Here is a 56,901-nt window from a genome sequence, read left to right on the forward strand (position 1 = left end):
AGGTGTAGAACGGCGCGTTGCGCTCGTCGAGCACCTTCGTGAACGGCTTGTGCCACGTGAGGCCTTCGCGCGCGAGACGCGCCCAGAAGCCTTCGTAATCCTGCTCGGCCTCGGCGACGAGCGCGCGGTAGGCCGGCATGCCGGAAATGGCCGCCGTCTTCTCGAGCGCCGCGGGCGGCGCGAACTGACGGGTTTCGTGAAGAACCGATTCGATCTTGGACAAGCGTGTCTCCATGCATTCATGTGATTCCTGACGGCGCTCGGGAAAACGCAACATGCGTGCCAGTCGCGTGACGGATGGGTGCATGTGGCGCAAGCCGCGACGGTCCGGCGTGTCGCGCCCGCTCCCGGCTAAGCGGCGGCATCGCGGACGGTAGCGCGATGCGGCGCGGCGTTCAGAAATGCAGCAGGTCGTGTTGCAGTCCTGAGCAGTTGAGGCGAGCCGGCAGGTGGTCGTCCGGCACCGCCGCGTCAGGCGAGCAACGAGCGAAGTGCCGGTGCGTGCCTGAATTGCCGGATACGTTCGAGCGCCGATACCTCGAGCTGACGAACGCGTTCGGCCGACAGGTTCAGTTGCCGGCCGATCTCGCGCAGCGAATACTCGTTGTCGACGTCGATGCCGTACCGCAGGCGCAGAATCCACGCTTCGCGTACCGGCAGGCTGTCGATCAGCTCGGCAACCGCCGCGCGCAACTGACCGGCGCTCGCGGCTTCTTCCGGCGTCGGCGCGTCGGCGTCGATCGTGACGTCGCACAACGTGAGGTCGTGATCGGGCGAAACCGGCAGGTCGGCGGAGATCGGCTCGCGCACGATGCTCATCAGCTCGCGCACCTTGTCGACCGGCAGCCGCATCTGCGGGGAGAGCGCTCGTGCGTCGGCGACGTCGCCGGTCCGTTGCCGATGGATGCGCGCGAGCCGTGACAGCTTGTTGAGCGAATCGACCGTATGTGCGGGCACGCGGATCGTGCGCCCCAGATCGGCGAGCGCATGCGTGATCGCCTGCCGGATCCACCACGTCGCATACGTCGAGAATTTGAAGCCGCGCCGGTGATCGTAGCGATCGACGGCCTTCATCAGGCCGATATTGCCTTCCTGAATCAGATCGGCGAACGGCAGGCCGCGGTCGGCATAGCGTTTGGCGACCGAGACGACGAGCCGCAGATTGCTCTGGAACAGCTTCGTTCTCGCGGGCTGCATCGCACGGTCGATCCGCGAGAGCCGCGCGTCGAGCGCGATCGCGATGTCGAGCGGCAACGGAGACTGCGCCGCGAGGCGAGCGAGCGCGCCGCGCGCGTCGATCAGCGCCGGCGCGTGGCGGGCTAGGGTGGCGGCGCAGTCGGGATGCGCGGCGCTGCATGTGTGCAGCCATGCGCGTACGTCGTCGCACGGCGCGAAGAGTTCGTGGCGCGCGGCATCGAGCGGGATGCCCGTGGCGACCAGCGTGTCGACGAGCCGTTTTTCGAGCGTGCGCGCCTGAGTCGCGCGCTCGCCGTTCGCTTGCCTGATACGCTCGATCGCGCGCGAGGTGAAGCGGATGCGGCCGCTCGACGCGGCCGCCTCGCGCAGCAGCGCCCGGTAAGCGGTGGACGCGAAGCCGTCCGCGTGCAATGCGTGCTGCATCGCCGATGCCGGTGCACCGGCGCGTTCGAGTGCTTCGACGACCGTATCGCGCCATGCGGGGCTGTCGAGGGCAAGGCCTGCGTCGTCGTCGGGCGCGGGTGAGGCCATGCGTGGATCGTCGGGTAACGTCGTCGGCGCACTTGCGGCCGATTCGGCATCGCCGGCAAACCCCGTCACGTAAACCGACGCCGCCACCTTGCCGGCGCGGATGTCGTCCGCGATCGCCGCGACGGCGGCGAGTGCCGCCGGATCGCGGCTCAACGCGTCGATGCATGCCGCGCGGCCGCTTTCCAGACGAAGCGCGAGCGCGATCTCTTCGTCGCGTTCGAGCAGCGGCGTCGCGCTCATTTCCCGCAGATAGAGCCGGATCGGGTCGTTGGTCCGGCCCGCGAGCAGATCGTCGGCCGCGAGCGGCGTCGATGCGTCGGCGAGCGGCGACGCGACTTCCGTCACTTGCGCGAAATGACGGTCGAGCGTCCATGCGGTGTGCGCGCCGGCATGCTCGCGTACGTCGATGCCGAGCTCACGCAGCATCGACGCGGCGGCGTCCACATCCGCGCCGTCGGCCGCGTCGTCGGGCAACGCATCGGCGATTTCGCCGTGCGTCACGTAGCCGCGATCGATGCCCAGCGCGATCAGCGCATGCAGATGCGCGGCGCGGTCGGCGTGGGCGCCGCGACACGGCGACGGCGCGCCGTCGCGTTCGCGAGCGGGCCCGGCGTCAAGCGAGCTTGGCATAGACGTTGCACCAGCCTTCCGCGGCAACCGTCTTGCCCGCGAACATCGGGCACGTCCCCGAGGATTCGCCCGCGGCGGCCTTGTAGAAGCGGCAGTTCGCACACGTCTGGCCGGCCTGGTACTTCGGGAACTTGCCGGCGTCGACGGTCGTCGCCTTGGCGCGGTAGCCGAGCGTCTTCGCCGTCGCGTCGTTTTCGTCGACGGACGGAGCGGCGGCGAATGCGCGCGTGCCGGCCGCGAGCGCGGCGCACAGGCCGGCGGCCTGCACGAAGAAGGTTCTGCGATGACGGGAGATCATGATGCGGTCCTGAATGAAATGAACGGAAAAAGCCCGGCCCGCGCGCCGGGCATGTTGCCCGGCGCGGCGGTCGATCGAAACGAAAGCGGGTGGAGCGGTTACTTGCGCGGCCCGGCGATCAGCGGCGCCTTCGACGCGTTGGCGATCTCGGCGGTCAGCTTGCTCTTCGACGCGTCGTAGCCGTTCGAATAAAGCAGGAACGCCATCAGATCCTCGTATTCCTGTGCGGTCATCTTGCCGGGGCGATCGGCCGGCATGTTGCTCGACATGTACAGGAAGATGCCGCCGACCGTGATGTGCGACTTGCCTTCGGGCGCGAACGATTCCCCGCTCAGCGCGGGTGCGGTATTGCCCTCGAGCTGGTCGCCGTGGCATTTCGCGCACGCATCGCCGTAGAGCTTCTTGCCGTGCTGCACCTGAGCCTGGTCGAACGACGGGACGCCGCTGCCTTCGCTCGTCGACACCTTGATGAAGCCGGGCCGCTGCGCGGACGCGATCGCGCCGTCGAGAAACCGGCCGGGCACGCGCGAGGCGGCGGCTTGCGCGATGCCGTCGGGCAGCGTCCAGCCGCGCGTGAGCGACGCGAGGCGGCCGTTGCCGCTCAGTTGCGACAGCGTGGCGTCGATGCGCTTTTGCAGCGCGTCCTTGCCCGGCCCGAACGCGAACGACAGTTGCCAGTCGGAGTACGGCGACGACGTCGCCGCCACCTGGAACCGTTGTTTCGGATGCGCACGCTCGTACGCGACGACGCTCGGATACCAGACGATCGCGCGTTGCGCGCGGCCCGCGGCGAGCGCGCCGATCGTTTTCTCGCTCGTGTTCTCGAGATCGAAGCGGGCATTCGTCTGCTGCGCGGCGATCAGCTGCGACGGGCTGCCGTAGGTGGCCGCGATCGTTTCCTTCGCGCCGGACGGCGCGGGCGCATCGCGCAGCGACACGCTGACGTAGCCGGAGCGCAGATAGCCCTGCGAGAACGTCATCTTCGATCCCGACGCATCGGCGATGGCCGAACGCGGGAAGCCGGCGATCACGTCGCAGTCGCGTTCGAGCGATTTCGTCAGTTCGCTGGCGGAGATGCCGTCGTCGTCGCCGTTGTCGTCGACGCCACGTGTGTTGAAGGTCGCGGCGATGCCCGCGGTGCGGAACACTTCGCGCGCGACGGCGCGATCGAGCGTGGTGGTCGGGCTGCCAGGCAGCGTGCAGATGCGCACGCCGGCCGATGCGGTTGCCGGTGTCAGCGCCACGCCCACGGCGAGCAGACTGGCGACGGCAACGGAAGTGAGACGAGTATTCATGGTCGTGTTTCCGGTTGAAGCGGGTGGGGCGTCGCGCCCGCATCGGGCGCATGCGGGCGCGACTCGGGCGTGGCGCCGGGTCAGTTCAGCGCGAACACGTAGAGCGTGCCGCCGCGCGGAACGTCCTTCGCGATGTCGGCCATCGGGCCGCCCCAGATCGGGTTCGCGCCGCCGTAGCCGGCGAGCACCGCGACATACTCCTTGCCGTCGACCTCGTACACCGACGGCTGCGAAATGATGCCGCTCGCCAGTTGCGGGCTTTCCCACAGCACCTTGCCGGTCGCCGTGTCGAACGCGTACAGGTGGCCGTCGAGCGAGCCGCTGAACGCGAGACCGCTCGCGGTGGTCGCGACGCCGCCGTTCCACGGTTTCTTCGACCAGTGGCTCCACAGCTTCTTGCCGGTGTTCACGTCGATGGCCGTCAGCTCGCCGTAGCCTTCGCTGCCCGGTTCGGGCTTGATCTCGAAGCCTTCGCCGAGGTACGGCAGGCCTTCCATGTAGCTGACCGACTTGCCGGTCAGGCTCATGCACGCATGCAGCGCCGGCACGACCGCGATGTTGCGTTCCTGGTCGTACGAGATCGACCACCAGTTCTTGCCGCCGAGGAAGCTCGGGCACGTCTCGATCGTCGTGCCGGCCTTCGGGAACTTCGACGCGTCCTGGATCGGCTTGCCGTCTTCCGTGTAGCCGGTGACCGACAATGCCTTCACGAACGGCGTCGCGTAGATCAGCTTGCCGGTCGTGCGGTCGATCGCGTGGAAGAAGCCGTTGCGGTCGGCGTGGATGATCGCGTCGTAGTCCTTGCCCTTGTACTTGATGTCCGCGAGGACGGCCGCGTTCACGCCGTCGTAGTCCCACGTGTCGTTGTTCGTGTACTGGTAGTGCCACTTCAGGTTGCCGCTCTTCGCATCGAGCGCGAGCAGCGAGTCGGAATACAGGTTGTCGCCCGGGCGCAGCGCCGCGAGCCACGGGCCGGGGTTGCCGACCCCCCAGTACAGCGTGCGCGACGCGGCGTCGTAGGTGCCGGTGAGCCATGCGGCGCCGCCGCCATGGCTCTGCATGCCGTCGGGCCAGGTTTCCGCGCCCTTTTCGCCGGCGGCGGGGATCGTGTAGCGTTTCCAGACCTGCGAGCCGTCCTCCGGATTCAGCGCGGCGATGTAGCCGCGAATCCCGTATTCGCCGCCGGACGTGCCGACGACGATCGCGCCGTCGATCGCGAGCGGCGCGAGCGAGAACGCGTAGCCGAGGCCCGGCTCGAACATCTGCTTCTTCCACACGAGATTGCCGGTCTGCGCGTCGAGTGCCGCGACTTCGCCGTTCAGCATCGCGATGTAGACGTTCTTGCCGTACAGCGCGACGCCGCGGTTGACGACGTCGCAGCACGCGGTCTTGAACGAGGCCGCGCCGAGCTTCGGCTCGTATTTCCACAACTGCTTGCCGGTCTTCGCATCGAATGCGTAGACGTTGTCCTTCGGCGTCGTCACGAACAGATAGTTGCCGTTGACGATCGGCGTGGCCTCGAAGCCCTGCTTCAGGTCGGCCGGGAACTTGTACGCCCACACCTGCTTGAGATCCTTCGCGTTCGACGCGTCGATCTGCTTGAGCGGAGAATGCGAGCGGCCGTCGTAGGTGCGGTAGTAGGTCAGCCAGCCCGGGTCGCCGTGTGCATCGGTCAGGCGCTGGTAGGTCACGGCCGGGTAGTCCGCGGCCGCTTCGACGAGGCCGGGGTTCAGCGCGACGGCGGCCGCCACCGCGATTCCGATCGTCGCCAGCCGGCTCGCTGAAGCCGAGAGTTTCTTCATGGTTGTCTCCTGGGTCATTGTGGTCGCACCGCCGCGAACGTTGCGTCGCGCCGGCACGGTTGGGGTTTCCGGGCCGAGTGCCCTGCCCGTTACGCAAGTCGCATGCCATCGCGGCCGGAAGCCGGTACGGTGCGGCACACCGGCGCATCGCAGGCGATGCGTCGAGCGACGGCGTGCGCGGCGACGTCGACGCAGGTGTTGCATTCAGGTACACCGTCGCGCGTGAAGTGTTGCCAAACATGACAGGTGGCGCAGTCGGCCGGACAGCGGCGCGCCGGTCGCGCGCATCGCGTACCCGAGTGATGCGCGGCGCGGCGTGCACCGTTCGTGCTCGCGGTGCTGGCACGGTTCTCGCACGCCGGCTTCGCGACAACCCGTCGCCGTGCGGTGCATCGCACGCGCCGGCGGAATAAAAGTGCGGAGACAACGGAATGATCAGGAGACCAAAGGCCGCCGGGTGGTACGGCGCGATGCGGCATGGCCGGCGTGCGCGATGCGTTGGCGTGACCGTTGGCACGTTGGCGCTGTTCGGTTTGCCGCCCGGCAGCGTGCGCGCGCAGCAGCCGGCGGACGGCGGCACGATTGCGCCGGCCGAGCCGCCGGCCGTCGTGCTGCCCGCGGTGGTCGTCGTCGGCACGACGCCGCTGCCCGGGATCGGCACGCCGCTGTCGAAGGTGCCGGCGAACGTGCAGACGGTGCGCGCGGCGGAACTCGACGCGCAGCACCGCGCGACGCTCGCCGATTTCTTCGCCGCGAACCTGCCGAGCGTGACGATCTCGGACGCACAGGGCAACCCGTATCAGGCGGACGTCAACTATCGCGGCTTCGCCGCGTCGCCGCTGCTCGGCACGCCGCAGGGGTTGTCGGTGTTCGTCGACGGCGTGCGCGTGAACGAGCCGTTCGGCGACGTCGTGAACTGGGACATCCTGCCCATGCAGGCGATCGACCGCGTGCAGCTGATTCCGGGCTCGAACCCGGTGTACGGGCTCAACACGCTCGGCGGTGCGCTCGCGATCACGACGAAGAACGGCAGGTCGAACCCGGGCGGCGAAGCGGAGGTGTCGGGCGGCTCATGGGGCCGCAAGACCGCCAGCGTCGAGCAGGGCGGCACGATCGGCTCGAACCTCGACTACTACGCGACCGCGAACGTCGCGAACGACGGCGGCTGGGCCGACCATAACGCGAGCCGCGTGCGGCAGGCGTTCGGCAAGCTGCGCTACACCGATGCGGACACGACGCTGTCGATTGCCGCGGGCGGCGCGAACAACACGCTGTCCGGCACCCAGACGATCCCGCGCTCGTTCCTCGACAACCGGAAGCAGGCGTATACGTATCCGGACCGTAACCGCAACAGCGCCGGCTACCTGACACTGTCGGGCGAGCGATTTTTCGGCGAGCACGTCGAGCTGAGCGGCAACGCGTACTACCGGCACCTGCGCAACACCAACACGAGCAGCAACAACAATACGGACTACGGATCGGTGGACGAGGACGGCGCGATCGACACGGTGCAGGGCAGCAATGCGCAATCGACGATCGTCACCGACAGCTACGGCGGCAGCGTGCAACTCACGCTGCTCGGCAAGCTCGGCGGGATGGCGAACCGGCTGGTCGCGGGCGTCTCGGCCGATGTCGCGAATTCGAGCTACGTCGCGTCGTCGCAGGACGCATCGTTTACCGATGCGCGCGCGGCGATCGGCATCGGCGATTTCGTTCCGCAGACCAGCGCGAAGACGCGCAATGCGAACGTCGGTGTGTACCTGAGCGATGCGCTGTCGCTGACGCCGCACTGGACGCTGACGCTGTCGGGCCGCTACGACTGGTCGAAAGCGCAGATCGGCGACGAGAGCGGCGTGCAGCCGCTGCTCGACGGCAGCCATGTGTTCTCGCGCTTCAACCCGGCCGTCGGACTCAACTGGAACCCGGTGCCGGGCTTGACCGCCTATGCGACGTACAACGAAGGCATGCGTTCGCCGACCGCGATCGAGCTCGCGTGCGCGGATCCGGCCGCGCCGTGTTCGCTGCCGAACGATTTCATCGCCGACCCGCCGCTCGAGCCGGTGATCTCGAAGACGTTCGAGGCCGGCATGCGCGGCCGCATCGGCGCGGCGACGACCTGGAGCGCCGCGGCCTACCGCACGACGCTGACCGACGATATCCAGTTCATCAGCAGCCCGGCCAGCGCACAGGGCTACTTCCGCAACGTCGGCGATGCGCGGCGGCAGGGTATCGAGCTCGCCGGCCGCACGCGGGTCGGCCCGCTCGGTGTCGGGCTGTCGTACAGCTATGTCGACGCAACCTACCGATCGTCGTGGACCGAACACAGCCCGGCGAATTCGACGGCCGACGCGAACGGCAACGTGACGGTCAAGCCGGGCGACCGCATCCCCGGCATTCCCGCGCATACGGTGAAACTGCGGCTCGACTACGCGGCGACGCCCGCGTGGGACATCGGCGCGAACGTGACCTGGCGCGGCGGCGTGTATGCACGCGGCGACGAGAACAACGGGGACGTGAACGGCCGGCTTGCCGGCTACGTGCTGGTCGATCTCGACATGCGTTACCGGATCACGAAGCGGTTCGAGGTGTTCGCGAGCGTGACGAACCTGCTCGACAAGCGCTACGCGAGCTTCGGCGCACTCGGCCAGAATTTCTTCAACGGGCCGAACCATACATTCGACGGCGCCCGTCCGGTGAACGAACAGTTCGTCGGGCCGGGTGCGCCGCGCGGCGCGTGGGTCGGCGTGCGCTATGCGTGGGATTGAGCGGCGCACGATCGCGTGTGGCGCGCTTGCGTGTGTCGTCGCGTCATGACAGGAACGAGCGCGGGGCCGTCACGTGAGCGGCACCGTCGCGAACATCGCATTGACGGCGCGTGCGACGCTGCGCGCCAATGCCGGGTCGCTTGCCAGATGCCCGGCCTGCACGCGTTCGATTTCCGCTTCGGGTGTGGCCCGCGCGAGACGTTCGACGTTGCCGACCGGGCACACGGGATCGTGCCTCCCGTGCGCGGCGAACAGCGGCACGCCGGCTTGCGCGGCGCGTCGCGCGAGCGCGAGCACGCGGCGCTCGCCCAGCCAGCAGTCATGTTGCAGGTAGTGCGCCTGAACCCGGTATTTGTCGATCAGACGGCCGACGGTCTGGTTCGAACGGATCGTGTGGGCGGGCGAGCGGCGCGTTCGCACTGACGCTAGGATCGTGCTTTCGTATGCGTGCCACGCGAGCGCCACTGCGCGCTGGCGGGCCGCGCTCGCGCCGTGACGCAACCGCTGCGCGCAGCGCGAGAGCAGGCGATCCGGCCGGCCGCCGCCGGCCGCTGCATGCAGGCGCCGCCATTCGCGCGGCGCACGCGTGCGGGACGTCATGAAGAGTTCGCGGACTTCGCGTCGCGACGTCAGGAACAGGCCGCGCAGCACGACGCCCGAGACCCGCGCCGGATGCGTGCCCGCATATGCGAGCGCGAGCGCCGCGCCCCACGAGCCGCCGACGACTCCCCAGCGTGCAATGCCGAGCTGCTCGCGCACCGCCTCCAGATCCGCGATCAGCCGGGCGGTGGTGTTGTGGCGCGTGCCGCCGCGCGGCCCCGACGCACCCGCGCCGCGCTGGTCGACGAGCACGACGCGCAAGCGGCTGAGGTCGAACAGCCGCAGGATGCCGGCCTGGCTGCCGCTGCCGGGGCCGCCGTGCAGCACGACGACCGGGTGGCCTTGTTCAGTGCCGGCGACGGCGAATGCGATCGATTGCGCGTCGCGGTGCAGGTGCCGGCGCGCGGGCGTGGCCGATGACGCTGGGGTATCGGGCAAGGCCCGCGGCGCGGGCGATGGCGTGGATCGAGTCGGGCGACGCGTCATGTCGATAGGGTACGAGAGGGGGGAGTCATCGGCGGCGTGGCGGTGGCCGGGCTTGCCCTGCGACAAAGCGAGAAGCGAGCCAGAAACGCGTCAGCCGCGAAGATCCGGATTCGCACGGGTAGTCACGCGTCGGGAAATCACGGTATCACGAAGGCCTGGCCGTCGCGCGACGCGACACGCTCTGCCCGGACGATTCATTACATCTAGCTTTCAATGTATGCCGCGGCGCCGGTGTGGCCCGATGCTTGCTTGCAACGACGGCAAAGAGTCCGGCAGTTGACCGGAAGGATCCCCCGGAGGAGACAATGCGCGATGACGTAGAGCAGGCGGCCGGATCACGGGCCGCGCATCCCGCTGGCTGGCCCGCGCCGTCGATCCAGAAGGCCCACGAGCGCTCGGAGACGTTCGGCCTGCAGGTATCGGCACGGCCCGACTACGACGTGCTGTCGAACGCGGCACTGGTGCTCAAGCGCGAGCAGAGCCGGGTGCTGTGCGTGCACGCGATGCCGGTGATGGAGACGCTGCATGAGCAGATCGTCAACACGCAGAGCATGATCGTGCTGACCGATGCGGAAGGGCTGATCCTGCATTCGATCGGCGACGACGATTTCCTGCGCCGCGCGGAGAAGGTCGCGCTGCGTCCCGGCGCGAACTGGGCGGAGAGTCGCCAGGGCACCAACGCGATCGGCACGGCGCTGGCCGAGCTGTGTCCGATGGTCGTCCACGGCGACCAGCACTTCCTGGCCGCGAACCGCTTCCTGACCTGTTCGAGCGTGCCGATCCTCGATCCGTACGGCGACGCGATCGGCGTGCTCGACGTGACGGGCGACCACCGCAGCTATCACCAGCACACGATGGCGCTCGCGAAGATGTCGGTGCAGATGATCGAGAATCATCTGTTTACGACGACCTTTCAGGAAACGCTGCAGGTGTCGTTCCATGGCCGCCCGGAGTTCCTCGGCACGCTGATGGAGGGGATCGTCGCGTTCACGGCCGACGGCCGCTTCCTGTCGGCCAATCGCAGCGCGCAGTTCCAGCTCGGCATGCCGCTCGCCGCGCTGCGCGCGCACACGCTGTCGTCGCTGTTCGACGTCACCAGCGCGCAGCTGATCGACCGCATGCGCGCGAGCACCGACCGGCACCTGATGCTGAATCTCGGCAACGGCGCGGTGGTCTGCGCGCGCGTGCACTTTCGCCGCGCGACGCTCGCCGAAGGCAGCCGGCCGACCGACGTGCACGACGCGGCGGCGCCGGCCGCGCGCGCGAACGCGGTGCCCGCGCCGGCGGCGGGCACGTCGGCCGGCCTGTCGCGGCTCAACTATCTCGACACCGGCGATGCGCAGGTCGCGTGCGTGATCGCGAAGGTGCGCAAGGTGATCGGCAAGGACATCCCGATCCTGATCACCGGCGAGACCGGCACCGGCAAGGAGCTGCTCGCGCAGGCGATCCACAACGACTCGCCGCGGCGCGACGCGCCGTTCGTCGCGGTCAACTGCGCATCGATTCCGGAGACGCTGATCGAGTCCGAGCTGTTCGGTTACGAGGAAGGCGCGTTCACCGGCGCGCGCCGCAAGGGCGCGATCGGCAAGCTGCTGCAGGCGAACGGCGGCACGCTGTTCCTCGACGAGATCGGCGACATGCCGTATCCGCTGCAGGTGCGGCTGCTGCGCGTGCTGCAGGAGCGCCTCGTCAACCCGCTCGGGTCGACGAAGACGATCGCCGTGGACATCGCGATCATCTGCGCGACGCACCGCGATTTGCGCGACATGATCGCGCAGAACCGTTTTCGCGAGGATCTCTACTACCGGCTGAACGGCCTCGTGGTGCGCCTGCCGCCGTTGCGCGACCGCACCGATCTCGCGGTCGTCGTGCAGAAGATGCTGCAGCGGGAAGCGTTCGCGGGCCCGGGCCGGCCGCCGCTGTCGGTCGCGCCGGACGTGATGGAGTTGTTCGTGCGCTGCACGTGGCCGGGCAACTTCCGCCAGCTCGGCAACCTGCTGCGCACGGCGGCCGCGATGGTCGACGACGACGGCGAAATCCGCCGCGAGCACCTGCCGGACGATTTCTTCGACGACCTGCGGCGCGGCGATGCGCAGCCCGTGCAGGCGGCGCCCGATTCGCTTGCCGCGGCGAGCGCCGGGCCTGGCGTCGCGGACGCGTTGCCGCTCGCCGACGCGCGCCTGCAGGACGTCGCCGCGTCCGCGATCGCCGCCGCGCTCGCGCGTCATGGCGGCAACGTGTCCGCCGCGGCGCGCGCGCTCGGCGTGTCGCGCAACACGATCTACCGGAAGATGCCGGCCGCCGACGCGGGACGCCATCCGTCGGAAGAGAGCTGACGCGCGGCCGTCGCGCCGTGCGCGACCTGTCACAGCCGGTGTGTCAAGTTGCAACACCGGTGTTCAACGATTCAACACCTGTCACCACTCGCGGACATCGCGTCGCCGGGGTGGCGGACCGCATTCGCGCGAATCGTGTCGGCGATTCGTAAGGTTTCCGCGCCGATGCCCGGACGACGGCCGTCTACCGCCGCGGCGCCGCCGAAATACCGCTTCGGCACGCTCCTTGCTGAAGAGGAACCGACCGCTCGATTGCCGCGGTCGTTCGATTCATCCGGCAACACATCAACTCATCAACTCAACAGGAGACACACCATGCAGTGGACGACACCGTCTTACACCGACCTGCGCTTCGGCTTCGAAATCACGATGTACATCGCCAACCGCTGATCGCCGTGCGTGCCGCCCGTTTCGCCGTGGTCGGCGCGGGCGGCCTCGGGAGCTGACGCCCATGAAGATCAAGATACTCGGCTCGGGAGCCGGCGGCGGGCTGCCGCAATGGAACTGCAATTGCGCGAACTGCCGCCGTGCACGCAGCGGAAGCGGCCACGTGCTGCCGCGCACGCAGTCGTCGATCGCGGTCAGCGACGACGGCATCGACTGGGTCCTCGTCAATGCGTCGCCCGACATTCTTTCCCAGTTGCGCGCGGACCCGGACCTGCAACCGGCGCGCGCGATCCGCGACAGCGGCATCGCCGCCGTCGTGCTGTGCGACGCGCAGATCGATCACGTGACGGGCCTGCTGATGCTGCGCGAGCGCTCGACGCCGCTGCCGCTCTACGCGAGCGCGCCGGTGCTCGACGACCTGTCGACCGGCTTGCCGCTCGTGCCGCTGCTCGGCCATTACTGCGGCGTCGCCGCGCATACGATCGCGCCCGGCGAGCCGTTCGCGGTGCCGGTGGCGAGCGGGATCCGGTTCACCGCGATCGCGGTCGACAGCAAGCCGCCGCCTTATTCGCCGCGGCGTGCGTCGGCCGCACCCGGCGACAACATCGCGCTGTCGATCGAGGACGTCGCGAGCGGGCGGCGCGCGTTCTATGCGCCGGGGCTCGCGTCGGTCACCGACGAGGTACGCGCGGCCATGGACGGCGCCGATCTCGTGCTGGTGGACGGCACGTTCTGGACCGGGACCGAGATGATCGATCTCGGCCTGTCGCACAAGCACGCGGCCGACATGGGACATCTCGCGCAGTGCGCGGAACACGGGCAGCCTGGCATGATCGACTGGCTCGACACGCTGCCTGCGCGAACGCGCAAGGTGCTCACGCACATCAACAACACGAACCCGATTCTCGATCCGCATTCCGTCGAGCACGCGCACCTGCGCGCGCACGGCATCGACGTCGCGCACGACGGCATGCAATTCCAGGTCTGACGATGAACGCACCGATCCCCGCTACGGCGTTGCACGCGACGCCCTGGACCGCGACCGAATTCGAGGCGCGCCTGCGTGCGCTCGAATCGCGCTATCACATCCATCATCCGTTCAACCGGCGGCTCAACAGCGGCGCCTGTTCGCCCGCGCAGATCCGCGGCTGGGTCGCGAACCGCTTCTACTACCAGATCTGCATTCCGCTCAAGGATGCGGCGATCCTGTCGAACTGTCCCGATCGCGACACGCGGCGCCGCTGGATCCAGCGGCTGATCGACCACGACGGGCAGGGCGACAACGCAGGTGGCATCGAGGCGTGGGTGCGGCTCGGCGAAGCGTGCGGCCTGACGCGCGACGAACTGTGGTCGCTCGAACACGTGCTGCCCGGCGTGCGTTTCGCGGTGGACGCGTACGTGAACTTCGCGCGGCGCGCGCCGTGGCAGGAAGCCGTGTGCTCGTCGCTGACCGAGATGTTCGCGCCGCAGATCCATCTCGACCGGCTCGCCGGCTGGCCGTCGCATTACCCGTGGATCGAGCCGGCCGGGCTGCATTACTTCCGCAGCCGCGTGCCGCTCGCGCAGCGCGACGTCGAGCATGGGCTCGCGGTCACGCTCGCGCATTTCACGACACCGGACGCGCAGCAGCGCGCGCTCGGCATTCTGCAATTCAAGCTCGACATCCTGTGGTCGATGCTCGACGCCGTCGAAAAGGCCTACCCGTGATGAACGCGATCGAAGCCGCCAGCGGCGTGCCGCTGCGCCCCTGCCTCAGGGGCATGTACCGCCTGCAATGGGAGGCGGCCCAGGATGCGTACGTGCTGCTCTATCCGGAGGGCATGGTCAAGCTCAACCCGAGCGCGGGCGAGATCCTCGCGCGCTGCGACGGCACGCGCGAACTGGACGACATCATCGGCGAGCTCGAGCGCCTGTTCATGCAGTCGGATCTCGCGACCGACGTCTACCGTTTCCTCGATCATGCGCGACTGCGCGGCTGGCTGGACTGACATGACGCCCGACACCCCCCGTCCGTCCGCGCCGCTGTGGCTGCTCGCGGAACTCACGTACCGCTGCCCGCTGCACTGCGCGTTCTGCTACAACCCGGTCGACTTCGCGACGCACGGCGCGGAACTCGACACCGACGCGTGGCGCACGGTCATCAGCGACGCGCGCGCGCTCGGCGCCGCGCAAATCGGCTTCTCGGGCGGCGAGCCGCTGCAGCGCGGCGACCTCGAGACGCTCGTCGCGCATGCGCGCGGGCTCGGCTTCTATACGAACCTGATTACGTCGGGCATCGGGCTGAACGTCGCGCGCATCGAGCGGCTCAAGGCCGCCGGGCTCGACCACATCCAGTTGTCGCTGCAGGATTCGACGCGCGAGCTGAACGATTTCCTGACCAGCACGCGCACGTTCGAACGCAAGCGCGACGTGGCGCGACTGATCAAGGCGCACGGCTATCCGATGGTGCTCAACTGCGTGCTGCATCGCTACAACCTGCCGCACGTGGGGCAGATCATCGAGATGGCGCTCGATCTCGGCGCCGATTACCTGGAACTCGCGAACACGCAGTACTACGGCTGGGCGATGCTCAATCGCGACCAGTTGATGCCGACCGTCGAGCAGGTGCGCGAGGCCGAGGATACGGTCAACCGCTATCGCAAGCTGATCGGCGAGCGCTGCAAGATCCTGTTCGTCGTGCCCGACTATTTCGAGCGCCGCCCGAAGGCCTGCATGAACGGCTGGGGCTCGGTGTTCCTCGGCGTCGCGCCGGACGGCACCGCGCTGCCGTGCCATGCCGCGCGGTCGCTGCCGGGGCTCGCGTTGCCGAACGTGCGCGACCGCTCGCTGCGGGACATCTGGTACGACAGCGACGCGTTCAACGCGTTTCGCGGCGACGACTGGATGCGCGAGCCGTGTCGGACGTGCGACGAGCGGCATGCGGATCACGGCGGTTGCCGGTGTCAGGCGTACCTGCTGGCCGGCGATCCGAACGAAGCCGATCCGGTGTGCGCGAAATCCGCCCATCACGGCCAGGTCGAACAGGCCGTGCAGTTCGCGCGCCGGCGCGCGCCGCGCGACGAACGGCCGCTGGTTTTTCGCAGCAAGGAGAATTCGCTCGCGCAATGCGGCGTGACGTGCGACGGTTGACGGGGCACGGCCGGGACGACGGCAGGCCGCGTCGTCGCCGCGCGTGTCGCTGCCGCCGGCAGTGGCTATCCGCGCTTCGATGCGGTGCTGCGCGATGCGTGGCTCACGCGCCGCTGCGCCACGCATGTAGAAAACGGCGCGCCGTCGCCGATCCGGGCGCGCGTGCCGATCACGTTCAATCTCGATGAATGACGGGGCCCGTCGCCGCCATTACCCGTCATCCGCCTTCGCCTGCAAATCCTTCAGCCCCTGAATCACGACCAGCAGCGCGCGCCCGTGCTCGTCCGAGCCGTCCCACGCGTCGACGATCGCGTCGCGCAGCAGGTCGTTGTACCGGCGGCGCGACGGCTCCGTGTCGACACCGTAGAAACTGCATAGCTTGTTGAATGGCGCGCTGCGGCGCAGCCGGCGCCCGTTCGACAGCCGAAGGCGCGACACGGTGGGCTGGCTGACCCCGGAAAGTCGCGCGATTTCGCTGGACGAGCGTGTATCTGCCAGCAGGCGGCGCAACAGGTCTTGAACGGGAAAATCTTGGTCCGGGGCTTCCATGCGATGCATTATACCTATACAGTTACGGCTGTTGAATGGGCTTGCTGTCACCAGCGAGGCTGTATCCCGAGAAAGTTGATGACACTGAAACACCTCCCTCCCACGTTCTGCTGGACCAAGATCGGTACCGAGTCCGGCGAGGAACTGCCGACCGTCGTGCTCCGCAAGGAATGGGAGCGCCGGCTCGGGGGCGGGCGTTTTCTGTGGGGCATCAACCAGCCGCTCGGCAGCAGCGCGCAAGTCGCCGCGCATCGCACGGGTTCGCTGCTCGCGCTGTTTTCGCCGGTCGCGTCGCGTCCGCGCGCGGGCGAGCGCAAGGACGCGCTGCTGTGGAATGCTTGGGTCGACGCAAGCGGCCAGGTGCGGCCGTTGCCGCCGCATACGTTCATCGCCAGCCGCTCGACGTTGCCGTCGGGCCGGCGTCGCGAGCAGCACTACGCACTCGTGTGCGCGTCGTCCACCGCGCTGACGGTCGGCACGCAGTTGCGCGTGTTTCCCGACCACCTGCGCAGCGTGAGCACCGGCAAGCCGCTGGGCGCCGCGCAAGGGGCGGCCGTGGTCGACTGCATCGGGCGGGCGAAGGAGCAGACGGGCAAGAGCTATCCGCTCGCGCTGTCGGTCGAGCTCGAAGCACCGTATTTCGTGCGGCTCGCGCAGCCGTGCGTGCTGAAGGCGCGCGATCTCGCGGAAGTGAACAAGGCCACGCGCGCGGGCGATTTCGATCGCTTCGTCGAGCTGGTCGCGCGCTTGCGCGGCCGTTCGCCGACGGAAGCCGTGCGCGGCGTCACGCGCGATCTGTTCGACGTGCCGCCGCTCGAAACGGCGGCCGCGTATGTGCCGCCCACCCACGTCGCGCGCCTGCGCAACCGGCCGGCGGCCGAGCATCCGCGCGATCTCACCGGCGATCTGTTCGACCTGTCGCCGGGCGAGGCGGCCGCGTTCGCGGGGCTGGCGCATCCGCGCGTCGGGCGCGCGTGACGCCACGCGCGGAGCCGTTCGCGCAAGAATTTGTTGCAATCTCGCCGTAGCGGATCGGCGAGCGCGGAGGGACAATCGGCACGAAGCGCGCGGTGCGGCGGCCGATGCGTCGACACGCGACGGGTCGTGGTTCACGCCGCCGACATGCGTACCACGCACACTGAGCGTCGGCGTGCTTCACACTGCAATCCTGAGGGAGGAGTGTCGATGTCGACCCACATCTGTTCGCCGGAAGCACGGGCCGCACAACGCTTCGTCGAAGCGACGCGCAACGTCGATCAGGCGTTTCGCGCGGTGCGCGGCGAAAGCGACGACGACGGCTCGTCGGCCGAATACGCACGCGCGATGTCGCGTCTCGATCGCGCGCTCGACGAGCTGGCGCGTGCACAGGAATTCTTCGATCGCGTCGTCGGCGCGGACACCGCGCACGACAACTGACCGGTTCGCCGCTTTCGTTTGCCGCGCGCGTCGGGCGACGCGCGTTCATCTTCTTGCCGGGCGCGCTGCGCGGCATGCCGGTTCGTCATCCCGTTTCGACTTTCGACGTCAGGCTTTGCCGTCTCGGGCGGTAGCCGCGCCTCGGCCCGCGCGCGTCATGCCCGGCGCGGCGGGCGTGGCACGAACGCGTAGCCGCGATGCTGGAACGACGTCGCGAAGAACCGCATCTGATAGCGGATCGCATTCGCCCAGTAGTCCCACGTATGGCCGCCTGGCCGCTCCGCATAGTCGTGCGGCACGCCGAGCGCGACGAGCCGTTCGTGCAGTGTGCGGTTCGAGCCGACGAAGGCATCGTCGCGGCCGCAATCGATCGTCAGGTCGAGATGCGCGCGCACGAATGACCGCGCGCTTTCGACGATCACGTTGCGGTTCCAGAACGACGGATGGCGGTCGGGATCGCCGAACACGTGGGCGATCCCCGGCTCCTCCGTGCAGCAGCGCGGATCGACCGCGCCGCTGATGCTGCCGACCGCGCCGAAGGTGTCGGGCCGGTCGAGCGCGATGCGCAGCGCGCCGAAGCCGCCCATGCTGAGCCCGGTGATCGCGCGCGCGTGCTGGGTCGCGATCGTGCGGAAATGCAGGTCGACGTAGGACACGACTTCGTCGCCGATGAAGGTCTCGTAGCGGCTGCCCGAATCGAACGGGCTGTCGATGTACCAGCTTTCATGTCCGCCGTCGGGCATCACGAGGATCACGCGGTAGCGGTCGGCCAGCGCGGCGATGTGCGTGTTCGACGTCCAGTCGGTATGGTCGCCGCCCGAGCCGTGCAGCAGATACACGACGGGGTAGCGTTCGCCGTGGTTGTCGCGCGCGTAATCGTCGGGCAGCACGATGGTGGCCTTGAGCGTCTCGCTCATCGCGGCGCTCGGGATCGCGACGACCCGCGCATGGAATGCGAACGCAGGGGGCGTGACGGCGAGCAGCAGAAGCAGCCAGAAGGTACGTGCCAGGCGCATCGATCCTTGCATGTGTCGACCCAGTCCGGCCGGATGCCGGGAAAACCCTGTTGCGACGACTCTAGCAACCGCGCCTTTCAACCATATTTCGGTGAATCCTACGGGTTGTCAGGCGGCCGGCTTGCATACGATGCGCGCGAGGGCGGCGCGCAACGCATCGGGCCGCTCGGCCGCGATCAGGTGGCCGCAGCCGGCGATCGTGTCGAAGCCGGCGCAGCGGGCGAGCGCGTATTCGGGCACGTGCCAGCCCGCGCGCGAGCGTTCGCCGGCGATCAGCCAGACCGGATGACGCTCGAACACTTGCGCGAGCGCCGGCAGGTAACCCGCGTCGCCGGTCGTCTCGACCACCGAGCGGCCCATCGCGCGCAGCGTCGATGCCGGCTGATGCGCGAGCCAGCGGCGTGCGTCGTCGAGCTGACTCGGCGACGGTGCGTCGATCGCGCCGCGCAGCCAGTCGAGCGGCGCCGCGCGCAGGCCGTCGAGCATCGCGTCGGCTTCGTCGGGCGTCATGCGCCCGACCGATGCGGACCAGAACGCATCGTCGAGCGTGAAATTGCCTTCGACGTTGACGATGCGCCGCACGCGTTCGGGGTGCGCATGCGCGAACAGCATCCCGATCGCGCCGCCGACCGAATGGCCGACGACATCGACCGGCTGCATGCCGACGTGCATCTCGACGGTTTGCCGCACGTGCTCGACCTGTGCGGCAAGCGAGATCGCGTCGGGCGGCGTGGCGCGATGCGCGCCGTAGCCGAGCAGGTCGGGGCACAGATGCGGGCCGTGCCATCCGCGCACGTCGAACGTGCCGATGAAGCCGTGAATGAAGACGACGGGCGTGGGCTGGATCATGCGGCGTGTGCGGAAGGAAGCGGCGGCAATTCGAGTTCGGCGAGCAGTTCGTCGAGCTCGAGCAGGTGCGTGCGGTCGTGGTCGAGCAACTCGCGCACGAGTTCGTCGAGCGACATCCGGCGAATGCCGTCGCGCAGCCCGCAGCGTGCGAGTTGCGATGGGTCCAGCGTGGCCGCGGTGGCGCACAGCGCGGCGCGGCCGCTGCGGAACGCCGTGACGGCGAGATCGAGCGGCTGCGCGAGATAGTCGCGTTGCGCGGCGAGCGCGGTGCCGTCGACGGATTCGATCACGGGCAGCTCGGCCGTGCGCACGGCGTCGATGCGTGCGGCGAACACCGCATCGAGATCGCGCAGGTGGCACGCATGTTCGACGAGCGAGAAGCCGGTGCCGGCCGGGCGGCGCGTGGCCAGCGCCGCCGGTACATGCGCGGCACGGGCGGCGAGCCGGGCGGGCATGCGGGCCAGCGCGGCGACGACGTCGGCGAACGGCAGCCGCTGCGGGTGCGCGGCGAACACCGCGCCGTAGCTGAACAGCGCGCCGCCGAGCCGCCCGCGCGCCTGCACGACCTCATGGCCGTGGCGACGCATCACGTCGGCGACCATCGCGCCGCAGAACTGGCGGGCCGTCGTGTCGGCTTCGACTTCGGGGAATTTGCGTACGATCTCGTCCTGGATCGCGCCGATCGCGGCGACGCCGACGCGCGACAGCGCCGCGAACTCGAGATAGCGCTCGGGCTGCTCGATCAGCGCTTCGAGCTGGGCGCCGAGCGCGGTCGAGCGGAAACGGTCGAAACGGGAATGCATGACGAAGCCCTGCCGAGTAACGTGACAAAACGATACGTTACTCGGCAGGGCTTCGTCAACGGGCTCGTCCGGGCGCGTGCGAGATTCGCGTGCGCCGCCCGCTTGCGGTTCAGGACTTCTGCCGGGCGTCGACCTCCGCAAGCATCCGCGCCTCCTGCTCCTGCAACTCCGGCGTGAATGCGTCGCCGAAATCTTCCGCCTCGAACAGCGGGCGGATCTCGATGTCGGAGTCGCCGGGCATCGGGTTCGGGCAGCGCTTCACCCATTCGACCGCTTCTTCCATCGATTTCACTTGCCACAGCCAGTAGCCGGCGACGAGTTCCTTCGTTTCGGCGAACGGGCCGTCGATGACGGCGCGGCTCTTGCCGGAAAAGTGCACGCGTTTGCCGTGGCTGCTCGGGCGCAACCCGTCGGCGGCGAGCAGGATGCCGGCTTTCACGAGTTCTTCATTGAAGCGGCCCATTTCGGCCATGATTTCGGTGTCGGGCATTTGGCCGGATTCCGAATCGGCGGTGGCTTTGACGATGACCATGACGCGCATTGTCGTATCTCCTTGAACGTGAATAGGACGTTTGCCGGCGGTGCGACGGCAAAACGATCGGTTACGACAACACGACGCGCGACGGCGACGCGAATCGACATCGCGGGTAAAAAAATTCAGCGGCGATCGGAATGGCGAGGGGCGCCGTGTCGGCAATGCGTCAGGCCGCGTCGGCCTGCGCATCGAGCACGCTGCGGATCCGCGCGGCGAGTTCGTCGCGCCGGTAAGGTTTGCCAAGCAGCATCACGCCGGGGTCGAGCCGCCCCGCATGGAAGATCTCGTCGCGTGTGTAGCCCGAGGTGAACAGCACCGGCAACGGCGGCTTGCGCAGCGCGGCGCGGCGTCCGAGTTCGCCGCCCTTCACGCGGCCCGGCATGATCACGTCGGTAAACAGCAGATCGATCGGCGTCTCGCTGTCGAGCACGCGCAGCGCGGCTTCGCCGTCGGACGCCGTGATGACCTTGTAGCCGAGCTGCGCGAGCATGTCGACCACCGTCAGCCGGACATCCGCATCGTCCTCGACGACGAGGATCGTTTCGCGGCCGCGCATCGCGTCGTGCTGCGGCGTGCGGGCAGGCTCGTCGGCCGCCTCGTGGCAGCGCGGAAACGTGAGGCGCACGGTGGTGCCCTGGCCGGGCGTGCTGTCGATCGACACGTGGCCGCCGCTCTGCTTGACGAAGCCGAACACCATGCTGAGCCCGAGCCCGGTGCCTTCGCCGTCCGGCTTGGTCGTGAAGAAGGGTTCGAAGACGCGTTCGAGCACGTCGGCCGTCATGCCGACACCCGTGTCGGCGATCTCGAACGTCACGTATTCGCCGGGCGGCATCGGCGCGCGGCGCGTGCCGGCCGCGGGGCCGGGCTGCGTGCTGTTGTATGCGGCGATCGTCAGCGTGCCGCCGCCGCGCATCGCATCGCGCGCGTTGATCGCGAGGTTCAGCAGTGCGTTTTCGAGCTGGTGCCGGTCGGCGAGTACGTTGCCCACGTCGGGCGACAGCGCGGGGACGATTCGCACCGCTTCGCCGAGCGCGTGGTGCAGCATCTCGTGCATGCCGTCGATCAGCCGGCACGGGTTCAGCGTGGTCGGCGCAAGCGGCTGGCGTCGCGCGAACGCGAGCAGGTGCGACGCCAGTTGCGCGCCGCGCCGCACGGCGTTGTTCGCGTTCTCGATCCGTGGCTGCGCGCTCGCATGCGCGCCGAGTTCGACGGAGAGGATCTGCAGGTTGCCGCTGATCACCTGCAGCACGTTGTTGAAGTCGTGCGCGATGCCGCCGGTCAGGCTGCCGATCGCTTCCATCTTCTGCGCGTGACGCAACTGTTCCTCGATCGCCGCGCGCTCGGCGATCGCGTCGGTCACGCGCTGTTCGAGCGTTTCGGTCAGGTTGCGCAGCTCGGCATTGGATGCCTGCAGCGCCGCTTCCGCGCGATCGCGATGGCGCGTGGCGAGCACGCGCTCGGTGGTCTCGACGACGACGGCGAGCACGCCGCCCGGCGCGCCGTCGTCGTCGGGCAGCGGGCTGTAGTGCAGATCCATCCACACGTCTTCGGGTCGGCCGCTGCGCAGCAGCACGAGCGCCTTGTCGCGATAGGACAGCGTGCCGCCGGCGAGACAGGTGTTCATCACGTTGCGGTTGAAATCGGCGACTTCGGGCCAGCCGAGTTCGACCGGCTGGCCGAGCAGATACGGATGGCGGCCGCCGGCGAACCCGGCATACGCGTCGTTGTAGATCATGTAGCCGGGGCGGCCCCACAGCATCACCAGCGGCAGCGGCGAGGCAAGCACGGCGCGGACTGCCGCGACGAGGCTGGCGGACCAGCCGTCGATCGGGCCCAGCCCGGTGGCCGACCAGTCGAATGCGGTAATGCGTCGGGCCATGTCGCCCTGCCAGCCGGGGCAAGCGTGATGCTGCGCGAACAACTCGACATGCATGGAAGCGCTCCGATGAGGACATGCGGCCGCGGGCGGTGCGGCAGGTCGCGTAAGCGTGGTCCATTTTAGAGCAGATCGATCCGCGCGGCCGCTGTCACGGAGCGCCTCGGCAAAACTGGTATGCTGGTCCACACCACGTTTACGCGGAGGGCGCCATGGCTGCTAAGGAAGTCTCGAAGAAGAAGTACCTGAAGATCCTGAACAAACGCCTGCGTGCGGAGCCGGCGGCCCCGGCCGGCGCGTCGTTCGTCTTTTTCCCGCTGGGTGCGAAGGCCAAGCACGCGACGGGCGTCGTGTCCGGCGACGCGCGCAGCAAGCGCGAACTGGCGGTGATGGCCGCAGTTCAGCGCAAGGCGGCCGAAGAGTTCATCGTCGCCGGCGCCTGACCGGCCCCGGCCCCGGCCGTCGCGCCGCCGGAAGACCGCCGCCGCGGCTTACGCGGCGCGGCTTCGCGATGAGCGAGCGCGCCGGCGAGCACGCGCGGGATGTCGTGCGCGATCACCGGGCCGTGCATCGGCAGGGCGATGTCGAGATCGAGCGCGTGGATCCAGCGCGCTCGCCAGGTGCGTGAGCGACGGCAGGTAGGCCGAGCGTGCGATCGAATCGACGATCGCCGGCAGCGGTCGTCCGTTTCCTCGTCGCCGAAACGCATCAGGATGTCCGACGACAGCAGCAGCGTGTACGCGGGCCAGCCCGGTGATCAGGACGCCTTGTCCGCCGCCGTCGCCGGATACCGGCCGCTGCCGCCCGCGTCGTCGCCTGCCGCCAGTTGCTCCAGCGCGAGGCCCTTCGTCTCGATTCCCAGTGTCCACACGGCGATGGCCGCCGCGACGAACGACAGCGCGCCGAGCGTGAACACGCCGCCCTGGCCGAACACCGGCAACACGACGCCGACCACGTAAGGCCCGATCAGCGAACCGACGCGACCGATCGCCGACGCGAAGCCCGAACCGGTCGCGCGTGCGCCGGTGCCGTACAGCTCGGGCGTGTACGTGTACAGCGCCGCCCACATCCCGAACAGGAAGAACTGCATCGCGAGGCCCGTGACGATCAGCAGCGTCGTGCTGCCGCCGTACAGCGCGCTCTGGCCGTATGCGTACGCCATCGCACCGCCGCCGATCAGCGATGCGATGCAGGTCGGCTTGCGGCCCCAGCGTTCGACGAGCCACGCGGCGCACAGGAAGCCCGGCACGCCGCCGAGCGAGATCAGCACCGTGTAGAACACCGATTTCGTGACTTCGAAGCCGGCCTGCTGCAGCAGCGCGCCGAGCCAGGACGTGAGGCCGTAGAAGCCGAGCAGCGCGAAGAACCACAGCAGCCACACCATCACCGTGCGGCGACGGTACACGCCGCTCCAGATCTCGCGCAGCGCGCCGCGACCGCGTGCGGCGGCCGGCTCGGCGAGCCGCGACGGCGGCGGCAGCGTCGTGACGCCGGCCGAGCGCATCACCTTCGCCTCGATCGTGTGCATCACCGTGTCGGCTTCCGCGTGCCGGCCCGCATGTTCGAGCCAGCGCGGCGATTCCGGCACGATGCGGCGTACGACGAGCACGAACACGGCCGGAATCGCGAGCAGCGCGAACACGGTGCGCCAGCCGAACTGCGGCAGCACGAAATACGCGACGATGCCGGCCGTGATGAAGCCGAGCGGCCAGAAGCCGTCCATCAGCGCGATCAGGCGGCCGCGTTTCTCGGTCGGCACGAATTCGGACAGCAGCGTCTGCGCGACCGGAAACTCCATCCCCATCCCGATGCCGAGCAACACGCGATAGACGATCAACGCGTCGACGCTCTGCGCGGTCGAGCACAGGTACGACGCGGCGCCCCACAGCACCATGCTCCACTGGAACACCGGCCGACGGCCGAAACGGTCGGCGAGCAGGCCGGCGACGGCCGCGCCGAGCACCATCCCGAAGAAGCTCGCGCTCGCGACGAGGCCGGCGGCCGCGGTCGACAGCCCGAACTCCTTGCGAATCGAGCCGAGCACGAACGTCATCGTGCCGAGGTCGACCGAATCGAAGAAGAACGCGATCGCGATGATGAAGAAGATGCGCTTGTGATAGCCGGAGAACGGCAGGCGTTCGAGCCGGGCGGCGGCGGAGGCGGGAGCGGTGGCGGCGGGCATGGCGTCCTCTGAAATGAAAAAGGGGCCGCGCAGCGCATGCTCCAGGGCCCCGATGCTTCGTATTCAGTAGACGCGACCACAAACTGCCGCATCGGAGGAAAAGCGCCGCCCGCTTGCCGAAATGCGTCATCGGCGGGCGGCGCGTGACGCCCGCTCGCGTCAGTTCTTCAGCTTGTAGCCGGTGCGGAACATCCACGCGACGATCGCGAGCAGGATCACGAGGAACAGTGCGGTCGCGGCGAGGCTGATCCACACGTGCACGTCGGCGATCCCGTAGAACGACCAGCGAAAGCCGCTGATCAGGTAGACGATCGGGTTGAACAGCGTGACCACGCGCCACGCGGGCGGCAGCATGTCGACCGAGTAGAAGCTGCCGCCCAAGAACGTGAGCGGCGTGATGATCAGCAGCGGCACGAGCTGCAGTTTCTCGAAGCTGTCGGCCCAGATGCCGATCACGAAGCCGAACAGGCTGAACGTGACGGCCGTCAGCACCAGGAACAGCACCATCCAGAACGGATGCAGGATGTGCAGCGGCACGAACAGGCCGGCCGTGGCGAGGATGATCACGCCGAGCAGGATCGACTTCGATGCGGCCGCGCCGACGTACGCGATCACGATCTCCCAGTACGACACGGGCGCGGACAGGATCTCGTAGATCGTGCCGGTGAAGCGCGGGAAGTAGATGCCGAACGACGCGTTCGAGATGCTCTGCGACAGCAGCGACAGCATCACGAGGCCCGGCACGATGAACGACCCGTAGCCGATGCCGTTCACGTCGCTGATGCGCGAGCCGATCGCGGAGCCGAACACGACGAAATACAGCGACGTCGAGATCACCGGCGCGATGATGCTCTGCATCAGCGTGCGGCGCGTGCGGGCCATTTCTGCGCGGTAGATCGCGCGGATTCCATGCCAGTTCATGGGTCAGGCTCCTTGCACGCCGTTGCGGCGGTTGTCGATCAGGCTGACGAAAATGTCCTCCAGCGAGCTCTGCGTCGTGTGCAGGTCGCGAAAGCCGATGCCGGCCGAGCCGAGAGCGTTGATCAGCTTCGCGATGCTCGCGTCGTCGCGCTGCGAGTCGTACGTATAGACGAGCGCGGCGCCGTCTTCCGCGCGTTCGAGACCGAACGGCGCGAGCGCGGGCGGCACCTCCGCGAGCGGCTGCTCGAGTTGCACGGTCAGCTGCTTCTTGCCGAGCTTGCGCATCAGTTCGCGCTTTTCCTCGACGAGCACGAGCTCGCCACCGAGGATGATGCCGATCCGGTCGGCCATCTCTTCGGCTTCCTCGATGTAGTGCGTGGTCAGCAGGATCGTCACGCCGCTTTCGCGCAGCGAATCGACGAGCTTCCACATGTCGCGGCGCAGTTCGACGTCGACGCCGGCCGTGGGTTCGTCGAGGAACAGGATGCGCGGCTCATGCGACAGCGCCTTCGCGATCATCACGCGGCGCTTCATGCCGCCCGACAGCGTCATCAGCTTGTTGTCGCGCTTGTCCCACAGCGACAGCGCCTTCAGCGTCTTCTCGATGTACGCGGGATCGGGCGCCTTGCCGAACAGGCCGCGGCTGAACGACACGGTGGCCCAGACGGTTTCGAACGCGTCGGTGGTCAGCTCCTGCGGCACGAGGCCGATCATTTCGCGGGCCGCGCGGTATTGATCGCGGATGTCGTGGCCGCCGACCGTCACGCGGCCTTCGGTCGGCGTGACGATGCCGCAGATCGAGCCGATCAGCGTCGTCTTGCCGGCGCCGTTCGGCCCGAGCAGCGCGAAGATCTCGCCGGGGCGGATGTCGAGGGTCACGTGCTTCAGCGCCTGGAAGCCGGACGCGTAAGTCTTGGAGAGGTCGGAGACGGAAAGGATCGGTTGCATGCTCACGGATGGCACGGCCGCCCGGCGCGACGGCGGGCGCCGCGCGTGCCCGGCGCCGCCGCCGCTGCGAAGCGGCCGGGACCGGGGACGGCATGGCGAACGGGCGTCATGTCGAACGGCAGGGTAGTGCGGGATCGCGGGACCGCCATATTAGCAATCGGCAGATCGAAATGCATTCTGATGGAAAGGCTGGGCTGGACTGGCGCCGGATTTGCGGGAATTGCGGTGATATCGCTCAACGATTTGGCGTTTTATTTGAATGATGCGAATAATCCGGATGGTTTTCCGCGAATCGGGCCGCGAGCGCGTTGCCGCTCGACGGGCGGGCCGACTGTGCTGCCTGCCGTCCCTCGCGCCGTACCGGGACGGCACGCGTGGCGCTCGCGATAATGCGTGCCTTTCACGGTGATACGGAGCGGGGCGCATGTCTTTGATCGATTTCAAGTCCGTGGCGGACGCGCAGGCCGCCGCATGGAAATCCACGATCGTCGGCGAAGTCGGGCCGGCCCGGATCAAGGTGCTGCGCATGGATGCGCAGCCTTACGAAGCGGAAGTGCACGACTACAACGAGGGGCTGCTGGTGCTCGACGGCACGCTGAGGCTCGAGGTCGAGGCGGAAACGGTCGTGGTCGGCGCCGGGCAGATGTATCTCGCGCGCGCCGGCACGCGCCACGCGGTGCTGCCCGGCAGCCACGGCACGCTCGCGATCATCGACGTATGAGGTGCGCCGCAACATGCGTGCGGGCCGCCGAGGGCCGGCTGGCCTGGCTCGGCGCGGATTGTCGTCCGTCGTTCAAACGCGTGTTCCATGGTCCGTGTATTTGTCTGAGCAAATAAAATGAAGGCTGTTTGAAAATCTGTCAAATACCGTATGAACGCTAGGATCGCGCGGTTTCATCCGTTTGGAACTCTGCATCCATTTACTTGTGGGAATGGTCCGATCATAGTCTCGACAAACGACGCATCACGATAACGAATCAAGCGTACGTATGGAGACCACACCATGAGACGCCTATCCGCGGGGCCAGCCGGACTGCCGTTTCCCGATTTTTCGCTGAATGCAGGCGCGACGCAGGTCGCGTGCCTGCCTCGTCACCACGCCGTGTAGCGGCGAACCGTAGCGACAAGCTACTTTCCGTTTCGATCGTTCCGACGGCGCCGTGCCGCATGACGGCGCTGCGGGAGCGCGCTCGTCTGCCGCCGCGGCATGTGCCGCATCTGCCTGACCGGCATCGCGGCGGCCTTGCGTGCATCGTCATGCGCCGCGCCTTCGTGCGGCGGCGCGATACCAACCGGCGGGCCATGCAGCCCGGCCGGACGAGACTTGTCGTACCTGAAAAGGAGGGGTTGATGATTTGCATTCCTGAATGGCGGAAGGCGGTCCTGTCGTGCGCGGTACTGGCGCTGCCGTTCGTCGCCGGTTGCGGCGGCGGCGACGATCCGGGGCCGATCACCGTGCCGCAGTGCTCGGGTAGCGCCTGCGGGCCGAGCGGCGCCGACACGACGCCGCCCGTCGTGACGAAGCTGTGTCCCGACGCGCTCGATTACACGACGACGTACACGGGCGGCGCCGGCAGCGGCGAATACGTGAAGGTGAAGTTCGACACGACGAAGCTCACCTACCAGCTGCAGTTCATCGAATCGTCGGTGCCGACCTCGGCGGGGCAAGTCAACAACACGCGCGCGGGCCTGACGATCAGCGGTGCATTCCATCATCCGACTAATCTCCCGACGGCCGAGCAGAACCGTTGCGCGTTCGTGCTCGACAGCGGCGCGACGAGCGACGGCGCGTATTCGGTGACGATCAACCGCGCCGACCCGCCGATGCTGTTCGTCGGCAATGGCGTGGTGGGCGGCGGGATTCCGGGGGCGACGATTGCGTTCGCCGGTATCCCGCTGCTTCCGGGCATCACGCTCGGCGTCGTACCGTCGCGCACCTTCGATTTCTATCCGTTCATCGGCTTCACCGACACGGAGACGGACTTCAGGAAAGTGGCGGGCAACTACAACGAGGTAGGCATCCATCTGTCGCCCATCGGCGGTGACGGTCAGAGCCCGACCGGGGCGGTCGGCTGGGAATCCGACGTCGTCAACTGGAATCAGACGTTGAACGCGGACGGTTCGTGTTCGATCACGCAGGGCAGCGACTACTCGTGTCAGACGACCGGGACGCCGTGGGCGCAGCGCAAGAACGCGGACGGATCGGCGGACAATGTGTTCGTGAGCAATCCGGCCGGCGGGGCAGGGTATCCGATCGCGGGACAGGGCTCGACGCTGATCATTGCACCGAGCCAGGCGAAAGGCATCATGATCGTCGGCAGGCTGAACGGCGTACTGGTGCCGATCGTGATTCGTGTCGGCTACACGCACGTCGATACGGTCAATCTGCTCGCATCGGTCGCCGACGCCGAAGTCGGCATCTCGATGCTGTCGTCGACGAAAGCGATTGCCGCGAACTCCCTGAAGGGCGGGTACATCGGCGCGACCAGCGCCTCTGCATGCGGCATCGTGACATCCAGCGGCCAGGGGAACAAGTTGGCGTCGGCAGGGCCGAGCTTCAACCCCAACGTGCCGCACCCGGACCTGCCCGGCATCTTCGCCAACAACGCCTTCTATTCGGTAGCCGGCAGTTGCAACGACGGCACCGCGGTGTCGACGCTGGCCGCGAACTATACGTCCACGCTGTTCCAGGGCAGTACCGCGGCGTTCATCGATCCGCAGACGTCGTCGGTTACCTCGCAGTTCGCGCTGGACTATACGCAGACCACGCCCGGCAAGATCAAGGTGACGGCCGCGCAGGACTTCAACGCGAAGGGCGCGAACGGCAACGCGGCGATCTTCGGCAAGGGCGACACGGGCTGGCTCGTGACGGCCGGCAACGTCTACGCGATGGTCGTCAACAACAACAAGGTCAACCCGTTCTTCACGATCGGCGCGTTCGTCCAGTAACCGCGCATTGAACGCGTCACACCGGCGGCGCATGCGTCGCCGCCGGCGAATCGAATTTCAAGAGGATTCCTATGAATGTGAAACATTGGATGGTCGCGGCGTCGCTCGCGCCCGTGCTGGCCGCCTGCGGCGGTGACGGCGACCCGCCGCCCGCGCCGGTGGTCCGGCTGTGCCCGCAGACGATCGACTACAACACGGTGTTCATCGGCGGTTCCGGGTCGGGCGAGCTCGTGAAGGTGCAGCTCGACACGACGAAGATGACGTACCGGATGACCTACCTCGCGTCGCCGGTGCCCGCCACCACCGGTACCGTGCAGCCGACGCGCGACACCGCGCCCGCGAACGTGGTCGACGGCACGCTGGCCGACGAGACGGGGCTGCCGACGGTGAAGCTGAACCAGTGCACGTTCCGGATGCAGAACGCGAGCCTCGACCCGAGCCGGCCCGCGCGGCTGTTCCTCGGCGAAGGCGTGCTGGGCGGCGCGATCCCCGGCGCGACGATCCAGTTCGACGGCGTGATCGGCGTCGGCAGGATCACGAAGACGACGTTCCCGTACTACCCGTTCATCAGCTTCTCGTCGCTGGAAACCGACCTGACGAAGATCGCCGGCACGTACAACCAGCTCGGCTATCACCAGGTGCCGTCGCAGAACTTCCAGCCGGTGGCGCTCGACCAGCAGGTGACGATCAACGCGGACGGCAGCTACACGGAAACCGACAACTTCGGCAAGAAGAACGGCGGGCAGCCGCTTGCGTCGAGCGCGACGGTGAACCAGCCGTTCACGCTGCGCCCCGATGCGCCGGCATTCCAGTCGCTGAACTACCAGCCGCAGATTCCACCGACGCTCGCCGCGCTCGATCCGGCGAAGGCCGGCAAGGGGATCCTGATCGTCGGCAAGCTGCGCAACCAGCTCGTGCCGATCTTCATCCGCACCGGCGCCGCGAACGCGGACCTCACGCAAGGCCCGCCGAGCGCGGACGACGAATCGGGGATCTCGTTCCTGAGCCCGCGGACGGCGATCGCGCAGGGCTCGCAGGACGGCGAGTACACGGGCGTCGACAGCGCGTTCAACTACCGCGCGACCGCGCTCGTTGGCGCACAGGCCACGCTGCTCGATCCGTTCAACGCGTCGCAGGCCGCGCTCACGCGCGCGCTGAACCTCGACTACACGCAGAAGGCGCCGGGCGTCGTGACGACCGTGCATGCGGATGCGGCGTCGGGGCCGGCGACCGGCAAGTTCGTGTTCACCGGCGGCGTGTTCGGGTTCCTCGACATGGCCGATACGAGCAACCCGTACTTCACGGTCGGCGCGTTCGTGCAGTGACCGCGTGTGGATGGAGACACGGCGGCGCCGCGCGCGAAGGCGCGGCGCCCGGACAGAATGAGGGGGAGACTTCATGAAGAAGCTGATTGTCGCGGGTGTCGTCGCAGGCGTATCGACGCTCGCATCGGCCCAGCAGGCGGGCGACAACGTCGCGACGCTGGGCTGGCTGCACATCATGCCGCAGGATTCGACCAACGGGCTGACGACGAATCTCGCGAACATGCCGATCAACGGACCGTTGCGCCTGCCCGGTTCGTTCACGTCGCCGGGCACGAGCCTGACGGTCAACAACGCCGATACGGTCGGCCTCACGCTCACGCACTTCTTCACCGATCACATCGCGGTGACGTCGGTGCTCGGCGTGCCGCCGGAATTCACGCTGACCGGACACGGCGTGATCAGGCCGCCCGGCCCGGCCGGCGCGCTCGGTTCGGTCAACATGGACAATCCGGCGAACCAGCCGGCCGTGAAGAACGCGCGGCAATGGAGCCCGACGATCATTCTGCAGTACTACTTCAATTCGTCGACGGCGAAGTTTCGCCCGTTCGTCGGGATCGGCGTGGCCTACAGCTGGTTCAGCAACATCGAGCTGAACGGCAACTTCGCGAGGGACATCAACGAGAACCTCGGCAGCGTGCTCGCCGCCGGCGCCGGCAAGCCGGGGGCAACGTCGGTGGAGGGCAAGGCGTCGTCGTCGTTCACGCCGGTCTACAACATCGGCGCGAGCTACGCGATCGACAAGCACTGGGGACTCACGGCGACGCTGACGTACATGCCGCTGAAGACCTACTCGTCGCTCGTGATCAAGGCGGCCGACGGGTCGACGCTCGCGACCACGCGCACGAAGTTGAAGGCCGATCCGCTGATCACGTTCGTCGGGATTTCCTACAAGTTCTGAGCCGACCGGCGCGCATGACGCGTGCCGGCGGCTTCCTGCGACCGGCTGGCCGGATCGTTCCGGCCGGACGGTCGCGTTCCTGGCGGCGTGCCGCCATTTGTGAAGAGAGGGGGCAGTTCAAATGAGCATTCGCAAAATCGTATCGCTTGTTGCTGCAGTGGCTTTCACCGCGGTTTCGGCCGCGCCTGCTTTCGCCGTCACCGTGTCGCGTGCCGACGGCCAGCCGATGAATCCGAACGGCGAGCCGTTCTCGGCGACGGGGCTCACGAATCTCAGCAAGGGATCGATCAACGCCAGCTGTACCGCGACCTTCAACGGCACGATCACGTCGACCGGCATCGTCAACATCACGTCGACGACGTTCGCGGGCGGCGCGACGTGCGGCCTGATCAGCGGCAGCGCGAGCAGCACGTCGCCGTGGACGGGGCAGGCCGACAGCACGACGCAGTTGTCGATCAACAACGTGAAGGTCAACGTCACGCTGCTCGGCACCTGCGGGCCGAGCAAGGTCGTGACCGCGTGGAGCGACGCGAACTCGTCGCTGGCGTTCAACAACTCCGTGCTGACGCCGGACTGCACGGTGACCGGTACGGTCCTGACGTCGCCGAAGTTCCACGTGCAGTAAGCGTCGCGCGAGCGAAGCGGGAACCCGCCGCGCGCGAGGGCCGTGCATGCGGTATGCGCGGCGGGTTTTCGCGGCTTCGATGGGTTCGTGCCGTCGTGCGTATCGGCGCGGCGGCCGGATTCGTCCGACAGCGTGGTCGTGTATGCCGCCATCCATGTATTGCCGAAGCGCCGCGTGCAGTAGGCGCCGCGAAGCGGGGCGCCCGCCGCGCATGTGAACCGCGCGGCGCATACGCGAGTTTCCGCATCTCCGATTCATGCGAGCCGTCATGCTTACCAGCGCGACGGCCGGTTGACTGCCCGTGTCGCGATCCGACACGGGCGGACTTGCAGGGCCGGCGTGGCGTGTATTGCGCCTCCCGATCCGATCGAAACAAAACCAGGCCAATTGGCCAGAACCATCCCGGACGACCCATGCTGACCGATCCAGCAAAGTATGGCGATGCCCGCGGCGCGACGCCCGACCGGCTGCGCACGGCCGCGTGGTTGCAGTACCTGATCGACCATCTCGACACGGCGGTTTGCGCGATGGCGGCAACCGGCGTGGGCGACGCGACCGTCGCCGCTTCGCACGCGATCCGTGCGGGCGCAGGCGCGAACCTCTCCCGCGAAGCGACTGCGGTTCTTCATCGGCTCGTCCCGTGGATCGCGGCGGACGGCGGCGGTTGCGCATGCGACCCGACCGATCCGCCCGGCGCGTGCTCGCATGTGCCTTCGGTCCAGCAACTCGCCGAGGCCGAGCGTTGCTGCCCCGGCTCGCGCGCCGTATTCGACACCGCGCACGGCGTGATCGATGCATGCACGTTCGACGATCCCGACGTCGGCTGGGCCGCGCTTGAACGGATTGCCGATGGCGTCGAATGCGCAGGCCGCGACTCGGGCGCGCGCATCGCGGCTCGACATGACGGGCGGTGCGAGACGCCGCCTGCAAAGAACCTGAGAGACAGGCTGGCCGCTATCGCGGCAACACCGACTCGTCCCGGCGCGGTCATCGATGCGACCGTGTTGCGCTTATGCGGCCCGCGCGACGACGCGGCGCGCGTCGACGAGATGGCTGCGCTCGCGATGTTCGCGGCCGAACTCGCCGCGGGCAACGGCGTTTCCGTTCAGGCGTACGGCGGTCGGCACAACTTCGTCGCGCAAGCGATCAGAACGCATCGCACCGATCTCGCGTCGAAGGACGGGCTGCTTGCTGCACTTGCCGTGTGCCGGCTCGATCGACTCGTCGGCGCCGGCAGCTTCTGGGCCTGCTACCTGCTGGCGGGCATCGTGATCGCCGCGCCGGGGACGGTTCGGGAAATCGGCCACCGGTTTTGGGGCGACACATGGCAAACGTGGCTCGACCACGTGCTCGCATGGCCGGCGGTCAGCCGCTTCGGGGTGAAGGAAGATGTGGCATTCGACCGCCTGCGTGACGCGATGAGCCTGACGTCGCGCAGGAACCCGATCGTCCGTGCCAAGCGGATGCGGGGTGTTTCGGCAGCCCGGCCACGCAGCGCAAACGAGAAGGCGCAATGAAATGCGGCTCGCGGCGAGAACGCCGCGAGCCGCGCGGGTGGTATCGCGGCGCCCGGGCAGGCGCCTGCCTGCATCAGACCGTCTCGGGTTGCCGCACGGCCTTCGCGACATTCCTTGCCGGTGCGCCGTTCGCGACGAAGTACGGCACGTCGACCCGCGCGAGCGGCGTGCGGCCGCGGATCTTGTCGGCGATCTTCTCGGCGATCATGATCGTCGGCGCGTTCAGGTTGCCGGTCGTGATGATCGGCATGATCGACGCGTCGACGACGCGCAGCCCTTCGAGTCCGTGCACGCGGCCTTCTTCATCGACCACCGCCATGTCGTCGTAACCCATCTTGCACGAGCACGACGGATGGAATGCGGTTTCGGCGCGGGCGCGCACGAATGCGTCGAGTTCCTTGTCGGTCTTGCAGTCGGCGCCCGGATTCAACTCGCGGCCGCGATAGCGGTCGAGCGCAGGCTGTCGCATGATCTCGCGCGTCGCGCGGATCGCATCGCGGAACTCGCGCCAGTCGAGCGCTTCGGCCATGTAGTTGAACAGGATGCTCGGATGGTCGTTCGGATCGCGCGAGCGCAGCTTCACGCGGCCGCGGCTTGGCGAACGCATCGAGCCGACGTGCGCCTGGAAACCGTGCATCTCGATCGCGTTCGAGCCGTTGTAGTTGATCGCCACCGGCAGGAAGTGGTACTGGATGTTGGGCCACGGATCGTCGTCGCGCGTGCGGATGAAGCCGCCCGCCTCGAAGTGGTTGCTCGCGCCGAGGCCCGTGCCGTTCAGCATCCATTCGAGGCCGATCTTCGGCTGGTTCCACCACTTGAGCGCCGGGTACAGCGAGACGGGCTCCTTGCACTCGTACTGGATGTACATCTCCAGGTGGTCCTGCAGGTTCTGGCCGACGCCGGGCAGGTCGAGCACGATGGGAATGTCGAGTGCCTTCAGCCATGCGCCGGGGCCGACGCCCGAGCGCTGCAGCAGTTGCGGCGATGCGATCGCGCCGCTGCACACGAGCACTTCGCGACGCGCATGCGCGGTCGCGCGCTCGCTGCCGCGCAGGTAGGTGACGCCCGACGCGCGCTTGCCGTCGAACAGGATGCGGTCGGCGAGCGCGTGCGTGACGATCTCGAGGTTCGGCCGCGCCTTCGCCTGGTCGAGGTAGCCGCGCGCGGTGCTCGCGCGGCGGCCCTTCGGCGTGACGGTGCGGTCCATCGGTCCGAAGCCTTCCTGCTGGTAACCGTTCAGGTCGTCGGTGCGCGGATAGCCGGCCTGCACGCCCGCGTCGACCATCGCTTCGAACAGCGGGTTCACGCCCGGCTTGCTGGTCGTGACCGACACGGGGCCGCTGCCGCCGTGATAGTCGTTCGGGCCGACGTCGCGCGTCTCGGCTTTCTTGAAGTACGGCAGGCAGTCGAGATACGTCCAGTTCTCGAGGCCCTTGTGCGTCGACCAGTTGTCGTAGTCGAGCGCATTGCCGCGGATGTAGCACATCCCGTTGATCAGCGACGAGCCGCCGAGCCCCTTGCCGCGGCCGCATTCCATCCGGCGGTTGTCCATGTGCGGCTCGGGATCGGTCTCGTACGCCCAGTTGTAGCGGCGGCCCTGCAGCGGATAGGCGAGGGCGGCCGGCATCTGCGTGCGGAAGTCGAAGCGGTAGTCGGGGCCGCCCGCTTCGAGCAGCAGCACCGTGACGTCCGGATCTTCCGTCAGGCGCGTTGCGAGCACGTTGCCCGCGGAACCCGCGCCGCAGATGATGTAGTCGTATTCGCGTGTCGTCATGACGGATCTCCTTGTCTTAAAACACCGGGTTGTAGCGGCCGAGCTCGACCTGCACCGACTTGATGCGAGTGTAGTGCTCGAGCGTCGTGATGCCGTTCTCGCGCCCGACACCGGATTGCTTGTATCCGCCAACCGGCATTTCGGCCGGCGACTCGCCCCACGTGTTGATCCAGCAGATGCCGGCTTCGAGGCGATGGATCGTGCGGTGCGCACGCGACAGGTTCTCGGTCACGACCCCGGCCGCGAGCCCGTAGTGCGTGTCGTTCGCACGCGCGATCACTTCGTCCTCCGATTCGAAATCGAGGATGCTCATCACCGGCCCGAAGATTTCCTCGCGCACGATCTTCATGTCGTCGCGGCAATCGCCGAACACGGTCGGCGCGACGTACTGGCCGCTGCCGAAATGGCCGTCGGTCAGGCGCGTGCCGCCCGCGAGCAGCTTCGCGCCTTCGGCCTTGCCGCTCTCGATGAAGCCGAGCACCTTGTCGAGCTGCGCGGCCGACACGAGCGGGCCGAAGTTGGTGTCGGCGTCGGTCGGCTTGCCGACGCGGATGCGCTTCACACGTTCGAGCACCTTCTGCGTGAAGGCGTCCTTGATCGAGCGGTGCACGAACACGCGCGTGCCGTTCGTGCAGACCTGGCCCGAGCTGAAGAAGTTGGCGGTGACCGCGATGTCGGCCGCGCGGTCGAGGTCGGCATCGTCGAACACGATCAGCGGCGACTTGCCGCCAAGCTCCATCGTCACTTCCTTCAGCGACGAGGCGCCGGCCAGCGACATCACCTTCTTGCCGGTTTCGACGCCGCCGGTGAACGACACCTTCGCGATGTCCGGATGGCCGGTGAGCAGCGCGCCGACCGAGCCGTCGCCCTGCACGACGTTGAACACGCCGGCCGGCACGCCGGCTTCCGTATAGATTTCCGCGAGCTTCAGCGCGGTCAGCGGCGTGACTTCGCTCGGCTTGAACACCATTGCGTTGCCGGCCGCGAGCGCGGGCGCCGTCTTCCAGCAGGCGATCTGGATCGGGTAGTTCCACGCGCCGATGCCCGCGCACACGCCGAGCGGCTCGCGGCGCGTATAGACGAACGACTCGGCGCGCAGCGGCACCTGCAGCCCTTCGATCGCGGTCGCGAGGCCCGCGTAGTACTCGATCACGTCCGCGCCGGTGACGATGTCGACCGCGAGCGTCTCGCCGATCGGCTTGCCGGTGTCGCGCGTTTCGATGGCCGCGAGTTCGTCGTTGCGTTCGCGCAGCAGGTCGACCGCGCGGCGCAGGATGCGCGAGCGCTGCATCGCGGTCATCGCGGCCCATTCGCGCTGGCCGTCCCGAGCGGACGCCACGGCGCGGTCGACGTCGGCCGCGCTCGCCTGCTGCACCTGCGCGAGCAGTTCGCCGGTGGCGGGATCGAAGGTGTCGAAAGTCTTGCCGCTGGTGGCGTCGACGTAACCGCCGCCGATGTAGAGGCGCTGCAAACCGTATACGGACATGAGGATCTCCTTGAGGGCGACTGCGTGACGCGTCAGTCGGACGCGAGCAGCAGGTCGATGTAATCGTGGGCGAGCTTCAACGCGGCTCGGGTGTCGATCGGGCCGCCGGCGAGTGCGCCGCGCAGCCACAGGCCGTCGATCAGCGCGGCGAGGCCGCTGGCGGCTTCGCGCGCTTTCGTCCGCGGCAATGCTTTCGCGAACTCGGCGCACAGGTTCGAATGAAGGCGCCGCGTGTTCACGTGCTGCAGGCGCTTGAGCATCGGGTCGTGCATGCTCTGCGACCAGAATGCGAGCCACGTCTTCATCACCGGCGCGCTGACCTGCGTGTCGTCGAAGTTCGCGGCGACGACCGCGCGCAGCCGCGAACGCGGGTCCTTGCGTGCGGCGACGCGGCGACGCGTGGTGGCCGACCACAGGTCGCGCAGCACATGCCGCATCGTCGCTTCGAGCAGGCCGTCCTTGTCGCCGAAGTAATGGCTGACGATGCCCGTCGAGATGTTCGCGCGTTGCGCGACCGATGCGAGCGTCGTGCCGGGCAGGCCCGCTTCGTCGATCGAGCGCAGCGTGGCGTCGATCAACTGTGCGCGGCGTATCTCCCGCATTCCGACCTTCGGCATCACGACTCCCTTCGCCCGGGCGGGCCGTCCATGGAAGTCGAGAGCTTATCGGTTTTTTATTGATCGTTCAATCAACAAAAAATCGGGGCCGAACGAGGTGCGGTGTTCTAAACGGGGCACGGTCGTTCGTCGCGAGCGTCATGTGCAGGTGCGGAAAAACGCCTTGAAAGAACGTTAATTAAGTTTGAATCTGTTTAAAACGGTTCATGAAAAAATGACGCAATGCGATGGACCGTTTCCACGTCCGTTTCTATTACAAATCGAAAGAGTGTCGAAATCTGCAACATTATTCACGATGTGAAATTGTCAAATCGGATTGTGAAGATGCGCAGTTTTCTAAAAACCGTTTCAATCGGTCGATTGAAATGACGTAATTAATTGAAAACAATGAGTATTTGTGGATTTATGAATGCCGGTGTGGACTGCTCGCAAACGATTGCGTTCGTTCTTTTTGGGATTCCGCATACCATAGAAATTGATGAAAAAATTTGAATCCGGCGTATTTCCGGGCCGAGTAGAGGGATTTTTGGAATGACTTGAGTCAGTAATGTCGACCGTATTAGTATGGCGCCGCACTACGAGGAATGAATGGCGCCGCCGGTCATTGCCGCGGTGCGTCGGCAATGGCCGCGCGGACGGATCGCGCGCCCGGCCGGCGCCAGCCATTGCGCACCTGCAGCATGCCGCGACGTCGAGACGCCGCATCCACCGGAGAACGACGATGCCGACCGAAAAACACGTGGTCCCGCTGCCGAATGGTCTGAAGGTCTACGTCGAACGGAACGTGTTCGACCCGGCGTTCGACACGGCAATGCTCGTCAACGGCGCGCTCGCGACGACCGCGTCGTTCGGCCAGACCGTCCAGTATCTCGGCGAGCGGATGAACACGATCTGCTTCGACCTGCCGTATGCGGGGCAGTCGCGCCAGCACAATCCCGGCTGCTTCATCCTGACCAAGGACGACGAAGCCGCGATCCTCCAGTACCTGGTCGAGCGCTTCGCGCCGTCGTTCCTCGTGTCGGTGTCGTGGGGCGGCGTCGCGTCGCTGTTCGCGCTCGCGCGCGGCTGCCCGAGCGTGCGGCGCGCGGCGATCTGTTCGTTCTCGCCGTTCCTGAACGACGCGATGGTCGACTACGTGACGCGCGCCCGCGACCACATCGCGGCCGGCGAGAACCTGAAGGCCGCGCAGTTGCTGAACGACACCGTCGGCCGTTATCTGCCGCGCATCATGAAGCTGTACAACTACCGGTATCTGACGCGCCTGCCGCGCGACGAGCAGGACCAGGTCGCGTTCCACGTCGACCAGATCCTGTCGCTGCAGCCCGAGCGCTATTTCAGCGAATTCGCGAACATCGGCTGCGAGCTGCTGTTCCTGAACGGCGAGCGCGACGAATACACGACGCCGGCCGACGTGCGGCAACTCGGCGCGCACGTGGCGCGCGCGCGGTTCGCGACGGTGCCGGACGCCGGCCACTTCCTCGACATCGAAGGCCGTGCGCAGCGCGAATACACCCGTGCCGCGTTGCTCGATTTCTTCTGTGGCGAAGCGTCCGTCGCGGCCGGCATCGCACGTGCGACCGCGCCGGCGTGCATACCCGCACCGATGCACGCGCTGTCGTCGTGACGCCATCCGCCGCGCATCGCGTTCGTCCCGCGTATCCGAATTCCCATCCCAACGAGGCAGGCCAGCCGTGAATATCGTTCAGACCATCGCCATCGTCGTTCCGTGGGCCGCGTGGCTCGCGTACTGGATCGCCACGTCGCAGGGAGTCAAGACGACCGTGCGCAAGGAGGCGTCGCGCTCGCGCACGCTGCAGTCGATTCCGCTGATCGTCGGCGGCGCGCTGATCATCCTGCCCGATCCGTCGTGGCAGGCGCTCGTGCCCGACTGGCAGCGCTTCGGGCTGCAGGCGCAGTGCGGGCTCGCGGTGCTGGTGGCCGGCCTGCTGTTTTCGGTGTGGGCGCGGCTGCATCTCGGCACGAACTGGAGCGTGTCGGTCACGCTGAAGGAAAACCACGAACTCGTGCGCACGGGGCCGTATGCGCTCGTGCGTCATCCGATCTACACCGGCTGCCTGATCGCGCTGGTCGGCGCCGCGCTGATCGGCGGCGAATGGCGCGGTGCGATCGGCGTGCTGCTCGTGTTCGCGTCGCTCGCGTACAAGGTGCGCGTCGAGGAGAGCTGGCTGACCGGATATTTCGGGCCGGCGTATACGCAGTACCGCCGCGAGGTCGCGGCGCTGATCCCCGGCTTCTACTGACACCCGCGAGGCGCGCGATGGCGAAGATGATCGTGACCGCGATCGGCTCGGCGGGCGACGTGCATCCGCTGCTCGGCGTCGCGCGCACGCTCGCCGCGCGCGGTCACGACGTCGTGTTCTGCACGCATGCGCCGTTCGAGGCGGCCGTGCGCCGCTGCGGGTTCGCGTTCGTGCCGGTCGGCACCGCGGCGGAATACGACGCGGCGATGGCGAACCCCGCGCTGTGGGATCCGCGCACGTCGTTCCGCACGCTGTGGCAGGTGATCGCGCCGACGTTGCGCCCGCATTACGATGCGCTGCGCGCGCTGACCGATGCCGACACGGTGCTGGTCGGCACGCTGTGGGCGTTCTCCGCGCGCTTCATGCAGGAACTGCACGGCACGCCGTACGTGTCGGTGCAGGTGTCGCCGTCGACACTGCTGTCCGCGCATGCGCCGCCCACTCACCCGCGCCTGACGATTCCCGCGCGCTGGCCGCTGCCGGTGAAATCGGCGCTGATGACGCTGATCGAGCGGCAGGTGCTCGACCGCGTGTGCGGCCCCGCGCTCGACGCGGTACGCCGCGAGCTCGGGCTGCCACCCGCGCGGCGCGTGCTCGGCCGCTGGCTGCATTCGACCGACGGCGTGCTGTGCCTGTTCCCCGGCTGGTTCGCGCCGCCGCAGCCCGACTGGCCGTCGAATCATCTGCAAAGCGGTTTTCCGTTGTTCAACGATATCGCGACACCCGACGATGATGTGGCACTCGATGCGTTTCTCGCGGCCGGCGAAGCCCCGGTCGTGTTCACGGCCGGGTCGACGCTCGTCGATCATGCGGCGTATGCGCGTGCGGTGGCGGACGCGCTGCGCGCGACCGGCGCGCGCGGCATCCTGCTGACGCCGCACGATGCGGCGCCCGGCGGCGACCGGCTGCTCGTGCGCCGCTTCGTGCCGATGCGCACGTTGCTGCCGCGTTGCCGCGCGCTCGTGCATCACGGCGGGATCGGCACGGCGGCGCTCGCGTGCGAAGCCGGCATCGTGCAGGTCGTCACGCCGTTCGCGCACGATCAGTTCGACAACGCGCAGCGCGTCGTCGCAAACGGCTGCGGCGTGCGGGTCGACGGCCCGCTCGACGGCGCGCGGCTCGGCGCGGCGCTCGCGCGCGTACTCGACGAACCCGCGTTCGCGGTGCATGCGGAACGTACGCGCGCGCTGCTCGCGGCCGCGCCGGACGGCTGCGACGCGGCCGCCGGTTTCATCGAACGGTTCGTGCCCAGGCGCGGGCGCCTGGCCGCGCGGGCCGATGTCGCGGTGGCCGGCGCATGAGCGCCGCGTCGCCGCTTCACGACGGGCCCGTCGCGCCGTCCGCGTTCGACGCGCCGGCGCCCGCGCCCGCGCCCGCGGCGCAGCCGGTGCGCGGCATCCGGCTCGCGCTGCTGACGTTCGCGCTGTCGCTCGCGACCTTCATCGAGGTGCTCGACTCGACCGTGACGAACGTCGCGGTGCCGGCGATCTCGGGCAGTCTCGGCGTATCGAACAGCCAGGGCACGTGGGTGATCAGTTCGTATTCGGTCGCGGCCGCGATCGCGGTGCCGCTCACCGGCTGGCTGGCCCGCCGCGTCGGCGAGCTGCGGCTGTTCGTCGGCGCGGTGCTGCTGTTCACGCTGACGTCGCTGCTGTGCGGGCTCGCGCGCGACCTGCACGTGCTCGTGATCTGCCGCGCGCTGCAGGGATTGTGTTCGGGGCCGATGGTGCCGCTGTCGCAGACGATCCTGCTGCGCACCTTTGCGCCGACCAAACGCACGATCGCGCTCGCGCTGTGGGCGATGACGGTGCTGCTCGCGCCGATCTTCGGGCCGGTGGTCGGCGGCTGGATCGTCGACAACTTCTCGTGGCCGTGGATCTTCCTGATCAATTTGCCGATCGGGCTGTTCTCGTTCGCGGTCTGCACCGCGATGCTGCGCCCCGACGCGCAGCGCGGCGCGGCCGGCCCGATCGACGTGCCGGGCATCGTGCTGCTCGTGATCGGCGTCGGCTCGCTGCAGGCGATGCTCGATCTCGGCCACGACCGCGGCTGGTTCGATTCGCCGCTGATCGTCACGCTCGCGGTGGTCGCGGCGCTCGCGATCGTGTCGCTGCTGATCTGGGAAGCGGGCGAAGCGCATCCCGTGGTCGACCTGAGCCTGTTTCGCGACCGCACGTTCTCGTTCTGCGTGCTGATCATCTCGCTCGGGATGATGAGCTTCTCCGTGGTCGGCGTGGTGTTTCCGCTGTGGATGCAGGCCGTGATGGGCTACAACGCGTTTCATGCGGGGCTCGCGACCGCGTCGCTCGGCGTGCTCGCGCTCGTGTTCTCGATCCTCGTCGGGCTGCATGCGCACCGCTTCGACGCGCGGGTGCTCGCGACGTTCGGCTTTCTCGTGTTCGCCGCCGTGCTCGCATGGGACGCGCATTTCACGCTGAAGATGACGTTCGCGCAGATCGCGGCACCCGGGTTGATCCAGGGCATCGGGCTGCCGTGCTTCTTCATCCCGCTGACCGCCGCGACGCTGTCGCGCATTCCGGACGACCGGCTCGCCGCCGCGTCGAGCCTGTCGAATTTCCTGCGCACACTGTCGGCCGCGTTCGGCACCGCGATGAGCGTGACGCTGTGGGACAACCGCGCGACCTATCACTACGACGTCGTGTCGCAATCGGTCACGCATGCGTCGGCGAACACGCAACGCTTCGTGCATGCGCTGAACGCGATGGGCGTGGACGGCGTGCGCGAGCTGACGACGCTGCACCACGTCGTGATGCAGCAGGCCTACATGATGGCGACCAACGACATGTTCTGGATGGCGAGCATGACGTGTCTCGCGCTCGCGGCGATGATGTGGCTGACGCGCCCCAAGCGCGGCGCGGCCGCGTCGTTCGGGCATTGAGGAGCGGACCATGACGACACTCGGCGCACTCGTGATCCTGTATCACCCGAGCGACGCGCAGCTCGACGCGCTGCGCGGATGGCGGCACGCGTGCGACGCGCTGCTCGTCGTCGACAACACGCCGCAGCCCGATGCGCGGGCTCGTGAACTGTGCGCACGCGAAGGCATCGCGCTGCTGCATCACGGCAATCGCGGCGGCATCGCGGGGGCGTACAACGCGGGGCTCGCGGCGCTGTTTCGCGACCGCGTCGACGCAGTCGCGCTGTTCGACCAGGATTCGTCGGTGCCGGCCGCGTATTTCCCGACGATGCGCGACGTCTGCGCGGGGCTCGCGGGGCGCGCGTTCCTGGCCGGCCCGCGCATCTTCGACGAGAACGCGCGCAGCTTCCTGCCCGAACTCGCGACCAACGGCATCGGCTTGCGCCGCCTGCGCATCGAGCCGGGCACGCCGATGCAGCGCTGCGCATTCCTGATCTCGTCCGGCTGCGTCGTGTCGCGCGACGCGTTCGACGTGCTCGGCCGGTTCGACGAGACGCTGTTCATCGATCACGTCGATACCGAATACAGCTTCCGCGCGCTGGCGCGCAACGTGCCGCTCTACGTCGTGCCGTCGCTGGTGCTGCCGCACCGGATCGGCGCGAAGCAGCGGCACGCGATCGGCCCTTTTGAAATGACGTCGATGAATCACTCGTGGCAACGGCGCTACTACAGCGCGCGCAATGCGGTGCAGCTCGGGATGCAGTACGGACTGCGCTTTCCGGTGGCGCTCGTGCCGAACCTGCTGACCGTGTGGCAGGTCGTGCAGATCGCGCTCGTCGAGCGCGACAAGCGCGCGAAGCTGGCCGGCATCCTGTTCGGCGTCGCGGACGGCCTGTTCGGCCGGCTCGGCCCGCTCGAGCGCACGCGGCCGCGTCTGGCCGCGCGGGCGCAGCGCGTTCGACAGGGGTGACGATGCAGCCGACGAAGCAAGCGGCGGGTGTGCCGCGGGGCGTGAAGGGCGGTTCGTTGATCGCGGCGGCCGCCGCGGCAATGCTCGCACTGGGCGGGTGCGTGCCGTCGGGCTTCCTGCCGTCGCTGTCGCTGCGTGCGCCGGCCGACGATGCGCTCGTGCATACCGCCGGCCCGGGCGCGAACGGCGCGTGGCCGGCGCCCGACTGGGTGAAGCAGTTGCAGGACCCGCAGCTCGACGATCTGGTCGCCGAGGCGTCGCAGCACAACCCCGACCTGCAGGTCGCGCAGGCGCGGCTGAGGATCGCGCAGGCGCAGCTTCAGCAGTTCGATTCGCTGACCGGGCTGACCGGCACGGCCGGCGCGACGATCAGCCGCGCGCGGATGCCGAAGCCCGGCGACATCGCCGACGTGACGGCCGGCGGCTATCGCGTGCCGGTGCAGATTTTCGGTGATCCGAACGTGTCGCCGTCGTCGATCTTCGTCGGGCTGAACTACCAGCTCGATTTGTGGGGCAAGAACCGCGCGGCGACGAAGAGCCTGATGTCGTTGCGCGACGCGGCCGGCGTCGAGGCCGAGCAGGTGCGGCTCACGCTCGCCGTCGCGATCGTCACCGTGTATTGCCAGCTCGACCAGGCGTACGCGGTGCGCGACCTGTTGCAGCAGAAGCTGAAGATCAGCCAGCGCGTGACGGCCGTGCTGCGCGAGCGCACCGCGCGCGGCCTCGACAACGCGTACGACGCGAGCGATGCGTCGATCAAGCGCAGCCGCCTGCTCGAACAGATCGCGCTGAACGACGAGCAGATCAAGCTCGCGCAACTGCAACTCGGCGTGCTGTCCGGCCGTGGCCCGGAGCGCGGGCTCGCGCTGCAGCGGCCGCGCGTCGGCGCGTTCGCGGGCGGCGCGGTGCCGGCGCGGCTGCCGGCCGATCTGCTCGGCCGCCGGCCCGACATCGTCGCCGCGCGGCTGCGGGTCGAGGCCGCGTTCGCGAATGCCGACTCGACGCGCGCGCAGTTCTATCCGGACGTGAACCTCGTCGCGCTCGGCGGTGTGTTCGCACTGACGCCCGCGTCGCTGTTCTCGCGCGATTCGCTCGCGGGCTCCGTCGGCCCGGCGATTTCGCTGCCGATCTTCGACCGCGGCCGGCTGAAGGCGAAGCTCGGCGCGGACGTCGCGCAAGCCGACGTCGCGATCGGGTTGTACAACAAGACCGTCGACGACGCGCTCGGGCAGGTCGCGCAACTCGTCACGTCGCTGCAGACGTCGCAGACGCTCGTCGCGCAGCAGCAGGACGCGGTCGCGGCCGCGCAGAAGATCGTGCAGATCGCGGCGGACCGGCATCGGCGCGGCGTGCTGATGCAGAAGGACGTCGATGTCGCGGATCTCACGCTGATCGACGAGCGCACGCAGATGATCGCGTTGCTCGGCAAGCAGCGCATGCTCCGCGTGGGGTTGATCGGCGCGCTGGGCGGCGGGTTCGATGCGGGCGCAACGGTCGCGCAGGCGCAGACGCCGGCCGTGCATCGGGCGCGCGGCGGGGCGGCCCGGCGCGGGGCCGCGACTGCCGTGGCCGCGAACCGGGCGACGGTGGCGGGGCCTTCGAACGACTCGCCGGCGGCCAGTACGGCGCGCACGGCGATGTCGCCGGCCTTCGCCACGACGCGGGCCGCGCCCGCCCCTGAATCCGCGCGACGCGACGACACGGCGCGCCCGTCGACGATCGGCGCGACCCGTCCCGACGCAGCGCCTCGCGGCACGCCCGTGCTCGCGCGCACGGCCGCGGCGAGTCCGGCGCGGAGCGCGTCGCCGATGCCCGCGATTCCCGTCTTCCAGCACGATCGTCTGATCGTTACGCAAAGCGACTGATGCACCACGACAACCTTCATTCCGCCGCGCCGCCTGCCGCGCTGAACGACCCGGCCCTCGATGCGCACCGCGCGACGCGCCGCAAGCGCTTCACCGTGTTCTTCGCGATCGTGCTGCTGGCCGCGATCGCATGGACCGCGTACTGGCTGTTGAGCGACCGCTATTACGAAGACACCGACGACGCGTACGTCGCGGGCAGCATCGTGCAGGTCGCCGCGCAGATCCCGGGCGCCGTGACCGACGTGGTGGTCGCCGATACGCAGGCCGTGCGCGCCGGGCAGGCGCTCGTGCGGCTCGACGACACCGAGGCGTCCGTCGCATTCGCGCAGGCGAAGGCGCAGCTCGCGCAGGCCGTGCGCCAGGTCGCGAACGCGAAGATCTCGAACACGATGTACGTCGAGGCCGTGAATGCGCGGCGCGCCGACCTGTCGCTGGCGCAGCGCGCGCTCGCCGCGCGTTCGGGTGCATCAGTCGAGATCGTCGCGCCCGAAGAACTGGCACGGGCCCGCGCGGCCGTGGCCGGTGCGCAGGCGAACCTTGCGGCCGCGCAGGCGCAACTCGACGCGGCGCGCGCGCTCGGCGGCAAGCTGCCCGTCGACGAAAGCCCGGCCGTCGTGCAGGCGGCCGCGCAGTTCAAGCTCGCGTACCGGAACCTGAAGCGCACGACGATCGTCGCGCCCGTCGACGGCACGGTCGGGCAGCGCTCGGTGCAGGTCGGCCAGCAGGTCGGGCCCGGCGTGCCGCTGATGTCGATCGTGCAGCTCGACCGGCTGTGGATCGAGGCGAATTTCAAGGAAGGGCAGATTCGCCACATGCGCGTCGGGCAGCCAGTCGAGGTCGTGTCGGATCTCTACGGCTCGCGCATCGCCTATCGCGGCCGCGTGCAGGGCTTCTCGGCGGGCACGGGCAGCGCGTTCTCGATGCTGCCGTCGCAGAACGCGGCCGGCAACTGGATCAAGGTCGTGCAGCGCGTGCCGGTCGTGATCGCGCTCGATCCGCGCGATCTCGCCGCGCATCCGCTGCGCGTCGGGCTGTCGATGCGCGCGACGGTCGACACGCACGACCGCAACGGCCACGCGCTCGACAGCGAGCCGCCGACGCCCGCCGTCAGCACGCGCGTGCACGACGGCGTCGCGAGCGACGCGGAAGCGGCCGCCGCCGCGATCATCCGCGAGAATCAGGGCGGGTAGCGCCGGCCCGTCGAGGTTGGGCCGGCCGCAAGGGCCGGTCCGGCCCCCGGTAGATTCCCGCCCGACTTTTGTATTTCCGCCATCGATGTCGGCGCCGATCAAACGCATGTCGCGTTTGAGACATCGGCGCCCCTGCCTCCCGGACTACTCTCGAACAGCACGTTGCGCGTGCGCCGCAAGGGCCGGCGCGCCGCGGCGCCATCCAACGAGACATGGAGACAATACGATGAGCAGCAATCGAGGTGTCGTCTATCTTGGACCGGGCCAGGTCGAAGTCCAGAAAATCGATTATCCGAAGATGGTCGACCCGAGCGGCCGCGCGATCGGCCACGGCGTGATCCTGAAAGTGGTCAGCACGAACATCTGCGGCTCCGACCAGCACATGGTGCGCGGCCGGACGACCGCGCCGGTCGGCCTCGTGCTCGGTCACGAGATCACCGGCGAAGTGGTCGAAGTGGGCCGCGACGTCGAGACGCTGAAGCTCGGCGATCTCGTGTCGGTGCCGTTCAACGTCGCGTGCGGCCGCTGCGCGATGTGCAAGGACACGCATACGGGCGTGTGCCTGAACGTGAACCCGTCGCGTGCCGGCGGCGCGTACGGCTACGTCGACATGGGCGGCTGGATCGGCGGCCAGGCCGAGTACGTGCTCGTGCCGTATGCCGATTTCAACCTGCTGAAATTCCCGGATCGCGACCAGGCGATGGCGAAGATCCGTGACCTGACCTGCCTGTCCGACATTCTGCCGACCGGTTATCACGGTGCGGTGAGCGCCGGCGTGAAACCCGGTTCGACGGTCTATATCGCGGGCGCGGGCCCGGTCGGGATGGCGGCGGCCGCATCGGCTCGCCTGCTCGGCGCGGCCGTGACGATCGTCGGCGACATGAACGCGGAACGTCTCGCGCATGCGCGGGCGATGGGGTTCGAGACGGTCGATCTGTCCAAGGACGCGTCGCTCGGCGAGCAGATCGAGCAGATCCTCGGCGTGCCCGAGATCGACTGCGCGGTCGATTGCGTCGGCTTCGAGGCGCACGGCCACGGCTCGTCGGGCCATGCGGAGGAAGCGCCCGCGACGGTGCTGAACTCGCTGATGGAAATCACGCGCCCGGCCGGCGCGATCGGCATCCCGGGCCTGTACGTGACGGACGATCCGGGCGCGAAGGACAAGGCCGCGCAGCACGGCAGCCTGAGCATCCGCTTCGGCCTCGGCTGGGCGAAGTCGCATTCGTTCTTCACGGGCCAGACGCCGGTGCTCAAGTACAACCGCAACCTGATGCAGGCGATCCTGTTCGACCGGCTGCCGATCGCGAAGATCGTCAACGTCGAAGTGATCTCGCTCGATCAGGCGCCGGAAGGGTACAAGAAGTTCGACGGCGGCGCGCCGCGCAAATTCGTCATCGACCCGCATGGGTTGCTGGCGGCGTGATGCACTAGCGTTCGACACGCGCCACACGAAGCGGGCGGTTCCGGAAACGGGCCGCCCGTTTTCGTTGCCGGAGCAAAGGCGGGGCCGCGCAATTGCTGCGATAATCATCGCCCGTTCCCGAACCCTCCACCGCCGCGCGGCGGCGCTCCACGGATGGCCAAGTCACTTCCCCTCGCCGCGTTGCACACGTTCGTCGAAGTGGCGCGTTGCGGCAGCATGAAACAGGCGGCCGACCTGCTCTGCATTTCGCCGGGCGCCGTCAGCCAGCATGTCCGCAATCTCGAGGATCGCCTCGCCGTGCGCCTGTTCGAGCGCACCGGCCGCGAACTCGAGCTGACCGGCACCGGCCGCGCGCTGTTCGACCAGCTCGCCGGCGGCTTCAACGAGATCGAGGCCGCGTGGGCGAGCGTGCACGGCGCGAACCGGCGCATCGTCCGGCTCGCGGTGACGACCACCGCGTCGTTCGCGAACACGTGGCTCGTGCAGCGGCTCGGTTCGTTCCATGCCGCGTACCCCGAAATCGAAATCACCGTCGAGACGCGCGCGCAACTGGTCGACTTGCGCCGCGACTACGTCGACGTCGCGATCCGGCACGGGCTGGGCCGCTATCCCGGGCATGCATCGTTCCGCATCTGGACGCCGGAGCTGTGGCCCGTGTGCAGCCCGCAACTGCTGGATCCCGCGCGCCCGATCGACGCCCCCGCCGATTGCCTGTCGTACCCGCTGCTGCAGGACGCCGACCGCGCCGACTGGGTGCTGTGGCTGCGCACGCAGGGCATCGAGGACGCACGCGCGCCGCGCGGCGCGAGCTTCAGCGAGGATGCGTTGCTGATCAGGGCCGCGGTCGCCGGGCAGGGCATCGCGCTGGTGCGCGACATCTATGCGCGCGACGAAGTCGCGGCCGGGCGGCTGGTTCGCGTGCTGGCGCGGCCCTGGCCGACCGAGTTTTCTTATTACGTCGTATGCAGCGAAGTGCGCCAGCACGAGTGGAAGATCGCCGCGTTCCGCGACTGGCTGGCGCGGGAGATCGGCCGCGACGAGCGCGACGCCTCCGATCTACTGGCTTGACCCGCGCACGGCAGCCGAGGCGAAGCCCTTGAGCTTGCCGGTCGCGAGCGCCGTGCCGAGCAGGATGATCGCGCACCCGGCGACCGTCTGCACGGTGATCGTCTCGTGCAGGAAGATCGCGCCCCACACCACGCCGAAGACCGGAATCAGGAACGTGACCGACGCCGCGTATTGCGCGCCCGCACTGCGAAGCAGCCCGAAATACAGCAGGTAGGCCACCGCCGTGCAGATCGCGCCGAGCAACACCACCGCGATCCATGCGGACGCATGCACGGGACCGTGCGGCCACATCGGCAGCGCGAGCGGCACGAGTGCGACGGCCGCGAACAACTGGCTGCCGAACGCGGACACGAACGGCCGCACGTTCGCGAGCTTGCGCTTCGAGTAATGCGCCGCGAACCCGTACGACAGCGTCGCGAGCATCGCGGCGGCGATCGCGCTCGGCGCGCCGGGCGTGCCGGTGCCGAGCGCCGAACCGGCGAGCACGACGACCCCGGCGAAGCCGAGCGCGAGGCCGATCGCCTGCGGTTTCGTCAGCGGCGCGCGCAGCCACACGTACGCGACGATCGCGGTCCACAGCGGGGTCGTTGCATTCAGGATCGAATCGGTGCCGGCCGTCACGAACAGGGCCGCATAGGTCAGCAGGCAGAATGGCAGCGCCGAGTTCGCGATGCCGACGACGAACAGCGGCACGACGTGCGCGCGGAATTCGTGCCGCGCTTGCGCATCGCGCAGCACCGGGGACAACAGCACGGCCGCGATCGCGACGCGCAATGCGATCAGCGGGACGACGCCGAATTCCGGCGCGCCCATGCGCATGAACAGGAAGGACGCGCCCCAGATGGCAGCCAGGGTCACGAGCTGCAGTGCATTCATCGACAGACTCCGTTCGGTGGATCGGACTGCGCCGGCGTGCGATACGCGCCGGCGCGGGCGAATGACCCATTGAACGTCATGCGTCCGTCGCGGCACAAACGAGGTTTCGTGAGGGGCGGTTTAGAAAATTGAATCGACGGGCACGCGGGCCCGGATCGCGCGCTCAGTGGCCGCGATAGAGCTTCGCGAGTTCGGCGTTGCTGGCCGCGGCGCGACGTGTCCGCCCGGTGTGCAGGCTGACGCGGCGGATCGCACGCGTGCGATGGGCGGTGTCGCGGTTGCCTTTCCAGTCGGCGACGCGGACCGCGCCGGTGCGCGTCCGGTCAGGCGCGCGCAACGACGGCGCGGCCTGTGCAACCGCCATCCGGCGCGCGGGTTTGCCGGCGAGCGGGGCGTCCTGTGGCGGATTGGCCAGTGGCGGACGGGCTGCCACCGCCGTTTCATCGGTCGAATGAAACGGGTAGACGGGTGCCGGCACGACCGGTATCAATGGCTCGTTCGACGCTTGAAGTACGGCTCCGGTCGCGACGGCGCCCGGCACACCGGAGCCCCGACAGACGGGATCGGCCTTGCAGGTCTGGTCGACCATCACGTAGCCGCCGACCAGCAGCACGAGCGTCAGTATGCTCAGGATTGGCGCGCTCGATGCGCGCGGCCGCTGGAAAGCCGCGTTGCGCAGCGCTCGGGCGACGCGCGACGACCATGTATGGAACGACCGCGGCGCATGCGCGGCACGCGCGTCGGCCGGTGTGTGGCCAATCGACTCGAACGGCCAGTTCCACTGACCGCAGACGGGGCAATGCTCGAGCGCGCGGAACGCCACGAAACCGCATTCGCGGCAGCGGCAGCAAGCGGCGTGCCGCGATTCGGCGCGCGTGTTCAGCACGGCCCGCCAGGCATCGCGCGCGCGGACACGCCGGTTGGGCAGGACGCGCATCGTCAGCGACCGGCGCGCGCCATCGTCGGGTTACACATCGGCGGTCGTTCGCATGCGGTGTTCATGTCATTCTCCATAACATCGGACGCGTGGAACCCGTTCGTCCGCGGCTGCCTGCCGCTTCATTCTTGGTCGTTCGCGCGTGAAACGCAAGGCGCATGTCGCGCGTCGCGTGCCGCACATTTCGTGCCGCCCGTCTCGTGCTAGCCGCCGTGCCGTTGCCGGGACGCGAGCGTGCCGAGCGTCTCCAGCGCGCGCTCGACGGCCGGTGTCCACGGCCGCCCGTAGTTGAGCCGCAGATAGCGGCGAAAGCCGCCGGTCGCGGAGAAGATCGGCCCGGGCGCGATGCTGACACCGCTCTCCATCGCGTCGTCGAACAGGTGCATCGCATCCATGTGCGGCGGCAGTTCGATCCACAGAAAATATCCGCCGCGCGGCGCGAACACTTCGGTGTCAGCCGGAAAATACGCGCGCACGGCCGACAGCATCTGAGCCTGGTGCGCGGCGAGATTGCGTCGCAGCTTGCGCAGGAACCGGTCGTATGCGCCGTCGCGCAGGTAACTCGAAATCGCCATCTGCGCGGGTACGTCGGCGGCCGGCCCGCTCGCGCCTTTGGCCTGACGGATCTGCCGCACGAAGCGGCCGGCCGCGACCCAGCCGATCCGGAACCCGGGCGCGAGACATTTCGAGAACGACCCGCAATGCAGGACGAGCCCGCTGTCGTCATACAGTTTCGCGGGGCGCGTGGGGGCCGTGCCGAACTGCAGTTCGCCATACACGTCGTCCTCGATCAGCGGCACGCCGCGCGACGCGAGCAGCTCGATCAGCGCGCGCTTGCGCTCGTCGGTCAGCGTCGCGCCGGTCGGGTTGTGGAACGACGTCATGAACCAGCACGCGCGCACCGGATGCGTGTCGAGCGCTTCGGCGAGCGCGTCGAGATCGAGGCCCGTGCGCGGGTCGACCGGAATCTCGACGGCCTTCAGGTGCAGGCACTGGACGACCTGCAGCACCGCGTGGAATGCCGGCCGTTCGATCGCGACGATGTCGCCCGGGCGCGTCAGCGCCTGCAGGCTGAGCGTCAGTGCCTCGATCGCTCCCGTCGTGATGACGATCTCCTCCAGCGGCAGCGACGCGCCCGCATTCAGGTAACGCAACGCGATCTGGCGGCGCAGCGCGTCGTAGCCGGGCGGCAAGCCCGCCAATAGCTTGCCGCGGTCCATGTTGCGGGCGGCCGACGCGACGTGACGCCACAGGCTGCTCATCGGGAACAGCGAATAGCTCGCGAATGCCGAGCCGAGCGGCACGACGTCGTCGCATTTGAGCGAGTCGAGCAGGCGGAACAACGCGTCGTCGTCGCCGGTTTGTGCCGCACCTGGCTTGCGCGGCGGATCGTGGCCGAACCGCACGTGCTTGTCGGCCAGGTTCGCCACGAAATAGCCGGAGCGCGCCCGCGCGACGATCAGGCCCTCGCTTTCGAGCGCGTAGTACGCGCGAAACACGGTGGACGGACTCACGCGATACGCGCGGCATGCCGCTCGCACGGTCGGGATACGTGCGCCGGCCGCGAGGTCGCCGCGCCGGATGGCGTCCGCGATCGTCTGTGCCAGCACCGCATAGCGCTTCATGCTTGTCCCCCGGCCGATCGGGCCTCGATGACAAAGAGTAGTACGGCAGCCGTCACGTGCAAGCGCGCCCCAAATCGCTGATCCGTATGTTTCAGGCGTCCTCTGATCCTTTTCTTTCGTCTGACCAGAAGGCACACTCCCGCAAGTTTTGTTCCCGATGTCCGACCGATACGGAATTCACGCTGCCCGACGGCGGATCCGTGGCGCCCGCGCTTTCCGCGCGGGTCCTTTTCTGCGGCCGTCCCGTCCTTACCTTACCCGGAAGTATCCAGCGTGAAATTGAAGACCCTCGTCGCGGGCCTCGTGGCCGGCCTCGCCCTCAACCTGTTCAGCGGCGTGGCAGCCGCAGCCTGCGTCAACAATCCCGCCGCCCAGCCGAATGCGACGTTCCCCGCCGCGCTGACCGGCAAGCTCGTCTATCACAGCTACGTCAAGTACGGCGACGGCACGAGCCAGCTGTTCCTCTACGATTTCTCGGCCCGCACGCTGACGCAACTCAGCAAGAGCGCGTGGGGCATCACCGATCCGATGAACGGCGTGTTCAGTCCCGACGGCAAGTGGCTCGCGTTCATGGGCATCAGCAACGGCGCATGGAACGTGTTCATGCTGCAGCTCGGCGCCGGCACGCCGCCCGTCAACATGACGCACAGCACGGGCGCCACGCGCAACGAAGACCCGAAGTTCAGCGCGGACGGCAAGACGCTCGTGTTCAAGCAGAACGGCGACGTCAAGCAGGCGACGCTGTCGTACACGAGCGCGGGCCCGGTGTTCACGTCGATCGTGAGCCTGACGAACGCGCCGGCCGGCGCCGAATACTCGATGCCGTTCCTCGCGCCGGACGCGAGCGCCGTGTACTACGCGACCGGCACCGGCTCGAACATGGGGCTGATGAAGCGCACGATCGCGACCGGCGTCACCGCCGTGTTCGATCGTCCGGCCGGGCTGCAAACGTACTACCCGACCGTGCGTGCGGACGGCATGGTGTACTACGCGCGCTGGAAGGACAGCGGCGGGGCCGACCAGATCTACGCGAAGACGGCGGACCCGGCGTCGACGCCGAGCGCGCTGGCGCTCAACGACTGCATGAGCAACAACTCGGATCCGGCGCCTGTCAGTGGTACGAACTACCTGTTCTTCTCGTCGACGACGGCGGGCGGCTATCAGCTCTACGTCGGCGACGTGACGACCGGCCAGCGCTGGAGCCTGTCGCAGTTCGGCGTGAATGCGGATGCGACGAAGGCGAAGCTCGGGGCGAACTACTACGGCGGCCCGGCCGCGGCGCGCACGCTGCTGTCGCAAGGGCGGCCGGCCGCGGCGTCGGCGAGCTACAACGCGTCGCTCACGCCGGACAAGGCATTCGACGGCAACACGACGAGCACGCGCTGGGATTCGCCGGAAGGCGCGGGCGTGGATCCGCAGTGGATCTCGGTCGATCTCGGCGCGACGAAGACGATTAGCAGCATCGATCTGTACTGGGACGCGGGCGCGCTCGTCTACCAGATCCAGACGTCGAACGACAATGCGAACTGGACGACGATCTACTCGACGAGCAACGGCGTGTCGTACGGCCATGTGACGCTGCCGAACCTGAACGGGCAGGGCCGTTACGTGCGGATGCTCGGCACGAAGCGGGCGACGCAGTGGGGGTACTCGCTCGATGAAATGCAGGTGTGGGGATCGTGAGTACCAGCAAAAAGCGGCCTTGATTGAAGGCCGCTTTTTTTGCTTCAAATGCTGCCCGCTTCACGCATGCAGCACATGCGCCGGAAACGCCGGCGCTGCACTCGCCGCCCCCTGCGCGAGCGGCGCGACCTGCTTGCGGCGCTCGCGCGTCGGCGCGACGCCGAACGCGTCGCGATAGCTCTTGCTGAAGTGGCATGCCGACTGGAACCCGCACGCCATCGTGATGTGCATGATCGACATGTCGGTCTGCAGCAGCAGCTCGCGCGCGCGGCGCAGCCGCAACGTCAGGTAGTAGTGCGTCGGCGTCATCCCGAGATGCTCGCGGAAGAGGCGCTGCAACTGCCGCTGCGACATGTTCGCGAGCCGCGCGAGTTCCTCGCGCGACAGCGGCTCCTCGATGTTGTTCTCCATCAGCGCGATCACTTCGAACAACGACTTGTTTGCCGAGCCGAGGCGCGCGACGAGCGGCATGCGCTGCTGCGCGCTCGTGTCGCGCACGTGTTCGACGATGAACTGCTCGGCGATCTGCGTGACGCGTGCGGTGCCGACGCGCGCGGCGATCAGGTTCAGCATCATGTCGAGCGGCGCGACGCCGCCCGTGCACGTGATGCGGTCGCGGTCGATCACGAACAGTTCCTTCAGGAAGCGCGTGTCCGGAAACTCCTCCTTCAGCGCCGACATGTTCTCCCAGTGGATCGCGCATGCGTAGCCCGCGAGCAGCCCCGACTTCGCGAGCGCATAGGTGCCCGTGCACAGGCTGCCGAGCGGGATGCCCGCGCGCGCGAAGCGGCGCAGGGTCGAAAGATGGGCAGGCGTGGTCGCACGCTGCACGTCGACGCCGCCGCAGACGAACACGATGTCGGGTTGCCCCGCGCATTCGGCCGGGCCCGTATCGACCGTGAGGCCGTTGCTCGCCGTGACCGGGCCGCCGTCCGGACTGATCACCGACCAGCGGTAGAGCGGCTGGCCGCTCAGGTAGTTCGCCATCCGAAGCACCTCGATCGCATTGGTGAACGCGATCATCGTGAAGTTCGGTAAAGGCATGAACGCGAAGTGGGACAGCGACGCTGTGCGGTCGGGCGACATGGGGAGCGTTCCTTGAATCTCTAATAGCTTTTCGCCCGGGGCACGGATCGGGCTGCGGTATTGTGTGAGCGAGCGCAACAAGCGTGCCATACGGCTAAACCCTAGCTCCATACGTTGTCTGGGCGTAAGGCCGATGCTGCACTGCACCGTATCCGGGACAAGCCGCACCCCGAATGAGCGGCAAACGCACTGCCGGTGTGCGTGTCCATAGGTGAATCATCGATACCGTTTCGGCAGGTCATCCCGAAAAGCACGACCGGTCACTTGTATAAAACGGACGTGCATGGCGGAAAAGGCAAAGAACGCGTCTAAATTCATCAATCCGCCGAAAATCCGAACGACAAGAATAGAGCCGTCGGCAGCCTTGCACTGGACGAGCGGGAAACCCAGGCACGGCGGGCCTTGAGCTTCGGTTACAGCCCTTTATTCTTCGTCACGGACGCACTATGTCGAACACCCAGCCTTTCTTCTCGCAGCCCCTTGCCGAGCGCGACGCGCCGGTGCGCAGCGCCATCCTGAAGGAACTCGAGCGTCAGCAGTCGCAGGTCGAGCTGATCGCGTCGGAAAACATCGTGTCGCGCGCCGTGCTCGAGGCGCAGGGCTCGGTACTGACCAACAAGTACGCGGAAGGCTATCCCGGCAAGCGCTACTACGGCGGCTGCGAATTCGCCGATGAAGTCGAGGCGCTCGCGATCGACCGCGTGAAGCAGATCTTCAACGCCGGCTATGCGAACGTACAGCCGCACTCGGGCGCGCAGGCGAACGGCTCGGTGATGCTCGCGCTGGCGAAGCCGGGCGACACGGTGCTCGGCATGTCGCTCGACGCGGGTGGTCACCTGACGCACGGCGCGAAGCCGGCGCTGTCGGGCAAGTGGTTCAACGCGGTCCAGTACGGCGTGAACCGCGACACGATGCGCATCGATTACGACCAGGTCGAGGCGCTCGCGCACGAGCACAAGCCGAACCTCATCATCGCCGGCTTTTCGGCGTACCCGCGCGCGCTCGACTTCGCACGCTTTCGTGCGATCGCCGACAGCGTCGGCGCGAAGTTGATGGTCGACATGGCGCACATCGCGGGCGTGATCGCCGCGGGCCGCCACGCGAACCCGGTCGAGCACGCGCACGTCGTCACGTCGACCACGCACAAGACGCTGCGCGGCCCGCGCGGCGGCTTCGTGCTGACCAACGACGAGGAGATCGCGAAGAAGATCAACTCGGCCGTGTTCCCCGGCCTGCAAGGCGGCCCGCTGATGCACGTGATCGCCGGCAAGGCGGTGGCGTTCGGCGAGGTGCTGCA

At 68.1% G+C, this 56,901-nt stretch carries 51 protein-coding genes (1 of these 51 only partly in view); 28 read left to right on the plus strand and 23 right to left on the minus strand.

What is annotated here, in order from left to right:
• The 5 genes from H0X90_RS18590 to H0X90_RS18610 all read right to left on the minus strand — a co-directional run.
• Positions 1 to 223 (minus strand): acetyl-coenzyme A synthetase N-terminal domain-containing protein (locus H0X90_RS18590; protein ID WP_320339129.1); only part of this gene is annotated, 223 nt, incomplete at its 3' end.
• A gap of 248 nt (positions 224 to 471) precedes the next feature.
• Positions 472 to 2,358 (minus strand): sigma-70 family RNA polymerase sigma factor, encoded by a 1,887-nt coding sequence (locus H0X90_RS18595; protein ID WP_077189119.1) that lies wholly within the window; start codon positions 2,356 to 2,358, stop codon positions 472 to 474.
• On the minus strand, positions 2,342 to 2,656 hold the full coding sequence (locus H0X90_RS18600) for a high-potential iron-sulfur protein (RefSeq protein ID WP_069352602.1): 315 nt from the start codon (positions 2,654 to 2,656) through the stop codon (positions 2,342 to 2,344). Before H0X90_RS18600 ends, H0X90_RS18595 begins: the two co-directional genes overlap by 17 nt.
• Positions 2,657 to 2,754: 98 nt before the next feature.
• Positions 2,755 to 3,951, minus strand: coding sequence for a c-type cytochrome (locus tag H0X90_RS18605; RefSeq protein ID WP_060212000.1), 1,197 nt, complete (start codon positions 3,949 to 3,951; stop codon positions 2,755 to 2,757).
• Between the two features lie 80 nt (positions 3,952 to 4,031).
• Entirely contained in the window at positions 4,032 to 5,753 is a 1,722-nt protein-coding gene (locus H0X90_RS18610) for a methanol/ethanol family PQQ-dependent dehydrogenase (RefSeq protein WP_048985152.1), read from the minus strand.
• Positions 5,754 to 6,184: 431 nt separating this feature from the next.
• Between H0X90_RS18610 and H0X90_RS18615 the strand changes: the two genes are divergently transcribed.
• Positions 6,185 to 8,518, plus strand: coding sequence for a TonB-dependent receptor (locus H0X90_RS18615; RefSeq protein ID WP_077189118.1), 2,334 nt, complete (start codon positions 6,185 to 6,187; stop codon positions 8,516 to 8,518).
• A gap of 69 nt (positions 8,519 to 8,587) precedes the next feature.
• Here H0X90_RS18615 and H0X90_RS18620 read toward each other — a convergent pair whose 3' ends face one another.
• On the minus strand, positions 8,588 to 9,604 hold the full coding sequence (locus tag H0X90_RS18620) for an alpha/beta fold hydrolase (protein ID WP_077189117.1): 1,017 nt from the start codon (positions 9,602 to 9,604) through the stop codon (positions 8,588 to 8,590).
• A gap of 305 nt (positions 9,605 to 9,909) precedes the next feature.
• Here H0X90_RS18620 and H0X90_RS18625 point away from each other — a divergent pair, with 305 nt between their 5' ends.
• The 6 genes from H0X90_RS18625 (at position 9,910) to pqqE (ending at position 15,456) form a co-directional block, all read left to right on the plus strand.
• Entirely contained in the window at positions 9,910 to 11,940 is a 2,031-nt protein-coding gene (locus tag H0X90_RS18625; RefSeq protein WP_006498714.1) for a sigma-54-dependent Fis family transcriptional regulator, read from the plus strand.
• 315 nt (positions 11,941 to 12,255) lie between these two features.
• On the plus strand, positions 12,256 to 12,330 hold the full coding sequence (pqqA, locus tag H0X90_RS18630) for a pyrroloquinoline quinone precursor peptide PqqA (protein ID WP_006485436.1): 75 nt from the start codon (positions 12,256 to 12,258) through the stop codon (positions 12,328 to 12,330).
• Positions 12,331 to 12,391: 61 nt separating this feature from the next.
• Positions 12,392 to 13,315 (plus strand): pyrroloquinoline quinone biosynthesis protein PqqB, encoded by a 924-nt coding sequence (pqqB, locus tag H0X90_RS18635; protein ID WP_077189116.1) that lies wholly within the window; start codon positions 12,392 to 12,394, stop codon positions 13,313 to 13,315.
• A gap of 2 nt (positions 13,316 to 13,317) precedes the next feature.
• Positions 13,318 to 14,034 carry a pyrroloquinoline-quinone synthase PqqC gene (pqqC, locus tag H0X90_RS18640; RefSeq protein WP_043206078.1) on the plus strand — a complete coding sequence of 239 codons (717 nt, stop codon included), beginning with the start codon at positions 13,318 to 13,320 and terminating at the stop codon, positions 14,032 to 14,034.
• On the plus strand, positions 14,034 to 14,315 hold the full coding sequence (pqqD, locus tag H0X90_RS18645; RefSeq protein ID WP_006480620.1) for a pyrroloquinoline quinone biosynthesis peptide chaperone PqqD: 282 nt from the start codon (positions 14,034 to 14,036) through the stop codon (positions 14,313 to 14,315). The genes pqqC and pqqD overlap by 1 nt, the downstream gene beginning before the upstream one ends.
• Position 14,316: 1 nt before the next feature.
• Positions 14,317 to 15,456 carry a pyrroloquinoline quinone biosynthesis protein PqqE gene (pqqE, locus tag H0X90_RS18650; protein ID WP_062884944.1) on the plus strand — a complete coding sequence of 380 codons (1,140 nt, stop codon included), beginning with the start codon at positions 14,317 to 14,319 and terminating at the stop codon, positions 15,454 to 15,456.
• Positions 15,457 to 15,666: 210 nt separating this feature from the next.
• Here the strand turns inward: pqqE and H0X90_RS18655 are convergent, their stop codons facing one another.
• Complete coding sequence (locus H0X90_RS18655; protein WP_006493567.1) at positions 15,667 to 16,005, minus strand: helix-turn-helix transcriptional regulator; 339 nt, start codon at positions 16,003 to 16,005, stop codon at positions 15,667 to 15,669.
• A gap of 78 nt (positions 16,006 to 16,083) precedes the next feature.
• On the opposite strand from H0X90_RS18655, the gene H0X90_RS18660 reads away from it, so the two are divergent.
• Positions 16,084 to 16,983, plus strand: coding sequence for a hypothetical protein (locus H0X90_RS18660; RefSeq protein WP_048985141.1), 900 nt, complete (start codon positions 16,084 to 16,086; stop codon positions 16,981 to 16,983).
• Positions 16,984 to 17,190: 207 nt separating this feature from the next.
• Positions 17,191 to 17,421, plus strand: a complete 231-nt coding sequence (locus H0X90_RS18665) for a hypothetical protein (RefSeq protein WP_006498720.1) — start codon at positions 17,191 to 17,193, stop codon at positions 17,419 to 17,421.
• 155 nt (positions 17,422 to 17,576) lie between these two features.
• Here the strand turns inward: H0X90_RS18665 and H0X90_RS18670 are convergent, their stop codons facing one another.
• The 5 genes from H0X90_RS18670 to H0X90_RS18690 all read right to left on the minus strand — a co-directional run bounded on the left by H0X90_RS18670 (position 17,577) and on the right by H0X90_RS18690 (position 22,557).
• Positions 17,577 to 18,437, minus strand: a complete 861-nt coding sequence (locus H0X90_RS18670) for an alpha/beta hydrolase family protein (protein WP_006498721.1) — start codon at positions 18,435 to 18,437, stop codon at positions 17,577 to 17,579.
• A gap of 108 nt (positions 18,438 to 18,545) precedes the next feature.
• On the minus strand, positions 18,546 to 19,286 hold the full coding sequence (locus H0X90_RS18675) for an alpha/beta fold hydrolase (RefSeq protein WP_060211988.1): 741 nt from the start codon (positions 19,284 to 19,286) through the stop codon (positions 18,546 to 18,548).
• Positions 19,283 to 20,089, minus strand: a complete 807-nt coding sequence (locus tag H0X90_RS18680) for a DinB family protein (RefSeq protein ID WP_060211986.1) — start codon at positions 20,087 to 20,089, stop codon at positions 19,283 to 19,285. The genes H0X90_RS18675 and H0X90_RS18680 overlap by 4 nt, the downstream gene beginning before the upstream one ends.
• 109 nt (positions 20,090 to 20,198) lie before the next feature.
• Entirely contained in the window at positions 20,199 to 20,630 is a 432-nt protein-coding gene (locus tag H0X90_RS18685; RefSeq protein ID WP_077189115.1) for a YciI family protein, read from the minus strand.
• 160 nt (positions 20,631 to 20,790) lie between these two features.
• A complete protein-coding gene (locus tag H0X90_RS18690; protein ID WP_006481958.1) occupies positions 20,791 to 22,557 on the minus strand; it encodes an ATP-binding protein in 1,767 nt (588 codons plus the stop codon).
• A 155-nt stretch (positions 22,558 to 22,712) separates the two neighbouring features.
• Between H0X90_RS18690 and H0X90_RS18695 the strand changes: the two genes are divergently transcribed.
• On the plus strand, positions 22,713 to 22,943 hold the full coding sequence (locus H0X90_RS18695) for a hypothetical protein (protein ID WP_006481962.1): 231 nt from the start codon (positions 22,713 to 22,715) through the stop codon (positions 22,941 to 22,943).
• On the opposite strand, the gene H0X90_RS18700 is transcribed toward H0X90_RS18695, so the two are convergent.
• The 4 genes from H0X90_RS18700 to H0X90_RS18715 all read right to left on the minus strand — a co-directional run bounded on the left by H0X90_RS18700 (position 22,901) and on the right by H0X90_RS18715 (position 26,551).
• Entirely contained in the window at positions 22,901 to 23,209 is a 309-nt protein-coding gene (locus tag H0X90_RS18700) for a hypothetical protein (RefSeq protein ID WP_227739687.1), read from the minus strand. The two genes, H0X90_RS18695 and H0X90_RS18700, sit on opposite strands and share 43 nt — an antisense overlap.
• 48 nt (positions 23,210 to 23,257) lie before the next feature.
• A complete protein-coding gene (locus tag H0X90_RS18705) occupies positions 23,258 to 24,682 on the minus strand; it encodes an MFS transporter (protein ID WP_048985134.1) in 1,425 nt (474 codons plus the stop codon).
• 159 nt (positions 24,683 to 24,841) lie between these two features.
• Positions 24,842 to 25,603 (minus strand): ABC transporter permease, encoded by a 762-nt coding sequence (locus H0X90_RS18710; RefSeq protein WP_006481964.1) that lies wholly within the window; start codon positions 25,601 to 25,603, stop codon positions 24,842 to 24,844.
• A gap of 3 nt (positions 25,604 to 25,606) precedes the next feature.
• Positions 25,607 to 26,551, minus strand: a complete 945-nt coding sequence (locus tag H0X90_RS18715) for an ABC transporter ATP-binding protein (RefSeq protein WP_006481959.1) — start codon at positions 26,549 to 26,551, stop codon at positions 25,607 to 25,609.
• 424 nt (positions 26,552 to 26,975) lie between these two features.
• Here H0X90_RS18715 and H0X90_RS18720 point away from each other — a divergent pair, with 424 nt between their 5' ends.
• The 6 genes from H0X90_RS18720 (at position 26,976) to H0X90_RS18745 (ending at position 33,865) form a co-directional block, all read left to right on the plus strand.
• Positions 26,976 to 27,272 (plus strand): cupin domain-containing protein, encoded by a 297-nt coding sequence (locus H0X90_RS18720; RefSeq protein WP_006482698.1) that lies wholly within the window; start codon positions 26,976 to 26,978, stop codon positions 27,270 to 27,272.
• Between the two features lie 629 nt (positions 27,273 to 27,901).
• Positions 27,902 to 29,500, plus strand: a complete 1,599-nt coding sequence (locus H0X90_RS18725) for a DUF2957 domain-containing protein (protein WP_077189114.1) — start codon at positions 27,902 to 27,904, stop codon at positions 29,498 to 29,500.
• Positions 29,501 to 29,571: 71 nt separating this feature from the next.
• Positions 29,572 to 30,825 carry a DUF2957 domain-containing protein gene (locus H0X90_RS18730; protein WP_077189113.1) on the plus strand — a complete coding sequence of 418 codons (1,254 nt, stop codon included), beginning with the start codon at positions 29,572 to 29,574 and terminating at the stop codon, positions 30,823 to 30,825.
• 73 nt (positions 30,826 to 30,898) lie between these two features.
• The gene (locus tag H0X90_RS18735) at positions 30,899 to 31,723 is read left to right on the plus strand and encodes an OmpW family protein (RefSeq protein ID WP_077189112.1); all 825 of its coding nucleotides are present in this window, start codon (positions 30,899 to 30,901) and stop codon (positions 31,721 to 31,723) included.
• A 121-nt stretch (positions 31,724 to 31,844) separates the two neighbouring features.
• Complete coding sequence (locus H0X90_RS18740) at positions 31,845 to 32,348, plus strand: hypothetical protein (protein WP_006480638.1); 504 nt, start codon at positions 31,845 to 31,847, stop codon at positions 32,346 to 32,348.
• A 413-nt stretch (positions 32,349 to 32,761) separates the two neighbouring features.
• The gene (locus tag H0X90_RS18745; RefSeq protein WP_077189111.1) at positions 32,762 to 33,865 is read left to right on the plus strand and encodes a hypothetical protein; all 1,104 of its coding nucleotides are present in this window, start codon (positions 32,762 to 32,764) and stop codon (positions 33,863 to 33,865) included.
• A gap of 73 nt (positions 33,866 to 33,938) precedes the next feature.
• Here the strand turns inward: H0X90_RS18745 and betA are convergent, their stop codons facing one another.
• Genes betA through betI form a run of 3 tightly spaced genes read right to left on the minus strand, consistent with a single transcriptional unit; the run spans position 33,939 to position 37,742 of the window.
• Positions 33,939 to 35,639: a choline dehydrogenase gene (gene betA / locus H0X90_RS18750; protein ID WP_077189110.1), complete on the minus strand. Its 1,701-nt coding sequence runs from the start codon at positions 35,637 to 35,639 to the stop codon at positions 33,939 to 33,941.
• A gap of 16 nt (positions 35,640 to 35,655) precedes the next feature.
• On the minus strand, positions 35,656 to 37,125 hold the full coding sequence (betB, locus tag H0X90_RS18755; RefSeq protein WP_060211977.1) for a betaine-aldehyde dehydrogenase: 1,470 nt from the start codon (positions 37,123 to 37,125) through the stop codon (positions 35,656 to 35,658).
• A 32-nt stretch (positions 37,126 to 37,157) separates the two neighbouring features.
• Positions 37,158 to 37,742, minus strand: a complete 585-nt coding sequence (gene betI / locus H0X90_RS18760; RefSeq protein ID WP_006482690.1) for a transcriptional regulator BetI — start codon at positions 37,740 to 37,742, stop codon at positions 37,158 to 37,160.
• A 721-nt stretch (positions 37,743 to 38,463) separates the two neighbouring features.
• On the opposite strand from betI, the gene H0X90_RS18765 reads away from it, so the two are divergent.
• The 9 genes from H0X90_RS18765 to H0X90_RS18805 all read left to right on the plus strand — a co-directional run bounded on the left by H0X90_RS18765 (position 38,464) and on the right by H0X90_RS18805 (position 49,397).
• Entirely contained in the window at positions 38,464 to 39,366 is a 903-nt protein-coding gene (locus tag H0X90_RS18765) for an alpha/beta fold hydrolase (RefSeq protein ID WP_077189109.1), read from the plus strand.
• 67 nt (positions 39,367 to 39,433) lie between these two features.
• A complete protein-coding gene (locus H0X90_RS18770) occupies positions 39,434 to 40,003 on the plus strand; it encodes an isoprenylcysteine carboxylmethyltransferase family protein (protein WP_006482692.1) in 570 nt (189 codons plus the stop codon).
• Positions 40,004 to 40,020: 17 nt separating this feature from the next.
• The gene (locus H0X90_RS18775; RefSeq protein ID WP_006498733.1) at positions 40,021 to 41,304 is read left to right on the plus strand and encodes a glycosyltransferase; all 1,284 of its coding nucleotides are present in this window, start codon (positions 40,021 to 40,023) and stop codon (positions 41,302 to 41,304) included.
• Positions 41,301 to 42,902 carry a DHA2 family efflux MFS transporter permease subunit gene (locus H0X90_RS18780; RefSeq protein WP_006498734.1) on the plus strand — a complete coding sequence of 534 codons (1,602 nt, stop codon included), beginning with the start codon at positions 41,301 to 41,303 and terminating at the stop codon, positions 42,900 to 42,902. Before H0X90_RS18775 ends, H0X90_RS18780 begins: the two co-directional genes overlap by 4 nt.
• 10 nt (positions 42,903 to 42,912) lie before the next feature.
• Positions 42,913 to 43,851: a glycosyltransferase family 2 protein gene (locus tag H0X90_RS18785; protein ID WP_006482184.1), complete on the plus strand. Its 939-nt coding sequence runs from the start codon at positions 42,913 to 42,915 to the stop codon at positions 43,849 to 43,851.
• Positions 43,852 to 43,931: 80 nt separating this feature from the next.
• Positions 43,932 to 45,716, plus strand: coding sequence for an efflux transporter outer membrane subunit (locus H0X90_RS18790; RefSeq protein WP_354142554.1), 1,785 nt, complete (start codon positions 43,932 to 43,934; stop codon positions 45,714 to 45,716).
• On the plus strand, positions 45,716 to 46,906 hold the full coding sequence (locus H0X90_RS18795; protein WP_062884936.1) for an efflux RND transporter periplasmic adaptor subunit: 1,191 nt from the start codon (positions 45,716 to 45,718) through the stop codon (positions 46,904 to 46,906). Before H0X90_RS18790 ends, H0X90_RS18795 begins: the two co-directional genes overlap by 1 nt.
• 226 nt (positions 46,907 to 47,132) lie before the next feature.
• Positions 47,133 to 48,329: a formaldehyde dehydrogenase, glutathione-independent gene (fdhA, locus tag H0X90_RS18800; RefSeq protein ID WP_006488979.1), complete on the plus strand. Its 1,197-nt coding sequence runs from the start codon at positions 47,133 to 47,135 to the stop codon at positions 48,327 to 48,329.
• Between the two features lie 153 nt (positions 48,330 to 48,482).
• Complete coding sequence (locus tag H0X90_RS18805) at positions 48,483 to 49,397, plus strand: LysR substrate-binding domain-containing protein (protein WP_006488990.1); 915 nt, start codon at positions 48,483 to 48,485, stop codon at positions 49,395 to 49,397.
• On the opposite strand, the gene H0X90_RS18810 is transcribed toward H0X90_RS18805, so the two are convergent.
• Together H0X90_RS18810 and H0X90_RS18815 are read right to left on the minus strand one after the other, a co-directional pair.
• Positions 49,386 to 50,273 (minus strand): DMT family transporter, encoded by an 888-nt coding sequence (locus H0X90_RS18810; RefSeq protein ID WP_006498738.1) that lies wholly within the window; start codon positions 50,271 to 50,273, stop codon positions 49,386 to 49,388. The two genes, H0X90_RS18805 and H0X90_RS18810, sit on opposite strands and share 12 nt — an antisense overlap.
• A gap of 163 nt (positions 50,274 to 50,436) precedes the next feature.
• Positions 50,437 to 51,210, minus strand: a complete 774-nt coding sequence (locus H0X90_RS18815; protein ID WP_060263887.1) for a hypothetical protein — start codon at positions 51,208 to 51,210, stop codon at positions 50,437 to 50,439.
• Between H0X90_RS18815 and H0X90_RS35770 the strand changes: the two genes are divergently transcribed.
• Positions 51,130 to 51,417, plus strand: a complete 288-nt coding sequence (locus H0X90_RS35770) for a hypothetical protein (RefSeq protein WP_227739688.1) — start codon at positions 51,130 to 51,132, stop codon at positions 51,415 to 51,417. The genes H0X90_RS18815 and H0X90_RS35770 overlap by 81 nt on opposite strands.
• Here H0X90_RS35770 and H0X90_RS18820 read toward each other — a convergent pair.
• The gene (locus tag H0X90_RS18820; RefSeq protein WP_006498742.1) at positions 51,414 to 52,835 is read right to left on the minus strand and encodes a PLP-dependent aminotransferase family protein; all 1,422 of its coding nucleotides are present in this window, start codon (positions 52,833 to 52,835) and stop codon (positions 51,414 to 51,416) included. The two genes, H0X90_RS35770 and H0X90_RS18820, sit on opposite strands and share 4 nt — an antisense overlap.
• Before the next feature lie 273 nt (positions 52,836 to 53,108).
• Here H0X90_RS18820 and H0X90_RS18825 point away from each other — a divergent pair, with 273 nt between their 5' ends.
• On the plus strand, positions 53,109 to 54,518 hold the full coding sequence (locus tag H0X90_RS18825) for a discoidin domain-containing protein (protein ID WP_006488982.1): 1,410 nt from the start codon (positions 53,109 to 53,111) through the stop codon (positions 54,516 to 54,518).
• 60 nt (positions 54,519 to 54,578) lie between these two features.
• Here H0X90_RS18825 and H0X90_RS18830 read toward each other — a convergent pair whose 3' ends face one another.
• Positions 54,579 to 55,694 carry a GlxA family transcriptional regulator gene (locus H0X90_RS18830; protein ID WP_077175816.1) on the minus strand — a complete coding sequence of 372 codons (1,116 nt, stop codon included), beginning with the start codon at positions 55,692 to 55,694 and terminating at the stop codon, positions 54,579 to 54,581.
• Between the two features lie 356 nt (positions 55,695 to 56,050).
• Between H0X90_RS18830 and H0X90_RS18835 the strand changes: the two genes are divergently transcribed.
• A protein-coding gene (locus tag H0X90_RS18835) for a serine hydroxymethyltransferase (protein WP_006488995.1) crosses the window boundary here: on the plus strand, positions 56,051 to 56,901 show its 5' portion. 424 nt of this gene lie beyond the right edge of the window; the window shows 851 of its 1,275 coding nt (coding positions 1-851); it begins with the start codon at positions 56,051 to 56,053; the stop codon falls past the right edge of the window.

Origin of the sequence: Burkholderia sp. 9775_39, assembly GCF_015712225.1 — a bacterium.
Classification (GTDB): domain Bacteria; phylum Pseudomonadota; class Gammaproteobacteria; order Burkholderiales; family Burkholderiaceae; genus Burkholderia; species Burkholderia cenocepacia.

Coding starts and splice junctions, on each gene's coding strand:
- H0X90_RS18595 (WP_077189119.1), bottom strand. CDS start 2,358: ATGCCAAGCTCGCTTGACGCCGGGCCCGCTCGCGAACGCGACGGCGCG.
- H0X90_RS18600 (WP_069352602.1), bottom strand. CDS start 2,656: ATGATCTCCCGTCATCGCAGAACCTTCTTCGTGCAGGCCGCCGGCCTG.
- H0X90_RS18605 (WP_060212000.1), bottom strand. CDS start 3,951: ATGAATACTCGTCTCACTTCCGTTGCCGTCGCCAGTCTGCTCGCCGTG.
- H0X90_RS18610 (WP_048985152.1), bottom strand. CDS start 5,753: ATGAAGAAACTCTCGGCTTCAGCGAGCCGGCTGGCGACGATCGGAATC.
- H0X90_RS18615 (WP_077189118.1), top strand. CDS start 6,185: ATGATCAGGAGACCAAAGGCCGCCGGGTGGTACGGCGCGATGCGGCAT.
- H0X90_RS18620 (WP_077189117.1), bottom strand. CDS start 9,604: ATGACGCGTCGCCCGACTCGATCCACGCCATCGCCCGCGCCGCGGGCC.
- H0X90_RS18625 (WP_006498714.1), top strand. CDS start 9,910: ATGCGCGATGACGTAGAGCAGGCGGCCGGATCACGGGCCGCGCATCCC.
- pqqB (WP_077189116.1), top strand. CDS start 12,392: ATGAAGATCAAGATACTCGGCTCGGGAGCCGGCGGCGGGCTGCCGCAA.
- pqqC (WP_043206078.1), top strand. CDS start 13,318: ATGAACGCACCGATCCCCGCTACGGCGTTGCACGCGACGCCCTGGACC.
- pqqD (WP_006480620.1), top strand. CDS start 14,034: ATGAACGCGATCGAAGCCGCCAGCGGCGTGCCGCTGCGCCCCTGCCTC.
- pqqE (WP_062884944.1), top strand. CDS start 14,317: ATGACGCCCGACACCCCCCGTCCGTCCGCGCCGCTGTGGCTGCTCGCG.
- H0X90_RS18655 (WP_006493567.1), bottom strand. CDS start 16,005: ATGGAAGCCCCGGACCAAGATTTTCCCGTTCAAGACCTGTTGCGCCGC.
- H0X90_RS18660 (WP_048985141.1), top strand. CDS start 16,084: ATGACACTGAAACACCTCCCTCCCACGTTCTGCTGGACCAAGATCGGT.
- H0X90_RS18665 (WP_006498720.1), top strand. CDS start 17,191: ATGTCGACCCACATCTGTTCGCCGGAAGCACGGGCCGCACAACGCTTC.
- H0X90_RS18670 (WP_006498721.1), bottom strand. CDS start 18,437: ATGCGCCTGGCACGTACCTTCTGGCTGCTTCTGCTGCTCGCCGTCACG.
- H0X90_RS18675 (WP_060211988.1), bottom strand. CDS start 19,286: ATGATCCAGCCCACGCCCGTCGTCTTCATTCACGGCTTCATCGGCACG.
- H0X90_RS18680 (WP_060211986.1), bottom strand. CDS start 20,089: ATGCATTCCCGTTTCGACCGTTTCCGCTCGACCGCGCTCGGCGCCCAG.
- H0X90_RS18685 (WP_077189115.1), bottom strand. CDS start 20,630: ATGCGCGTCATGGTCATCGTCAAAGCCACCGCCGATTCGGAATCCGGC.
- H0X90_RS18690 (WP_006481958.1), bottom strand. CDS start 22,557: ATGCATGTCGAGTTGTTCGCGCAGCATCACGCTTGCCCCGGCTGGCAG.
- H0X90_RS18695 (WP_006481962.1), top strand. CDS start 22,713: ATGGCTGCTAAGGAAGTCTCGAAGAAGAAGTACCTGAAGATCCTGAAC.
- H0X90_RS18700 (WP_227739687.1), bottom strand. CDS start 23,209: ATGCGTTTCGGCGACGAGGAAACGGACGACCGCTGCCGGCGATCGTCG.
- H0X90_RS18705 (WP_048985134.1), bottom strand. CDS start 24,682: ATGCCCGCCGCCACCGCTCCCGCCTCCGCCGCCGCCCGGCTCGAACGC.
- H0X90_RS18710 (WP_006481964.1), bottom strand. CDS start 25,603: ATGAACTGGCATGGAATCCGCGCGATCTACCGCGCAGAAATGGCCCGC.
- H0X90_RS18715 (WP_006481959.1), bottom strand. CDS start 26,551: ATGCAACCGATCCTTTCCGTCTCCGACCTCTCCAAGACTTACGCGTCC.
- H0X90_RS18720 (WP_006482698.1), top strand. CDS start 26,976: ATGTCTTTGATCGATTTCAAGTCCGTGGCGGACGCGCAGGCCGCCGCA.
- H0X90_RS18725 (WP_077189114.1), top strand. CDS start 27,902: ATGATTTGCATTCCTGAATGGCGGAAGGCGGTCCTGTCGTGCGCGGTA.
- H0X90_RS18730 (WP_077189113.1), top strand. CDS start 29,572: ATGAATGTGAAACATTGGATGGTCGCGGCGTCGCTCGCGCCCGTGCTG.
- H0X90_RS18735 (WP_077189112.1), top strand. CDS start 30,899: ATGAAGAAGCTGATTGTCGCGGGTGTCGTCGCAGGCGTATCGACGCTC.
- H0X90_RS18740 (WP_006480638.1), top strand. CDS start 31,845: ATGAGCATTCGCAAAATCGTATCGCTTGTTGCTGCAGTGGCTTTCACC.
- H0X90_RS18745 (WP_077189111.1), top strand. CDS start 32,762: ATGCTGACCGATCCAGCAAAGTATGGCGATGCCCGCGGCGCGACGCCC.
- betA (WP_077189110.1), bottom strand. CDS start 35,639: ATGACGACACGCGAATACGACTACATCATCTGCGGCGCGGGTTCCGCG.
- betB (WP_060211977.1), bottom strand. CDS start 37,125: ATGTCCGTATACGGTTTGCAGCGCCTCTACATCGGCGGCGGTTACGTC.
- betI (WP_006482690.1), bottom strand. CDS start 37,742: ATGCCGAAGGTCGGAATGCGGGAGATACGCCGCGCACAGTTGATCGAC.
- H0X90_RS18765 (WP_077189109.1), top strand. CDS start 38,464: ATGCCGACCGAAAAACACGTGGTCCCGCTGCCGAATGGTCTGAAGGTC.
- H0X90_RS18775 (WP_006498733.1), top strand. CDS start 40,021: ATGGCGAAGATGATCGTGACCGCGATCGGCTCGGCGGGCGACGTGCAT.
- H0X90_RS18780 (WP_006498734.1), top strand. CDS start 41,301: ATGAGCGCCGCGTCGCCGCTTCACGACGGGCCCGTCGCGCCGTCCGCG.
- H0X90_RS18785 (WP_006482184.1), top strand. CDS start 42,913: ATGACGACACTCGGCGCACTCGTGATCCTGTATCACCCGAGCGACGCG.
- H0X90_RS18790 (WP_354142554.1), top strand. CDS start 43,932: ATGCTCGCACTGGGCGGGTGCGTGCCGTCGGGCTTCCTGCCGTCGCTG.
- H0X90_RS18795 (WP_062884936.1), top strand. CDS start 45,716: ATGCACCACGACAACCTTCATTCCGCCGCGCCGCCTGCCGCGCTGAAC.
- fdhA (WP_006488979.1), top strand. CDS start 47,133: ATGAGCAGCAATCGAGGTGTCGTCTATCTTGGACCGGGCCAGGTCGAA.
- H0X90_RS18805 (WP_006488990.1), top strand. CDS start 48,483: ATGGCCAAGTCACTTCCCCTCGCCGCGTTGCACACGTTCGTCGAAGTG.
- H0X90_RS18810 (WP_006498738.1), bottom strand. CDS start 50,273: ATGAATGCACTGCAGCTCGTGACCCTGGCTGCCATCTGGGGCGCGTCC.
- H0X90_RS18815 (WP_060263887.1), bottom strand. CDS start 51,210: ATGCGCGTCCTGCCCAACCGGCGTGTCCGCGCGCGCGATGCCTGGCGG.
- H0X90_RS18820 (WP_006498742.1), bottom strand. CDS start 52,835: ATGAAGCGCTATGCGGTGCTGGCACAGACGATCGCGGACGCCATCCGG.
- H0X90_RS18830 (WP_077175816.1), bottom strand. CDS start 55,694: ATGGCACGCTTGTTGCGCTCGCTCACACAATACCGCAGCCCGATCCGT.